The organism is Paenibacillus sp. J31R30 (assembly GCF_059692115.1).
Map to the genome: position 1 here is coordinate 517,393 of NZ_JCAUAV010000003.1, position 56,836 is coordinate 574,228.

The 56,836-nt window shown below is 46.1% G+C and carries 60 protein-coding genes and 1 pseudogene (2 of these 61 running past the window's edge); 49 read left to right on the top strand and 12 right to left on the bottom strand.

What is annotated here, in order from left to right; all coding sequences use genetic code 11:
- The 6 genes from AC58QO_RS14065 to AC58QO_RS14090 all read left to right on the top strand — a co-directional run.
- Positions 1–469, top strand: partial view of a ribulokinase gene (locus tag AC58QO_RS14065; RefSeq protein ID WP_497266388.1) — the 3' portion only. The gene continues 1,214 nt to the left of window position 1, outside the view; only the last 469 of its 1,683 coding nucleotides appear in the window; its start codon lies beyond the left edge, outside the window; the stop codon is at positions 467–469.
- Between the two features lie 75 nt (positions 470–544).
- The gene (araA, locus tag AC58QO_RS14070; RefSeq protein WP_497266390.1) at positions 545–2,032 is read left to right on the top strand and encodes an L-arabinose isomerase; all 1,488 of its coding nucleotides are present in this window, start codon (positions 545–547) and stop codon (positions 2,030–2,032) included.
- A gap of 195 nt (positions 2,033–2,227) precedes the next feature.
- Positions 2,228–3,229 (top strand): aldose 1-epimerase, encoded by a 1,002-nt coding sequence (locus AC58QO_RS14075; RefSeq protein WP_497266392.1) that lies wholly within the window; start codon positions 2,228–2,230, stop codon positions 3,227–3,229.
- Between the two features lie 100 nt (positions 3,230–3,329).
- On the top strand, positions 3,330–3,503 hold the full coding sequence (locus AC58QO_RS14080) for a hypothetical protein (RefSeq protein ID WP_497266394.1): 174 nt from the start codon (positions 3,330–3,332) through the stop codon (positions 3,501–3,503).
- An 88-nt stretch (positions 3,504–3,591) separates the two neighbouring features.
- Positions 3,592–3,945, top strand: coding sequence for an ASCH domain-containing protein (locus AC58QO_RS14085; RefSeq protein ID WP_497266396.1), 354 nt, complete (start codon positions 3,592–3,594; stop codon positions 3,943–3,945).
- Positions 3,946–4,005: 60 nt separating this feature from the next.
- Positions 4,006–4,452, top strand: a complete 447-nt coding sequence (locus tag AC58QO_RS14090) for a hypothetical protein (RefSeq protein WP_497266398.1) — start codon at positions 4,006–4,008, stop codon at positions 4,450–4,452.
- Between the two features lie 35 nt (positions 4,453–4,487).
- Here AC58QO_RS14090 and AC58QO_RS14095 read toward each other — a convergent pair whose 3' ends face one another.
- From AC58QO_RS14095 to AC58QO_RS14105, 3 genes are all read right to left on the bottom strand, one after another.
- Entirely contained in the window at positions 4,488–5,183 is a 696-nt protein-coding gene (locus AC58QO_RS14095; RefSeq protein ID WP_497266400.1) for a class I SAM-dependent methyltransferase, read from the bottom strand.
- A gap of 151 nt (positions 5,184–5,334) precedes the next feature.
- A complete protein-coding gene (locus AC58QO_RS14100; RefSeq protein WP_497266402.1) occupies positions 5,335–5,766 on the bottom strand; it encodes a threonine/serine exporter family protein in 432 nt (143 codons plus the stop codon).
- 1 nt (position 5,767) lies between these two features.
- Positions 5,768–6,541 carry a threonine/serine exporter family protein gene (locus tag AC58QO_RS14105; RefSeq protein ID WP_497266404.1) on the bottom strand — a complete coding sequence of 258 codons (774 nt, stop codon included), beginning with the start codon at positions 6,539–6,541 and terminating at the stop codon, positions 5,768–5,770.
- A gap of 168 nt (positions 6,542–6,709) precedes the next feature.
- On the opposite strand from AC58QO_RS14105, the gene AC58QO_RS14110 reads away from it, so the two are divergent.
- The 8 genes from AC58QO_RS14110 to thrS all read left to right on the top strand — a co-directional run bounded on the left by AC58QO_RS14110 (position 6,710) and on the right by thrS (position 15,208).
- Positions 6,710–7,168, top strand: a complete 459-nt coding sequence (locus tag AC58QO_RS14110; RefSeq protein ID WP_497266406.1) for a GNAT family N-acetyltransferase — start codon at positions 6,710–6,712, stop codon at positions 7,166–7,168.
- Positions 7,165–8,025: an HAD-IIB family hydrolase gene (locus tag AC58QO_RS14115; RefSeq protein ID WP_497266408.1), complete on the top strand. Its 861-nt coding sequence runs from the start codon at positions 7,165–7,167 to the stop codon at positions 8,023–8,025. Before AC58QO_RS14110 ends, AC58QO_RS14115 begins: the two co-directional genes overlap by 4 nt.
- 47 nt (positions 8,026–8,072) lie before the next feature.
- A complete protein-coding gene (locus tag AC58QO_RS14120; RefSeq protein ID WP_497266410.1) occupies positions 8,073–8,624 on the top strand; it encodes a DUF1697 domain-containing protein in 552 nt (183 codons plus the stop codon).
- Positions 8,625–8,961: 337 nt separating this feature from the next.
- On the top strand, positions 8,962–9,747 hold the full coding sequence (locus AC58QO_RS14125) for a polysaccharide deacetylase family protein (protein WP_497266412.1): 786 nt from the start codon (positions 8,962–8,964) through the stop codon (positions 9,745–9,747).
- A 151-nt stretch (positions 9,748–9,898) separates the two neighbouring features.
- Complete coding sequence (locus tag AC58QO_RS14130) at positions 9,899–10,831, top strand: manganese-dependent inorganic pyrophosphatase (protein WP_497266414.1); 933 nt, start codon at positions 9,899–9,901, stop codon at positions 10,829–10,831.
- Positions 10,832–10,941: 110 nt separating this feature from the next.
- Positions 10,942–11,931, top strand: coding sequence for a peptide-methionine (R)-S-oxide reductase MsrB (gene msrB, locus AC58QO_RS14135; protein ID WP_497266416.1), 990 nt, complete (start codon positions 10,942–10,944; stop codon positions 11,929–11,931).
- Positions 11,932–12,004: 73 nt separating this feature from the next.
- A complete protein-coding gene (locus tag AC58QO_RS14140) occupies positions 12,005–12,892 on the top strand; it encodes a multicopper oxidase family protein (RefSeq protein ID WP_497266418.1) in 888 nt (295 codons plus the stop codon).
- A 402-nt stretch (positions 12,893–13,294) separates the two neighbouring features.
- Complete coding sequence (gene thrS / locus AC58QO_RS14145; protein WP_497266420.1) at positions 13,295–15,208, top strand: threonine--tRNA ligase; 1,914 nt, start codon at positions 13,295–13,297, stop codon at positions 15,206–15,208.
- Positions 15,209–15,213: 5 nt separating this feature from the next.
- On the opposite strand, the gene AC58QO_RS14150 is transcribed toward thrS, so the two are convergent.
- Positions 15,214–16,104 (bottom strand): cation diffusion facilitator family transporter, encoded by an 891-nt coding sequence (locus AC58QO_RS14150; RefSeq protein ID WP_497266422.1) that lies wholly within the window; start codon positions 16,102–16,104, stop codon positions 15,214–15,216.
- Between the two features lie 211 nt (positions 16,105–16,315).
- Here AC58QO_RS14150 and AC58QO_RS14155 point away from each other — a divergent pair, with 211 nt between their 5' ends.
- Together AC58QO_RS14155 and AC58QO_RS14160 are read left to right on the top strand one after the other, a co-directional pair.
- The gene (locus tag AC58QO_RS14155; RefSeq protein ID WP_497266424.1) at positions 16,316–16,579 is read left to right on the top strand and encodes an HPr family phosphocarrier protein; all 264 of its coding nucleotides are present in this window, start codon (positions 16,316–16,318) and stop codon (positions 16,577–16,579) included.
- Positions 16,580–16,717: 138 nt separating this feature from the next.
- Positions 16,718–17,764, top strand: a complete 1,047-nt coding sequence (locus AC58QO_RS14160; protein WP_497266426.1) for a Gfo/Idh/MocA family protein — start codon at positions 16,718–16,720, stop codon at positions 17,762–17,764.
- Between the two features lie 180 nt (positions 17,765–17,944).
- On the opposite strand, the gene AC58QO_RS14165 is transcribed toward AC58QO_RS14160, so the two are convergent.
- Positions 17,945–18,847: a YitT family protein gene (locus AC58QO_RS14165; RefSeq protein WP_497266428.1), complete on the bottom strand. Its 903-nt coding sequence runs from the start codon at positions 18,845–18,847 to the stop codon at positions 17,945–17,947.
- Positions 18,848–18,886: 39 nt separating this feature from the next.
- Entirely contained in the window at positions 18,887–19,213 is a 327-nt protein-coding gene (locus tag AC58QO_RS14170) for a hypothetical protein (protein WP_497266430.1), read from the bottom strand.
- A gap of 215 nt (positions 19,214–19,428) precedes the next feature.
- On the opposite strand from AC58QO_RS14170, the gene AC58QO_RS14175 reads away from it, so the two are divergent.
- The 6 genes from AC58QO_RS14175 (at position 19,429) to AC58QO_RS14200 (ending at position 25,136) form a co-directional block, all read left to right on the top strand.
- On the top strand, positions 19,429–20,478 hold the full coding sequence (locus AC58QO_RS14175; protein ID WP_497266432.1) for a YheC/YheD family protein: 1,050 nt from the start codon (positions 19,429–19,431) through the stop codon (positions 20,476–20,478).
- Positions 20,479–20,534: 56 nt separating this feature from the next.
- On the top strand, positions 20,535–20,726 hold the full coding sequence (locus tag AC58QO_RS14180) for a hypothetical protein (RefSeq protein ID WP_497266434.1): 192 nt from the start codon (positions 20,535–20,537) through the stop codon (positions 20,724–20,726).
- Between the two features lie 228 nt (positions 20,727–20,954).
- Entirely contained in the window at positions 20,955–21,263 is a 309-nt protein-coding gene (locus AC58QO_RS14185) for a hypothetical protein (protein WP_056621264.1), read from the top strand.
- 15 nt (positions 21,264–21,278) lie between these two features.
- Positions 21,279–21,758 (top strand): hypothetical protein, encoded by a 480-nt coding sequence (locus AC58QO_RS14190; RefSeq protein ID WP_497266436.1) that lies wholly within the window; start codon positions 21,279–21,281, stop codon positions 21,756–21,758.
- A gap of 1,208 nt (positions 21,759–22,966) precedes the next feature.
- Positions 22,967–23,728 carry a phosphoribosylformimino-5-aminoimidazole carboxamide ribotide isomerase gene (gene hisA, locus AC58QO_RS14195; protein ID WP_497266438.1) on the top strand — a complete coding sequence of 254 codons (762 nt, stop codon included), beginning with the start codon at positions 22,967–22,969 and terminating at the stop codon, positions 23,726–23,728.
- Positions 23,729–23,762: 34 nt separating this feature from the next.
- Positions 23,763–25,136, top strand: coding sequence for a PDZ domain-containing protein (locus AC58QO_RS14200; RefSeq protein ID WP_497266440.1), 1,374 nt, complete (start codon positions 23,763–23,765; stop codon positions 25,134–25,136).
- Between the two features lie 10 nt (positions 25,137–25,146).
- Here AC58QO_RS14200 and AC58QO_RS14205 read toward each other — a convergent pair whose 3' ends face one another.
- A complete protein-coding gene (locus tag AC58QO_RS14205; protein ID WP_497266442.1) occupies positions 25,147–26,025 on the bottom strand; it encodes an alpha/beta fold hydrolase in 879 nt (292 codons plus the stop codon).
- 93 nt (positions 26,026–26,118) lie between these two features.
- Between AC58QO_RS14205 and AC58QO_RS14210 the strand changes: the two genes are divergently transcribed.
- From AC58QO_RS14210 to AC58QO_RS14235, 6 genes are all read left to right on the top strand, one after another.
- A complete protein-coding gene (locus tag AC58QO_RS14210) occupies positions 26,119–27,672 on the top strand; it encodes a tetratricopeptide repeat protein (protein ID WP_497266444.1) in 1,554 nt (517 codons plus the stop codon).
- Between the two features lie 104 nt (positions 27,673–27,776).
- Positions 27,777–28,679, top strand: a complete 903-nt coding sequence (locus tag AC58QO_RS14215; protein ID WP_497266446.1) for an S-layer homology domain-containing protein — start codon at positions 27,777–27,779, stop codon at positions 28,677–28,679.
- A 133-nt stretch (positions 28,680–28,812) separates the two neighbouring features.
- Positions 28,813–28,989, top strand: a complete 177-nt coding sequence (locus AC58QO_RS14220) for a hypothetical protein (protein ID WP_497266448.1) — start codon at positions 28,813–28,815, stop codon at positions 28,987–28,989.
- Positions 28,990–29,079: 90 nt separating this feature from the next.
- A complete protein-coding gene (locus tag AC58QO_RS14225; protein ID WP_497266450.1) occupies positions 29,080–29,862 on the top strand; it encodes an alpha/beta fold hydrolase in 783 nt (260 codons plus the stop codon).
- Between the two features lie 217 nt (positions 29,863–30,079).
- Complete coding sequence (locus AC58QO_RS14230) at positions 30,080–30,988, top strand: Gfo/Idh/MocA family protein (protein ID WP_497266452.1); 909 nt, start codon at positions 30,080–30,082, stop codon at positions 30,986–30,988.
- Positions 30,989–31,022: 34 nt separating this feature from the next.
- On the top strand, positions 31,023–32,006 hold the full coding sequence (locus AC58QO_RS14235) for a Gfo/Idh/MocA family protein (RefSeq protein WP_497266454.1): 984 nt from the start codon (positions 31,023–31,025) through the stop codon (positions 32,004–32,006).
- Positions 32,007–32,069: 63 nt separating this feature from the next.
- Here AC58QO_RS14235 and AC58QO_RS14240 read toward each other — a convergent pair whose 3' ends face one another.
- Positions 32,070–33,143 (bottom strand): LLM class flavin-dependent oxidoreductase, encoded by a 1,074-nt coding sequence (locus AC58QO_RS14240; RefSeq protein WP_497266456.1) that lies wholly within the window; start codon positions 33,141–33,143, stop codon positions 32,070–32,072.
- 174 nt (positions 33,144–33,317) lie between these two features.
- On the opposite strand from AC58QO_RS14240, the gene AC58QO_RS14245 reads away from it, so the two are divergent.
- From AC58QO_RS14245 to AC58QO_RS14335, 19 genes and pseudogenes are all read left to right on the top strand, one after another.
- Positions 33,318–33,713, top strand: coding sequence for a zinc ribbon domain-containing protein (locus tag AC58QO_RS14245; protein WP_497266458.1), 396 nt, complete (start codon positions 33,318–33,320; stop codon positions 33,711–33,713).
- 6 nt (positions 33,714–33,719) lie between these two features.
- Positions 33,720–34,301 (top strand): histidine phosphatase family protein, encoded by a 582-nt coding sequence (locus AC58QO_RS14250; protein WP_497266460.1) that lies wholly within the window; start codon positions 33,720–33,722, stop codon positions 34,299–34,301.
- Positions 34,302–34,431: 130 nt separating this feature from the next.
- A complete protein-coding gene (locus AC58QO_RS14255; protein WP_497266462.1) occupies positions 34,432–36,210 on the top strand; it encodes a sensor histidine kinase in 1,779 nt (592 codons plus the stop codon).
- A complete protein-coding gene (locus AC58QO_RS14260) occupies positions 36,185–37,792 on the top strand; it encodes a response regulator transcription factor (RefSeq protein ID WP_497266464.1) in 1,608 nt (535 codons plus the stop codon). The genes AC58QO_RS14255 and AC58QO_RS14260 overlap by 26 nt, the downstream gene beginning before the upstream one ends.
- Before the next feature lie 174 nt (positions 37,793–37,966).
- Complete coding sequence (locus AC58QO_RS14265; RefSeq protein ID WP_497266466.1) at positions 37,967–38,923, top strand: ABC transporter permease; 957 nt, start codon at positions 37,967–37,969, stop codon at positions 38,921–38,923.
- A gap of 11 nt (positions 38,924–38,934) precedes the next feature.
- Entirely contained in the window at positions 38,935–39,909 is a 975-nt protein-coding gene (locus AC58QO_RS14270; RefSeq protein WP_497266468.1) for a carbohydrate ABC transporter permease, read from the top strand.
- Between the two features lie 73 nt (positions 39,910–39,982).
- Positions 39,983–41,533, top strand: coding sequence for an ABC transporter substrate-binding protein (locus AC58QO_RS14275; RefSeq protein ID WP_497266470.1), 1,551 nt, complete (start codon positions 39,983–39,985; stop codon positions 41,531–41,533).
- Positions 41,534–41,604: 71 nt separating this feature from the next.
- Entirely contained in the window at positions 41,605–42,837 is a 1,233-nt protein-coding gene (locus AC58QO_RS14280) for a CynX/NimT family MFS transporter (RefSeq protein WP_497266472.1), read from the top strand.
- Positions 42,803–43,171 (top strand): hypothetical protein, encoded by a 369-nt coding sequence (locus AC58QO_RS14285; RefSeq protein ID WP_497266474.1) that lies wholly within the window; start codon positions 42,803–42,805, stop codon positions 43,169–43,171. The genes AC58QO_RS14280 and AC58QO_RS14285 overlap by 35 nt, the downstream gene beginning before the upstream one ends.
- Positions 43,099–45,264: a Sip1-related alpha-galactosidase gene (locus tag AC58QO_RS14290; protein WP_497266476.1), complete on the top strand. Its 2,166-nt coding sequence runs from the start codon at positions 43,099–43,101 to the stop codon at positions 45,262–45,264. Before AC58QO_RS14285 ends, AC58QO_RS14290 begins: the two co-directional genes overlap by 73 nt.
- Positions 45,265–45,412: 148 nt before the next feature.
- Positions 45,413–45,871 (top strand): annotated as a pseudogene (locus AC58QO_RS14295) (GNAT family N-acetyltransferase); the annotation flags it as partial.
- Between the two features lie 60 nt (positions 45,872–45,931).
- The gene (locus AC58QO_RS14300; RefSeq protein ID WP_497267488.1) at positions 45,932–46,642 is read left to right on the top strand and encodes a class I SAM-dependent methyltransferase; all 711 of its coding nucleotides are present in this window, start codon (positions 45,932–45,934) and stop codon (positions 46,640–46,642) included.
- A 14-nt stretch (positions 46,643–46,656) separates the two neighbouring features.
- On the top strand, positions 46,657–47,007 hold the full coding sequence (locus AC58QO_RS14305; RefSeq protein ID WP_497266478.1) for a VOC family protein: 351 nt from the start codon (positions 46,657–46,659) through the stop codon (positions 47,005–47,007).
- 42 nt (positions 47,008–47,049) lie between these two features.
- Positions 47,050–47,925, top strand: coding sequence for an RNA polymerase sigma-70 factor (locus AC58QO_RS14310; RefSeq protein ID WP_497266480.1), 876 nt, complete (start codon positions 47,050–47,052; stop codon positions 47,923–47,925).
- Between the two features lie 73 nt (positions 47,926–47,998).
- Entirely contained in the window at positions 47,999–48,442 is a 444-nt protein-coding gene (locus AC58QO_RS14315) for a carboxymuconolactone decarboxylase family protein (protein ID WP_497266482.1), read from the top strand.
- 249 nt (positions 48,443–48,691) lie between these two features.
- Positions 48,692–49,795, top strand: a complete 1,104-nt coding sequence (locus AC58QO_RS14320; protein ID WP_497266484.1) for a fatty acid desaturase family protein — start codon at positions 48,692–48,694, stop codon at positions 49,793–49,795.
- Positions 49,792–50,109 carry a MocE family 2Fe-2S type ferredoxin gene (locus AC58QO_RS14325; RefSeq protein WP_497266486.1) on the top strand — a complete coding sequence of 106 codons (318 nt, stop codon included), beginning with the start codon at positions 49,792–49,794 and terminating at the stop codon, positions 50,107–50,109. Before AC58QO_RS14320 ends, AC58QO_RS14325 begins: the two co-directional genes overlap by 4 nt.
- A gap of 106 nt (positions 50,110–50,215) precedes the next feature.
- Positions 50,216–51,235: a LacI family DNA-binding transcriptional regulator gene (locus tag AC58QO_RS14330; RefSeq protein WP_497266488.1), complete on the top strand. Its 1,020-nt coding sequence runs from the start codon at positions 50,216–50,218 to the stop codon at positions 51,233–51,235.
- 24 nt (positions 51,236–51,259) lie between these two features.
- Positions 51,260–52,240, top strand: a complete 981-nt coding sequence (locus AC58QO_RS14335; RefSeq protein WP_497266490.1) for an aldose 1-epimerase — start codon at positions 51,260–51,262, stop codon at positions 52,238–52,240.
- Positions 52,241–52,313: 73 nt separating this feature from the next.
- Here AC58QO_RS14335 and tatA read toward each other — a convergent pair whose 3' ends face one another.
- The 4 genes from tatA to AC58QO_RS14355 are packed head-to-tail and all read right to left on the bottom strand — an operon-like array spanning position 52,314 to position 55,876.
- Complete coding sequence (tatA, locus tag AC58QO_RS14340; protein WP_028555878.1) at positions 52,314–52,514, bottom strand: twin-arginine translocase TatA/TatE family subunit; 201 nt, start codon at positions 52,512–52,514, stop codon at positions 52,314–52,316.
- A gap of 48 nt (positions 52,515–52,562) precedes the next feature.
- Positions 52,563–53,303 (bottom strand): twin-arginine translocase subunit TatC, encoded by a 741-nt coding sequence (gene tatC, locus AC58QO_RS14345; RefSeq protein WP_497266492.1) that lies wholly within the window; start codon positions 53,301–53,303, stop codon positions 52,563–52,565.
- Between the two features lie 41 nt (positions 53,304–53,344).
- Complete coding sequence (locus AC58QO_RS14350; RefSeq protein ID WP_497266494.1) at positions 53,345–55,066, bottom strand: GMC family oxidoreductase; 1,722 nt, start codon at positions 55,064–55,066, stop codon at positions 53,345–53,347.
- A 33-nt stretch (positions 55,067–55,099) separates the two neighbouring features.
- Positions 55,100–55,876, bottom strand: coding sequence for a gluconate 2-dehydrogenase subunit 3 family protein (locus AC58QO_RS14355; protein ID WP_497266496.1), 777 nt, complete (start codon positions 55,874–55,876; stop codon positions 55,100–55,102).
- Positions 55,877–56,053: 177 nt separating this feature from the next.
- Here AC58QO_RS14355 and AC58QO_RS14360 point away from each other — a divergent pair, with 177 nt between their 5' ends.
- Entirely contained in the window at positions 56,054–56,419 is a 366-nt protein-coding gene (locus tag AC58QO_RS14360) for a c-type cytochrome (protein WP_497266498.1), read from the top strand.
- Positions 56,420–56,584: 165 nt separating this feature from the next.
- On the top strand, positions 56,585–56,836 hold the start of the coding sequence (locus AC58QO_RS14365) for a DUF2238 domain-containing protein (protein ID WP_497266500.1). The gene runs 348 nt beyond the window's last position; 252 of the gene's 600 nt are visible here — the first part of the coding sequence; it begins with the start codon at positions 56,585–56,587; its stop codon lies off the right edge, out of view.

Here is a 56,836-nt window from a genome sequence, read left to right on the forward strand (position 1 = left end):
ATATTCTTTGCTAACAAAACCGGAAGAAATTTATCGTACATTACTGGAAGCAACAGCTTTCGGCACACGTAAAATTGTCGATGCTTTCCATAGCAACGGGGTAGAAGTTGAGGAGTTATACGCATGTGGTGGTCTACCGCAGAAAAATCATCTTTTGATGCAAATTTACGCGGATGTTACGAATCGAGAAATTAAAATTGCCGATTCCAAACAAACACCAGCGCTTGGTGCTGCGATGTTCGGAGCGGTAGCTGCGGGAGCGGACAAAGGCGGCTATGACAGCATCGTGGATGCCGCGAAGCAAATGGCGCGTGTTCGTAAAGAAACGTTCAAGCCGATTGCTGAGAACGTAGCTGTTTACGAGAAGCTGTACCAAGAGTATAGCAAGCTGCACGACTATTTTGGCCGCGGTGACAATGATGTCATGAAACGACTTCGCTCGATTCGCGAGGAAGCTCGTCATTCGTAGAATCATAATCCGTTATTAAATGAACGCGATTCTCCCTTAATTATTTATCCCATTATCCTAGGAGGCATCAAGCCCATGAACCCTTTTTCCGAAAAAGTATTTTGGTTTGTCACTGGCAGTCAACACTTGTACGGACCTGAAACACTGCTTCAAGTAGATGAGCACTCCAAACAGATCACAGCAGGTATCGATCGTGCCGAAGTGATCCCTAGCAAGCTTGTGTTCAAACCTGTTCTAACTACACCAGATGCGATTCGTAGATTATGTCTAGATGCGAATGCAGACGATTCCTGTGCGGGAATTATCACTTGGATGCATACATTCTCCCCGGCAAAAATGTGGATCGCAGGTCTTTCGGAGTACCGCAAGCCGTTACTTCACTTGCATACACAGTTCAATCGTGATATCCCATGGGAAACCATTGATATGGATTTCATGAACTTGAACCAAGCTGCACACGGTGACCGTGAATATGGTTTCATTGGTGCACGTATGGGGATTTCTCGCAAAGTGGTTGTTGGCTACTGGGAAGATCCTGCTGTTCTTGATCGTATCGCAGGTTGGATGCGTACTGCAGTGGCGTTTATGGAAGGGCGCAGCCTGAAGGTTGCTCGTTTTGGCGACAACATGCGTCATGTTGCCGTTACAGAAGGCGATAAAGTTGAAGCGCAAATTAAATTCGGCTGGTCCATCAATGGGTACGGTGTTGGTGATCTTGTTCAGCGCGTTGGGGATATCTCAGAAGCTGAAGTGGATCAACTGATGGATGAATACAATGAAGCTTACGATATAACGCCTGAAGGACGTTCAGCGGGTCCGATTCGTGATGCTATTCGTGAACAAGCGCGCATTGAGCTTGGATTGAAAGGCTTTCTGCAAGAAGGCGGCTTCGGCGCTTTCACAACGACGTTCGAGGATTTGCATGGCCTTAAGCAATTGCCAGGTCTTGCTGTTCAACGTTTGATGGAGCAAGGGTACGGCTTTGGCGGCGAAGGCGATTGGAAAACGGCAGCGTTACTGCGCGTGATGAAAATCATCGCGAACAACAAAGGGACGTCCTTCATGGAGGACTACACGTATCATATGGAGCCAGGCAATGAGCTTGTGCTCGGCGCACATATGCTTGAAATTTGTCCGACTATTGCGGCGACTCGCCCGAAAATCGAAGTTCACCCGCTGGGCATTGGTGGCAAAGCAGATCCAGCTCGTCTCGTTTTTGACGGTGCTTCAGGCTCAGCGTTGAATGCTTCCCTCATCGATATGGGCAACCGTTTCCGCTTGTTGATTAACGAAGTGGATGCTGTTCAACCGGTTCAAGCGATGCCGAAGCTGCCAGTTGCCCGCGTGTTGTGGAAGCCGCAGCCTTCCTTGAATGAATCAGCAGAAGCTTGGATTTACGCAGGCGGTGCTCATCACACGGTGTTCTCTTACACTGTGAGCACAGAACAGCTTGTGGATTGGGCAGAACTAGCTGGAATTGAAGTTGTTATCATTAATAAAAATACGTCACCCCTTCAGTTCCGCAATGAGCTTCGTTGGAACGATGCGGTTTGGAGACGCTAATCAGAACGTGATCATGAATGGCCTGAGGCATAGCCTCAGGTTTTTCTTCACACGTATTGGAAAGTCACATTTATCGATATAAAAGCAATTTACGTCCATTGACTTTTTTCGCGAATATGGGCTAAAGTGAAATCAATGTGTCCGTCCATAATTTGGACAGAAGACAAGCAGTTATTTAGGAGGAGAATGAAGAGGATGTCTACCAAAGCATATGAAGGAACGTACAACGGAGAACAAGCAATATGGCTGCAAGCTGGACGTTATGAAGCGGTTGTTTTGCCAGATGTTGGTGCAAATCTGATTGCTTTTCGTGATATAGAGAAGGAATATCGTTTCTTGCGCGAGCCTGCGTTGGAAGAGATGGAAGCGTTTAAAGAGCGTCCGATCGTTCACGGGATTCCCGTATTATTCCCGCCGAATCGCTATGAGGATGGTAAATTCCCTTGGCAAGGTAAGATGCTCCAATTCCCAGTCAATGAACCCAAAACGGGGAATCATTTGCACGGATTTGTACACAATATTCCATGGGCTGTGGAGACTTTTAGCAACGATGGCAATGAAAGTCGCGTATCATTAGCCTTGCGCGTGCGTGAAGGACATTCTGTCCATGAATTTTTACCTTTTGATTTTATGATTCGCTTGATCTACACGTTGAATGAGCAAGGTTTGCATCAGCAAATTTCCGTACATAATGAAGGCAACGAAGCGATGCCGTGCTTACTGGCGTTCCACACGACGATTAATGCGCCGTTTGCTGTGGGCAGTCAGCCTTCCGATTATACGTTCCAAATGACGATCGGCGAGCGTTGGGCGTTGAACGAGCGTATGCTGCCAACTGGCGAGTATCAAGCACTATCCGCAGATGAAATGAAAATGAAAACTGGCGGTCTGTCGCCATTTTTTGAAGGCATGGATAATCATTATACGAGTGTTCCGCAAAATAGCCGTAACTTCATGGCATTGACAGATGCTCGTGAAGGCATCAAACTAGTCTATGATGTAGGAACTTCCTATAAGCAGTGGATGATCTGGAACAATGGCAAAACAGAAGGCTTCTTTTGCCCAGAGCCGCAAATGAATTTGGTCAATGCGCCGAATGTGAATCTGCCAGCCGATCAAATCGGACTTGTTTCTCTAGAACCAGGCGAAGTGTGGGAAGAGACAGCACGTTTATATGTGATTAAAGTTGCGGAGTAAGCGATAAGCGATAGGAACCACCCCCTTTGATGCATGGAGAGAATCCGATGGGATGATCGACTTGCGAGGAGGGGGTATTTTCATACTAGGAGGGGTAAGAATGGGGAAGTGGGATCATTTGGATCGCGAGCAAATAGAAGTGAAGCTTGATGCGCTATCACTTGAAAATGCAAGATTGAAAGCGGAAATCGCGCGATTGCGCGGCGTTAAGCCTCCAGCATCAGGATCGATGGAGAGCATGTCAACAAAGCTTAAGGAAGCCTTACGCGAATAATTCCGGCTGCTGGAACGAAGAAACGCCTCAGTTCGACAAAGGGATTGTGATTCGTTATAATGAAAACTGGCAAAAGGAGGGAACTAACATGAGTGAAACAAACGTAAATGTAAATGACACATTACCACCAAAAACGTGTACCATCGATCGACTTGTAACGAAAGAAGCAGAAGTAAGCAAAGTGCTTGCTGGACTTAAAACAGCTTGTCGTCGTAATGGACGTTATGCGGATATTGGTGAAACGATGGATTTGCAAGGCACAGCTTTTACGGTAACCAATGTGTATCAACAAGCACTTGGCGATCTGACACCTGAGCATGCGAAACAAGAAGGTCACGAAACCGTTGATGAGTATCGCGACAGTATCCTTGCGATTCATCCAGGTATGCCTTGGCTGCCACAGATGAAAGTATGGGTACACGAATTTCAAAAAGCAGAATAACACAAAGAACCGTGTGGATCCTAGGATTCACACGGTTTATTCACATTACTGATAGAACGGATGATCAAATTGTCTTGGTACATTGTCATGCTTTATATTCATATTTTCAGCGTTGTATTAAGCATCGGCCCTTATTTCGTCCTGTTTCCGTTACTTGCCCTTATACGTAGAGCGCCATTCGAGCAGCTTCCTGATTACTTAGAGCCGTTTCGGATTACAGTCCGACTAACGAAGCATGCAGGGCATGTGCTTGTCGTTACAGGTATTCTACTGACTTGGATCACAGCTTGGAGTTGGAAAACCTCATGGATTGTCGCTACGGTGCTTATCATGGTAGCTTCGCTTTACTTCATCGCACGTGCATTCTCGCCACTTCTACGACAGCTGAAAGCTCCTCACGAAGATCGTAATTTACTCGTCAATAAGCTTCGCAAAGCTTTAATCTTGTATGTAATCATTACGCTTGCAATGATGTGGTTTATGGTGTCCAAACCGATGATCTGGTGACGGATGACGTAAAGCTCTCTCTTTTATGTTACTTGTTACGGCTTTCTCGCCAGCATAACGACAAAATTATAGGATTTATAAACACAATCAACATCATTGAAACCAGAATCGCGAAGCCAGCCAAGCTGTGCATCTAATGGCGCCATTTTGTCCAGCTTGGTCCGCTCGTAGGCTGCTTGCAATGCTTCTTGGGACAGATCTGTTGCTTCAATCTTCGCGACCCAATCGGAACGGTATAAGCCATCGAGATAAGGTGTGTGACCTAAGATTTGGTCTGCGTTAACGAATACGCCGCCGGGCTTCAATAGTTGAAAAATATGTGAGAATAGTGCTTGCTTAGCCTCGTCCTCCAGATGATGAATGGACAGGGAGGAGATGATCGCATCATAGGGTTCGGTATCCTCGAAAGAAGTGTAATCTCCGGCTATGATTCTAACTTCCGCTGTTCCTACTTGTTCGAATCTTTCTTTGGCAATGTCGAGCATACCGGTCGATAAGTCGATTAAGGTTAATCTCACTTGCGGGTACATTTGCAGGATATAGGATGAAAAAAGTCCCGTACCTGCGCCTAAATCGAGAATACGCGGAGCTACATGGTCTACTTGGACTAGGGATGCGGCCGTATTGTAAAAATCCTCGAAGCAAGGTATCAGCTTTCTCCGCTGGCTGTCGTACTTCTGGGAAATTTCATCGAATTTCGTTAAAATGTGATGGTTGGCATTGTCGTTCATGTGTGTTCAGCTCCATTTCCTATCCTTGGTTTGTTTGCTCTATACCTTTAGTGTAAAGGGCAGTTGGTAAAAAATCCAAGATATAAAAGGCATGAAGCTATAGGTAAAAACTATTAATGTTTATATGGCTATTGGTTGAATTGTGCGGAAATTAAGCTCTTGTACGTCTTAACAGCACATTAATGACTTCTGAGAATACAAGTCCTATGGCAATTGCACCTGAGAGCAAGAAAGCTTTCGCAGCCAATTGAACAGCCACGTCATAGTGATTTTGCACGACATTGCGCATAGCGTCATAGGCTAGTCCGCCCGGAACGAGTGGAATAATCCCGGAAACGCTGAAAACGATGACAGGAGTTTTATATATTTTCGCAAAAAACTGACTAATAATCGTCACAACAAAGGACGCAATGAGTGTGGCCAAGATAGGATCCAGATACGCTTTTTGAAAAGAGAAATAGAGCATCCAGCCAATCATCCCTACAAAACCGCATTGCACAAGGGTTCTTCTGGGTACGTTGAAAATAATGCCGAAAGCGGAAGTCGAAATGAAGCTCGTTATTAACTGCTCGAACATTTCCATGCTAAAACCCCTTCCCTGGATAAAATGTCAATACAAAGGCGATTCCGGCCCCGATGGCGAATGCGGTTAAGAAGGCCTCTGCGCCTTTTGAAACGCCGGATACGAAATGCCCTGCCATGAGATCGCGAACAGCATTGGTGATAAGCAGCCCAGGCACGAGCGGCATGACAGAGCCAATAATAATCGTATCCAGATTATGACCGAGCCCTATTTTGACAGTCAGAAAGGCCATAAGTCCAATGATTAACGAAGCTAGGAATTCGGCGAAAAATTTGATCGGAACTAAGCGATGGAAGAAAGTTAAGGAGATCGTACCAACGCCGCCAGCAAGGAAAGCAGGGAAGAAGTCCGACCACTCGCCTTGAAACATAATGAGAAAGCAACCACTAGCAATCGCTGCGGCTAATGCTTGTAACCAAGCGGGATATCTGCGTTTATCTGAATTGAGGGTTTCAAGCTCATGATAGGCTTCAGTTGGTGAAAGCTCACCTTGGCTGATTCTGCGAGAAATAGCATTAACCACAGTTACTTTCCGTAAATCCGTTGAACGAGAAGAGATGCGAATTAGTCGAGTTGTCTGTTCAGGCCCGTCGATCGAGAAAATAATGCCAGTTGGCGTGACAAAACTATGTGAATTCGGGATGCCGAAGGCTTCAGCAACATGGGTCATCGTATCTTCCACGCGATAGGTTTCGCCGCCGTTTTCGAGCATAATTTTACCAGCTAGTAAACACACTTGTGCGATTTCATAATTCGTCGCTGCAGGTTGCGCCATGGGATTCGTATCCTTTCTCAATAGAAGTAATTGACCTTAGTATAATTCATAATGGAAGATTTTGAAAACAGGTTAAGCGTATGGAGTAGGCTATTTCCGATAGGTTTGTGATATAATTTTTTGGGAAAAGTGAAGAGAAACCATAAAACTGCTTGGAGGAGTCCGGTAATGAGCTTGGAAATCAAATTCGTACATTATAAAGACCCTATTTTACATACATTAATTGCAAAGCTAGATCAAGATTTAATGGCGAGATACCCGATTGAGGACATATATTTTGTGGATTTCAATGATCCTTCCGTTGAACGGATTACGTTTGCTATTGCGCAGCTGGACGGCATTCCGGTCGGATGTGGAGCGCTTCGCCCAATTGATGAGGAAAGCACGGAGTTGAAGCGTTTTTTCGTGGATGCGAGCTTCCGTAAGCAGGGAATTGCGACGAATTTACTTGCTTTTTTGGAAAAGGAAGCCATTCGACTGGGCCATCATATTATTCGATTGGAAGCAGGCGAAGCGCAGCCTGAAGCCTTGGCGTTTTATACGAAAAATGGCTATTACCCGATCCCTTGCTTTGGAGAATATGTCGGAAGTAAAGCCAGCTTATGCTATGAGAAGAGGCTCGGATGAAAAGAGACTTTTTCCTAACAGACTTGGATGGAACGTTGCTGAGATCCAATGCGAAGCCATCCGCTTATAAGGTAGGCGTACTAACGCAAGCCCTTGAGCAGGGAACGGTCGTGAGTTATGCGACTGCTCGAAGTTATCAGAGTTCACAAGCTGTTGTCTCCGAAATTCCATGGCGTTATCCGCTCGTTCTGTATAATGGGGCGATGTTGTTTGATCCTATAGAGAAGCGAGTGCTGGGCGGACGCTGGCTGGATCGTGAGCGAACCAATGCGATTATTACACTAGGTAAAACGATGGGATTAACGCCGTTGCTGTTTGCGCTGGATGAGCAGGACAACGAGCGTGTCCTTCACGAGAGATTGGAACGAACCGGGGATCTGCAATTCCTGGCTAGTCGGCCCAATGATCCGAGATTCCAAGAGATGGAGGAGATTAGGTGTTCGGAAACACTGCGTACGCTGATCCTAACGTATATCGGGTTGCTGGACGAGCTTCTTCCGTTGAAAACTGCCATTGAGGAAGTCGTGGGCCAAGAGGTTCACATTCATTTGATGAAGGATAATTACATAGAAGGTCATTATTTCCTTGAATTCAGTCATCCGGAGGCGAATAAACAGATGGGTTTACGCTTATGGGCGGAGCTAGTTGGCTGCCCGTCTCAGGAAGTGACGGTTTTCGGTGATAATTTGAACGATATTGGAATGTTTCGTGAGGCAGGCCGTAAAGTAGCTGTGGCGAATGCACATCCTGATATTTTGCTTATGGCGGATGAGCTTGTCGCGAGAAATGATGAGGATGGCGTAGCTGATTATATCGCTGCTCGTACGAGTGGGTTGCGTGTGAATGAAGTAGGGTAAGCTGCGTGGGAAATGGTGAGGAAAACGAGTGAAAGGGAAGGGATTCTATGCCTCAATATATCGCAATGCTGCGCGGAATTAATGTCAGTGGTCAGAAGATTATTAAAATGGACCGGCTTAGGCAGCTCTTCGAATCTATGACCTTTACGAATGTTAGTACGTACATCCAGAGTGGAAATGTGATCTTTGAAAGTGAGGAGTTAGACCCGGCGATCATTCGTGATCGGATTGTTCATGAGTTGAAGGTACAACTGACGTTTGACATTCCAGTCATTATTCGGACCCCGGTTGAATTGCAAGAGGTCGTAACAGAGACACCGTATCCGACAGTGAAAGTAGAAGAAAATGAGCAGCGATATGTTACTTTCCTGTCGCATGCTCCGACGGAGGCAGCGCTTGCCAAGCTAAATGCTGCGCAGAGTGAAGTGGACGAGTACCATGTCAAGGGATTAACCGTATATTTGTTAATTCGTAAGAACTACGGTGACTCCAAATTCAGCAATAACTTTATTGAGAAAAAGCTAGGAGTAGCCGCCACCACTCGGAATTGGGAAACGGTGAATAAGTTGATTCAGTTGGCGGTTGAAACGGTGAAATAGAGTAGCCTATGAAAAAGCGCACTGGCGCTAGGTGTCTGAAAAACCAGCTAACTCACCTCCAAGGGCCATTGTTGTGCGGAAGTAAGTCGAAAAATGGGTAGATAGTTCGGCAGAATCGGACTATTGGGTCTTTTTTTTTAGGAAACTTTGTTTTAAGTCGGCAATATCGGACTAACGCGGCTTCCAGTGAAGAGTTCAAGGGTGTGTTGTGATATGGTGGTGGTAAGCTCGGCATGGAAGGAATCTGGAATTTTTTGCATATTCGTCGAGTCGATGGGGGAGGCTTAGGAGATCAAACAGTGGACATGCATGTCCACTAAGAGGCAGGGGATCTTTGATGAACCTTCGGATACATAAAAGAGTACGAGCATGGAGCGCAACGCAGCGCGTCGTCGCGCTCGCGCTTGCGTGCCTCCTGCTGGCTAGCTTCGCAGCGCCAGCAGAGGCCAAGCACGGGGTCGCCATCCCCGTGCTGAACTACCACAGCATCGGGGCGGACCCTGGGAACACGTACGTGCTCCACCCCGATACGTTCGCGCGCCAAATGGATTATTTGGCCGCGCATCACTACACCCCGTTGACGCTGGATGAATTCGCCAGCGTTCTCGAACACAAGATGCCGTCACCGGCTCACCCCGTGCTGCTCACGTTCGATGACGGCTATGCCAACAACGCGGAGGTGGCTTTGCCCATCCTCCAGCAGCACGGCTTTCCGGCGACGTTGTACTTGTCGACGGGTCTTATCAATACGCCAGGTTACCTTACCTGGCCGCAAGTCAAACAGCTGAGCGCAGCAGGATGGGATATTGCGTCACACACCGTGACGCATCCACACCTGCCCGAGCTCAGTAAGAAGGCGCAACGCGAGGAGATTCTCGCAGCGCGTGGCCACATTGAGCAAGAGCTGGGAAAACCAGCGAATACCTTTGCTTATCCGTATGGCGAGTACAATCGCAAGACATTAAGAATTTTACGAAAAGCCAAATTTCGCTACGCCTTCACGACCCTAGATGGCTGGGCTTCATCCGATCAGCCTCCATTGGAGCTGCACCGCATCGTGGTTGACAACCAAAAACCATTCGAAGATTGGGTACAGCAATTGTCCGAGCCGACGCCACAGTAAGTGAGATGCATTTTAGCCTTGTGATAGTTGTGAAAGTCTACTAAATTTGCCTATTAAGCATTTCGGGTGGATTTACCCAGAATTTTGAGTATAATCGTATATAGAGTTGGTATCTATTTTCACTAAAAAATGTCTTTTAAGGAGTCGTACAATGTCAAAAACACTTATTTTCGGACATAAAAATCCGGACACTGATTCAATCACATCCGCAATTGCATACGCTGCACTGAAAACAAAATTAGGTCAAGAAGTGGAAGCAGTTCGCCTGGGTTCCGTTAACGGTGAAACGCAATTCGCACTTGATTTTTTTAATGTAGCAGCTCCACGTGAAGTCCAAACCGTTGCAAATGAAGCAGCAAATGTGATCTTGGTTGACCACGTTGAGCGCCAACAAAGCGCTAGCGACATCGATCAAGTGCGCGTTGTGGAAGTTATTGACCACCACCGTATTGCGAACTTCGAAACGAGCCACCCGCTTTACTACCGTGCGGAGCCGGTTGGTTGCACAGCAACGATTCTAAATAAATTGTACAAAGAAAACGGTGTTTCCATCGACAAAGACATCGCTGGTTTGATGCTTTCTGCTATCATTTCTGATTCCTTGCTATTCAAATCCCCAACTTGCACGGAGCAAGACGTTGCAGCTGCTCGTGAGCTTGCTGCTATCGCTGGTGTTGATGCTGAAGTGTATGGTCTGAACATGCTGAAAGCTGGCGCAGATCTTAGCGACAAAACGGTTGCGCAATTGATCTCTTTGGATGCCAAAGAATTCCAAATGGGCAGCTACAAAGCAGAAATCGCACAAGTCAATGCGGTTGATGTGAACGATGTACTTTCTGGGCAAGCTGAAATCGAAACGGCGCTTCAAGCGATTATCGCTGAGAAAAACCTAGACTTGTTCTTGTTCGTTGTAACGGACATTTTGAACAATGATTCCGTAGGTCTTGCTCTTGGACGTAAAGCTGACGCAGTTGAAAAAGCTTACAACGTTTCTCTCGTTGACAACAAAGCCCTTCTTAAAGGCGTTGTTTCCCGTAAGTCACAAATCGTGCCTGTACTTACAGACATCTTCAACAACCTGTAAGATACAAAGCTTCAACGCGTTGACGAACACCGTTCATTCGATGAACGGTGTTTTTTGGTTATCCCTGAAACTTTTGATATGATAAGAAGATACTTTGAGAAAGAGGTGGCATGAACATGACAGATAACATTCAAGGCATTCATTTAGATAAAGCGACGTTTGCGGGAGGGTGCTTCTGGTGTATGGTGACGCCGTTCGAGTCACTGCCAGGCATTATTTCCGTGGTTTCCGGTTATATAGGCGGGCACACGAGCAATCCGACGTACGAAGAAGTGTGCTCAGAGACGACGGGTCATGCGGAAGCTGTGCAAATTACATTTGACCCCGAGCTGTATCCTTACGAAAAATTATTAGATACGTACTGGCGTCAAATTGATCCAACTGATGCAGGTGGACAATTCCATGATCGGGGATCATCGTACCGTACGTCGATTTTTGCCCATAGCGATGAGCAGTTAGTCAAAGCCGAGGCTTCCAAGCAAGCACTGCAGGATAGCGGCCGATTCGATCGTCCGATCGTAACGGAAATCGTGCGCATCGATGAGGAAGCCTTTTACCCAGGAGAAGACTACCATCAAGACTATCACCACAAAAATCCGCTTCGCTACAAAGCTTACCGCAAAGGTTCAGGACGCGATGCCTATATTTCGCAATATTGGAACACAGCGAAGGATAAAGAAGAGCGTAAGAAAGCTCTAACGCCGATCCAATACGAAGTTACACAAAATAATGCGACTGAGCGTCCATTCCAGAATGAGTTCCATGATTACAAAGAAAAAGGTCTCTACGTAGACATCGTTTCAGGGGAGCCTTTGTTTACCTCTTACGATAAATTCGACTCTGGCTGCGGCTGGCCGAGCTTCACACAACCATTATTCGAAGGTCATGTGAAAGAGGTGACAGATACGAGCCATTTCATGATACGTACAGAAGTACGAAGCACGGAGGCGGATTCGCATTTAGGTCACGTTTTTAATGATGGTCCTGGTCCAAATGGTCTTCGTTATTGCATCAATTCTGCTGCCCTGCGCTTCATTCCATATGCGGATATGGAGAAGGAAGGTTACGGCGCATATCTTCGTTTCTTTGAAGGGAAATAGTTCCATGCAGGTAAATCCCGAGCTTAGGCGCATACATTGAAAGTATGGATCGTTGAAGCGGGAGGGATATGCCGTGGTCGTATCACCGGATCTACGAGATCTAAGCTATGTTGTTATGCAGGGTGTGAAGTTTTTTGAGTTAGTTGCTGAGCCGGTTGTACAAGAAATTCTTCCAGGCGTGTTCATCAAAGGGTGGGGGTACAACGGCAGTATCCCGGGGCCGACGATACGTGTGTTTCCAGGGGATTGGGTAACTATCCGCGTTCATAATCAGCTGCCGGAGGCCACCAGTGTGCATTGGCATGGGCTTGATGTACCGAATCGTATGGACGGTGTACCGGCGGTTGAACCCTCACCGTATATAGAGCAAGGCCAATATTATGATTATCATTTTCAAATTGTAAATCCGCCAGGTACACACATGTATCACACCCATGTGGACACGGCGTTCCAAGAGTTAATGGGTCTAGGTGGAGGCTTTATCATTGAGGATCCGTACGAATGCACTGTCCAGCGGGACTATTTCATTATGCTGCAGGAATTTCACTTAAAAGGCATGGGAAAAGGTGTCGTGAAGGCAGGGCAATACGAGTTGGAGACCATGACGGATGCCTTTAATTTTTTTACGATGAATGGTCGCTGCTTCCCTCATACAACTCCGTTACCCGTTCGATACGGGGAGGAAATGCGCATTCGGTTTGGCAATATCGGAATGAACGCGCATCCCATTCATTTTCACGGGCATCAGTTCTGGGTAGTGGCAGCAGATGGGAACGCAATACCTTACTACAATCGAGAGCTGCGGAATACGATACTTGTGCCTAGCGGTGTCACCTACGATATTGAATTTTCAGCGCAAAACCCTGGAGATTGGCCGCTTCATTGTCATATGCCGCATCATACGTCGAACAACATGACGAAGCCTACTGGCGGTATGTTTACAGTTGTTAAGTATGTATAGGGGAGAATGGGTATAATTATTTTATCCACAGATGCCTCTTGACGTTGACCCGTCTGAGTCGGTAATATGATGTCAATAATCACATATTAAGTTATGATCAAAGACATGATTTCCTTCACGAACTGCCCAGAGAGAGAAGTATTAGCTGAAATCTTCTCCTGTTGCCGGTTGGGAATTACCCCTTTGTAGCTGTGATGCTGAACCCATGGAGTTAACCCCAAGGAAGTATGCGACACCGTCTTATCCTCGATACCGGATACTAATAAGGACTTGCATAAGCAAGTCGAATTAGGGTGGAACCACGAGCTGAACGCACTCGTCCCTTTCTGGGATAGAGGCGTTTTTTTGCGTTGATTTGGAAATATCCTTGGTTCACCATTAAAGGGAAAGGGAGGCATTGGCATGGAAATTGAAGTTATTTTACCAAATGGCACAAATAGGAGGTATTTACAGGGCACGACGATTGAACAAGTAGCTGAATCGATTAGTGTGGGGATGAAAAAACAAGCCATCGCAGGCATAATGAATGGTACATTGGTCGATCTGCATGAGCAGATTGCAGCGGATAGTCACATCGAAATCGTCACTCTTGAGAGTAAAGAAGGATTATTTGTTTATCGGCACAGCACAGCTCATGTGCTTGCGCAAGCGCTCAAACGCATTTATGGCATGCAGGCCATTAAGCTTGGCATTGGTCCCGTCATCGAAGATGGTTTTTATTACGACATCGATATCGATAAACCGTTATCCAGTGATGATCTAAGAGCCATTGAAGCTGAGATGCACCAAATCATTCAGGAAAACATCCCGATTGTTCGCCGAGTCGTTAGCCGGGAAGAAGCGATGGACACGTTTGAGAAGTCAGGTGAGTCCTATAAACTTGAACTAATCCGTGATCTGCCAGAAGATGTGTTGATTTCGATCTATGATCAAGGGGAATTCTTCGACCTATGCCGAGGTCCTCATCTCCCTTCAACAGGACGGATCAAGGCTTTTAAATTGCTCCATGTGGCAGGAGCGTATTGGCGTGGCGATGCCAAGAACAAAATGCTGCAGCGGATCTACGGCACAGCATTCCTGAAGAAAGCGCAGTTAGATGACCATTTGCATATGCTCGAGGAAGCTAAGAAGCGCGACCATCGGAAGCTTGGGAAAGAGCTTGAACTTTATATGTTCTCAGAAGAAGCGCCGGGTATGCCCTTCTATTTGCCGAAGGGGATGATCCTCCGGAATGAACTCGAGAATTTCGCTCGCGAGCTGCAGCGTCGAAGAGATTATAACGAAGTGCGTACCCCGCTAATGATGAATAATCGCATTTGGGAGGAATCGGGACATTGGGATCATTATAAAGACAATATGTATTTTACGAATGTAGACGAGACAAAGTTCGCACTTAAACCGATGAATTGCCCAGGACACATGCTTATTTATAAAAATAGCTTACACTCTTACCGGGAATTACCGATTCGCCTTTCCGAATTTGGTCAAGTCCACCGACATGAGTTTTCTGGGGCTTTGAACGGGATGATGCGAGTGCGTACATTTTGTCAGGATGATGCCCATCTCTTTGTTTTGCCAGAACAAATTGAGGATGAAATCGGGCGTGTCATTGAGCTGATTGCGCATGTATATCAGGTGTTTGGCTTCCAGTATCGGATAGAGCTGTCCACACGACCGGCTGACTACATGGGGTCAAGTGAGTTCTGGGATCAAGCGGAGAAATCTTTACAGGATGTTTTAGATAAAAGAGGAATTGACTATCGTGTTAATGAAGGTGATGGTGCTTTTTATGGGCCCAAAATCGACTTTCACATTCTTGATGCTTTGAAAAGGAGCTGGCAATGCGGAACGATCCAACTGGATTTCCAAATGCCTGAAAAATTCGATTTGAGTTACATTGGCGATGATAATCTCAAGCACCGGCCAGTCGTCATACATCGGGCGGTCTATGGTTCGATTGATCGGTTTATTGGGATTCTGACGGAGCATTTTGCTGGTGCGTTCCCATTATGGTTAGCCCCTGTTCAAGTGAAACTATTGCCGGTATCCGACCACTATCTGGACTACGCCTTCCAAGTGAAGCAATCGCTTGAGGAAATGGGAATACGTGTGGAATTGGATGCGCGGGTTGAGAAGTTGGGATATAAAATTCGCGAAGCGCAGCTCGAGAAAGTGATGTATATGCTCATCCTTGGTGAAAATGAGAAAATCTCCGGCAGCGTCTCCGTTCGAAAAAGGGGAGAAGGTGATCTTGGAATCAGATCGCTACCAGAGATTCTCGAGCAAATTACTTCAGAAATTCAATCGAAGCAATAACAAGATCATTTGTCATACCACGGATTCAAATGAATCAACACTTCATCCACGTCACTGTGATGTTCCATGATGGATTTCTTGATCGCGCGCGAGATATCATGCCCTTCTTGAATCGTGAGCTCGCCAGGAACAGAGATACGCGCATCTACCAAAATGTAGTGTCCATGCTCTCTCGCACGAACACGATCAATACGCTTCACCTGAGGAACCGCTTCGATCAACGCAGTAAATTGCGAGAGCATGTGTTGATCGACGGTTTTTTCCATGAGAATATCGAAGGATTCTTTGGCCATCTCAGCACCTAATTTCAAAACTAAGAGGGAAACAATAACCCCCGCAGCTGCATCACCATACGCAAGCCAATGAATGTCATAAGCTTTGCCGACAAACGCCAAGCCAATACCTACAACTGCTGCAAGTGAGGCATACACATCAGCCAAATGATCATGAGCAGTGGCAATCAAGCTTTTGCTGTTCGTACTGCGTCCGATTCTCATGGTGTATACATAAAGAAGATATTTCCATACCACTGAAACAGCTGATGCGATCAGGGCAATTAGACTTGGCGCACTCGGTTCATGGAATAGCGCCGCAACCGCGTGGTACCCGATATAAAGCGCTGCAGTTACGAGGATAAAAGCAACGAAACCCGAGCCAAGTACTTCGGCTTTTCCATGGCCATAGGGATGATCTTCATCCGCTGGCAGCTTGGAAATCCGCATAGCACTTAGTGCGGCTATGGTTGCGATAATGTCCCCCGCGTTATGAACACCATCTGCAAGCAGTACTTCACTTTGAAAAATGAGACCGATAATAATTTTGATAATTGTTAATAAAATGTTACTGATGAGGGAGAGCCAAATGGCCCAGACGGATGACTTGTTGTTAATGTGCATGAATGATGACCTCCTGCAGAAGTGTTTCCCGAAGGAAAAAAAATCCCTCGACCTAAGGTCGGGGGATTGGGCTGATTTTTTTGTGAGAATCTAGTAAACTATCAATACAGGGCATTTTCAACACTTCGCTTTTCAGAAATATCTTTGTATAATACCACACATAATGAGAAATCACAAACCTCCAAATGTCTTGGAAAGGAAGTCGAGCAGCATGCGCGTACATGAATTTACAATTGCAAAAGACTTAGAGCGTAGCGATTTATCTGGTATTTCTACGAAATCATCTCATTTTATTTCGGATATCACACTCGACTTTCAGTTTGATGAGAAGCATCATAAGGTTGATGTGAAAAGTGTATTAGGTATGCTGCTAGTTCCCATCAAGGCAGGCACTACGCTGCGTTTGCTCACGAGAGGGAAGGATGAGGAAGAGGCTATGCACTTTATTTTTGGGTTGTTTCAAATCTTTTGTTGAAAGCTTGTACGTATGCGCTTTCATTGTTGCGCAAAATGGGACCATTTTAACACAAGATTGGATAGAGCGATGGATCGATAAAACGGATAGAATCGGTGTGAAGACACGCTAGTAATTGCTGTTGGAGGTCAATTATCGATGAGTAGCTATCGGATTGTTGTTGTTGGTTGTGGCGGCATGGCGAACGTGTGGGTTGAAAATATGAAGCAAAGACAAGGGTGTGAGATCGTCGCGCTCGTAGATATTAAAGCGGAGTTTGCGCAAGCGATGGCTGATCGTCATGGACTGACTTGTGGCGTGTATACGGATGTTGAAACAGCCATTCGTGACACTGGTGCCAATCTGGTTCTGGATATCACCATTCCAGCGAGTCACTTCCAAATTGGAAGCACCGCGCTTCGCCATGGATGTGATGTGCTTGGAGAGAAACCGATGGCGGCTACGATGGATGAAGCTCGAGAGCTCATTCGGATTGCTGATGAAGCAGGGAAATCACTTGCTGTTATGCAAAATCGTCGGTACGACGCCAATATTCGCGCCTTTCGCGAGCTGCTTCAATCTGGTACGATTGGTCGCGTTGGGTATGTTGGTGCGGACTTTTTCTTGGGGCCGCATTTTGGGGGCTTTCGCGAAGCGATGGAAAGCCCGCTCATTCTGGATATGGCGATCCATACCTTCGATCAGGCTCGGTTTATTACGGGAGCAGACCCCGTCTCAGTGTACTGCCAGGAATTTAACCCACCCGGCTCCTGGTATGCCGGGAATGCCTCTGCGATCTGCATCTATGAGATGTCAGACGGCTCTGTGTTCTGCTACCGCGGCTCCTGGTGCGCGGAAGGTGCGCCGACCTCTTGGGAGGCGGCTTGGCGCGTGACGGGCGAGCTGGGCACTGCTCTGTGGGACGGAGCGGGCGCTCCGTACGCGGAGGTTGTGGCTGCCGGCAATGATCAAGACGGCAAGTTCCTGCGGGAGTTCACGCGCGTGGACGCGAACGTGAACTGGACTGGTCGCAGCGGCCATGCCGGCTGCTTGGACGAGATGTTCGCGGCGCTGGCCGAAGGCCGCCGCGCGGAGACCGATTGCCGCGACAATATCAATAGCATGGCGATGGTATTGGGCGCGCTGGACAGTGCGAAGCTAGGACAGAAGGTCGACCTGCGCTCGTATTGGAGCCGAGCAGAGTAAGGTGCAAGGCATGAAAAGAAGCCTACAATCCACACGTTAAAGTGTGATTGTAGGCTTTTCTGTGTATTGCAGGACAGTAAAGACGATGCAGCCAGGTGGGTAATATTTTAAGCAAGCACCTTACCTATCAAGTAAGTGGAAAGACTTTAAATTGGTTGTAACATCCGGGTTCCAGTCCGACTAATGAATATCCTTCTTCTTAAACCGTCCACCCTTAACATCGTGGATATTCCCGATCGCTAGAAAAGCTTTGGGATCCAAGTCGTCGACGATGGATTTTAGCTTCGCTTCTTCCAGTCGTGTAATCACACTGAAGATGACTTTTTTATCATCACCGGTAAAGGCGCCTTCGCCCTTGAGATACGTAACTCCCCGACCCAGTCGATTCGTAATGGATTCCCCGATTTTGTCATATTCATCGCTAATGATCCAAACGGATTTGGATTGATCAAGACCCTCGATGGTGATATCAATCATTTTAAAGGCAATGTAGTAAGCAATGAGAGAATACATGGCATGATCCCAACCAAATACAAAGCCTGCGCTGGCAAGAATGAAAAAGTTGAAAAACATAACGATTTCCCCAACGGAGAATGGTGATTTTTTACTAAATAAAATAGCTACAATTTCTGTACCGTCTAGTGAACCACCTGAGCGAATGACGAGCCCGACACCGATTCCAAGGATGACCCCACCGAATACAGCAGCTAACAAAGGATCGATCGTGATCGCTTTTACGGGATGTAGTAAGGTGGTGCCTATGGACATCAGTATGACCGAGAACGTGGTGGAAAGAGCAAAGGTTTTACCAATTTGTTTATATCCGAGCAGCACGAACGGCAGATTGAGTACAACTAGAAATATACCGATTGGAAAGCCGGATAAATGAGATAGGATGATGGAAATCCCTACGATGCCGCCGTCGATAATATGATTTGGAACTAAGAAAATTTCCAAACCAATGGAAACGAGGATCGTACCAATTATCATGAAGAAAACTCTGCGTGCAAACTTCAATCTTGTTAATTTTCGATGCTGTGCTTGTGCCTGTGTCTGTTCCTTACCTGTTGATGAATTAGCCATGAAAGTTTCCTCTTTTCCTCAATCATTCAATTTCGTTACTTATGAGTAAGAAGGAATGAGGCCCGCATAACGTGATGTGAATTTGAGGAAAGCAAGCAGGAGTACTTTCAGCTTTTTCCAGATTAGGCTAGCTAGAAATACGATGAAAACGACAAAAATCGTCATTTCATAGTGCTTGTGAAACTGGTCATGCAGGTGAATCTTATTTTCATAAACATGGATGATTTCCTTCGAAGGCGGCTGCTGTTGAATGGTCAAAACCTGAGTGGTATTGGCTGAAATGAGAACATCGGTATCGGCTGTAGCATGGTTAGAAATAGGGGGTGTTAAAGGAAATACGAATAATCCGAGAATCAGCCAGACCATGATTGTCCAACAGCATCTTCGTGAAAAAGGGTTCAGGGACATCCCCTCCAAACAATGTAAATCCAAATTTGCTTGAATTGTAGCACTTCACTTAGAATCAGTCAAACTCCGCTATAGTCGCAGTCAGATGTCACGATTTCCTCGTGTGAAACAGGACCCTTTAGGCCTATTCTGCATACATTAGTAGGATGAACCCAAGCAGATGAGGTGAGAATGTGCGCAATGTAATCGGTATTCTCCTTGATCGGAAAACGTATCTCGGTATACTTCGGAACCAAACTGGGTTCGAACATATCGAATACTATAATAAAGCAGCTGCCCAGCTGGAGATGACTCCATTTTACATGTGTTTAAAGCACGTGAGCACGAAGTCAGCTCTAGGCTTGTGTTATGAAAATAAAAAGTACACCTTGAAGCGGCTGCCGATTCCAACGGTCATTCATAACCGTGCGATGACGCTTTCTCCTTTTTCACAAAAGAAACTAAATGATATAGCGAAGACAAGCCAAGTTTTCAATGGTCAGAATAGACACGATAAGCTTCGTATCCATCGATTGTTACGTGCGAGTACCGAAAGTTCAGCCTTTCTACCTCAAGCTATGACTTACTCGCGTGACAATTTGGGGAAGGCAATGAGCCGATATGCGTCATTCTTTGTGAAACCTACCAATAGCTCTGTAGGAAAAGGTATTCTGAAGGTTACTGTGCTGCCAGATCAATTATGGCAAGTGTGGTGGGGGAAACAAAAACCAAAGCAGTTTGAAGAACACCAAGCCATTGATTATATAGATGAAAAAGTCAGCGGACAATCGTATTTGATTCAAAAAGCGATTGCTCTTGCGATGTATGAGGGACGTCCTTATGACTTGCGTGTATCTGTACAACGTGGTGACAAAGGACAATGGGGCGTTACAGGAATAGCGGGGAAGGTTGCTGCGAGCGGGCGCCATGTCACAAATCTTGCAAGGGGTGGAGAAGCCATGATTTGCGAGACGTTGTTTCTGAGTAATGGCTTTGACCCTGTTCAAAAAAGGGAGCAAGTTGAAAAAGCAGCTCTACAAATCGCAGAAAGCTTGAGTAAGCAAATACCTTCAATCTCGGATGTTGGGATGGATATCGGTATCGATGAGCAAGGCGAGATTTGGTTAATCGAAGTAAACGGCAGGGATCAGAGGTATCAATATAAGCAGTTGAATTTGAATAAGACATTTTATCGCACGTATGAAACCCCCATGCTTTATGCGAAATACTTATTGAGCAAGTGAGTCCAATCTGGCGCAACGTAAGCAGCCTAAATGCGTCGAAAAGGTGGAGTTGGGATGTGAGTGAGCGAGTTCTCGTCATTAAAATGAATTTATTGCCGTGGTATAACGAGCTGGATGATCGTTTGGAAGTAAATCATTATACCTTTCCTGAAGTTGTGCGCGAACGAATCCTGACATTTGGTGAGTTTCGAATTCTCTCCATTAATCGGTTTCAAACGCGATTGAGACGAATTTCTGAAAAAGCTTAAGGCCATTTATGCGTAGAAATTAGGTAAATGTGGCATAATTAGTATAGAAGCAATACCCGTAGAAGCAGGGAAATACCTGCTTCTTTTTGTGTACAGAAAATGAATTTGGCTTTAGTGTTGCTTCATACCCCTATTAACAAGTAAAATAGAAGTGAAGCATTATTCGTTCGATGTAGGCTTTTACCCACAAGCAAATACAGGGTGTACAGGAAAAGGGGACATTTAAAGGTGAACGTTCATTTAAATTTTACAAACAAGGGCAAAGTGGTAATCGAAAATTTCAATAATGAGGAGCTCATTGAAATTTTTAGTCGTTATATTAACACGTTAACGAAGAAGTACGCAGTTGATATTACGGTGCCTGCTGAAGCAAATCAGAATATCGTCCAAGATGGTTCATTTAAAGTTGTTCTTTCCAATGTACAATGTGATGTTGAGACTTTTTTCAAAGAGCTTGGGAGAGATATTAAAGTGCCCCTGAAGAAGAGAGCGGACGGTAAGTTGGAGAACGTGTTTAAAATTCAAGTGATCGATTAAGTTACGGGGGCATGTATGCTTAGTTTAGACGAAAAGTTAGCAATTGCAACATCCTTCCCTGAGCTCCAGCGTAAGGATGTTTCACTGGGACGAATCAATTTTCATTATCTAGAAAGTGATTATGAGAAGACGACAGTTCTTTATCATCTTCACCCGAATGGCAATGGATTCGTGTTTGCCGAATACATCCCAGGTTGTACGGTAGATGCAAAAGGTTTAATCAATATTCGGGACTATAGTGAAGACGAGCTTCGTGATATTATTGCGAAGTCGATTCAGTCTTTAACTCGTAGCGGTAGTCCTAAGATTTCGAAGGTTGAGGAAGTCCAAGACGCTCAAGAAGAAATTTGGGTGGATGAAGACGGAAATACATTGAGTGTTACTTTCGTGGAAGATTTATGGTATATCTACGCGGGAGAGAATCTCGATTGTGCCTTTGAGACGTATGAAGAGGTTCAGGAGTATTTGGAAGAAGAAGGTTTCGATAAGAAGTGATCCATGAACGTTGAACGTGTAGCCCTCCTTGGAGGGCTTTTTTGTAATTTAGAAAGTATAAAAATTAAAGGCGGTCTTGCTGTGCGCAAGGTCAGAAATGCCGTCGGCCATCGCATGATAGCGCCACAAAAATTGTGCGCAGGGTCAGAAATGCCGTCGGCCATCGCACGCTTGCGTACAAAAATTGTGCGCAGGGTCAGAAATGCCGTCGGCCATCGCACGCTTGCGCACAAAATTTGTGCGCAAGGTCAGAAATGCAGTCGGCCAGCGCACGCTAGCGCACAAAATTTGTGCGCAAGGCCAGAAATGCCGTCGGCTAGCGCATGCTAGCGCACATAAATTGTGCGCAAGGACAGCAAGGCAGTCGGCCAGCGCACGCTAGCGCACAAAATTTGTGCGCAAGGTCAGAAATGCCGTCGGCTATCGCAGGCTAGCGCACAAAAATTGTGCGCAGGGTCAGAAATGCCGTCGGCTATCGCACGCTAGCGCACAAAAATTGTGCGCAAGGTCAGAAATGCCGTCGGCCATGGCACGCTAGCGCACAAAAATTGTGCGCAAGGTCAGAAATGCCGACGGCCATCGCATGCTTGCGCACAAAAATTGTGCGCAGGGTCAGAAATGCCGTCGGCCATCGCACGCTAGCGCACAAAAATTGTGCGCAAGTTCAGAAATGCCGACGGCTATCGCATGCTAGCGCACAAAAATTGTGCGCAAGGCCAGAAATGCCGACGGCCAGCGCATGCTAGCGCACAAAAATTGTGCGCAAGGTTAGAAATGCCGACGGCCAGCGCACGCTAGCGCACAAAAATTGTGCGCAAGGTCAGAAATGCCGTCGGCCAGCGCACGCTAGCGCACAAAAATTGTGCGCAGGGTCAGAAATGCCGTCGGTCATCGCACGCTAGCGCACAAAAATTGTGCGCAGGGTTAGAAATGCCGTCGGCTATCGCACGCTAGCGCACAAAAATTGTGCGCAGGGTGAGAAATGCCGTCGGCCAGCGCACGCTAGCGCACAAAAGTTGTGCGCAAGGTCAGAAATGCCGTCGGCCAGCGCATGCTAGCGCACAAAAATTGTGCGCAGGGTCAGAAATGCCGTCGGGCATCGCACGCCGCTTGCATCGGAACGCGTTTCCGGTTCAAGCAGCTAATTTATGTTATAATAGATGGAAAATCGTTCAAGTACGACGACTATCAAAGGGGAAATATACGTCATGAAATTTAGACCATGCATCGATTTACATAACGGGAAAGTGAAGCAAATTGTTGGTGAAACCTTGGGTGGCGAGGGACAGCCAGTCGTTGAGAACTTCGTATCCTCGTATGATTCTACTTATTATGCGGAGATGTTTAAAAGAGATCGTTTAACCGGCGGGCATGTAATCATGCTTGGCGATGGGAACAAGGAAGAAGCGCTGCGAGCGCTGGGGGCTTATCCTGGCGGACTGCAAATTGGCGGCGGCATTCAAGCGGAGAACGCCAGCTTTTACCTGGAGCAAGGGGCGTCTCACGTCATTGTGACTTCTTATATTTTTCGCGATGGACAATTGAATATGGACAATTTGGAGCGCATCGTAGCGGCTATTGGGAAAGAAAAATTAGTCATTGATCTCAGCTGCAAAGAAAAAGATGGCAAGTGGTATGTAGCTACCAATCAATGGAAACAGTTAAGTGATGTGGAATTGAATCAGGAAACGATTCAGTTCCTTGAGCAGTATTGCGATGAATTTCTCATTCATGCGGTGGATGTCGAAGGGAAACAGAGCGGTATTCAACAAAGCTTGGTAAGTGCATTGGCACAATGGGTCACCATTCCAACGACGTATGCCGGCGGTGCAAGATCGTTTGAGGATTTGGCGTTGTTTAGACAGCTTTCCCAAGGGAAATTAGATATTACGATCGGCAGTGCCCTTGATATTTTCGGTGGAAAGCTCTCCTATGTCGAGGTTGTCCAGCAATTAAGCGTCGTATTGTAGCGGTAGTGTTTGTTCGCAAAAAAGGATGTGTGCAATGGCACTTTGGCACAAGCTATATTACTGGGGGATAGGAATCATCCTTCTGTTAATCATGTTAGGAGAGCTAGTCTGGCTGCCGGATCCGTTAAGATGGGGATCTCGCTATTATTGGATTGATCTCATTGATCTATTGATTTATGCAATTGCGCTAGTTCCATTGCTATGGATGATTGCAGCACTGCTGCACCTTGCACAGTCGCAAACACGCTGGTTGAAGGTATTTCGCGGCCTTATAAGTTTCATTTGTTTGTTAAGTGTTGGTATCGTGATTTATATGCCCAAAAAGCTTGAACTCTCCGCTACCGCCATGATTCTCAGCTTGCTTCTGATCTCAGTGGACATGGTCCTGCACGAGCGGAGGATACGAAAAGTGCCACGCCAAAGTATAATCGTTTTTGGTGTGACTCTAGGGCTCTTATTGTTATTGCTGTGGCCGACGTCATACTTAGTGACCTATCCTGGCATCACGCTGAACATGAATCGGTATGCACAAACAGAAGGCGGTTCTAAGCATGGGGATATATCAGGTGTTCTTATTTTCGAACGGCCAGCGTTTCCGATGGACAGGTTGTATGCGAAGCTTTTTAAAGACTACACCTTCGAGAAGATTGAAAATCTGGGCATGTCCATTGGTGAGTATAATCAAGAAGTCCGTACGATGAAGGAAGATGCGAACGCTGCGGGCAGCGCAATTGCCTTCCATAAAGTAGGTTTAGGCAAAGGCATCCTATCGGAGGGTGTACGGATTACAGCCGTTTTGCAAAATACGAAAGCGGCTGAAATTCTGCAGCCAAGCGATGTGATTACCGCATTGAATGGACATCCGATCACAATGATCCAAGAGCTAAGTGATCAGATGCATGGTATTAAACCAGGCGAATCCATTAGATTGTCTGTGCTGCGCAATAAAGCGAAGGTCGAGTTGTCCGTTCCAACACGTGCAAGTACAGACGACCCGACGCGTGCTTCGATCGGAATCATGATCGCGAATGAGCTCAGATATGATATCCCTGATCTCGTGACTTATCATAATTACTTGCTGCACGAGGGTGGACCGTCCCATGGCGCCATGCTGGCGTTAACGTTAATTGACCAGCTTACACCGTGCGGTGTTACGTATGGTCATCACGTCGCAGGGACAGGGACGATCGAACCTGATGGCTCCGTCGGACCGGTTGGCGGGCTCGTGCAGAAAGCTTATACGGTGAGCCGCACGAATGCGGATGTGTTCTTTGTACCGATCGCGAATGAAGCAGATGCGAGAAAAGGTGCAGGCGATCTTCTTATCGTACCCGTTCGAACGCTAGATGATATGTTAAATTGGCTGAAGGCCAATCCTAAGGTTGGGGCACCAGCTTGCTCACCATAATTCGACCGAGTTAATCTCGCCCAGCTTCATACAACTTGCGAGCAACGAGTTTGGGCTCGTAAACCGCGGTTGTCATATGATCGCCATGCAGTTGAATGAAACGAAATAGGCCCAAACGGCTAGACATGTGCGGATGCCAACCATAGTTAGGATCGCCTAATGGAATCACATTATCTTCCATGAGGTGTACGTAACTTTTGGGAATAGGAAGACTATAAAATTTCTTCAGGTCTAATTTCTCGAATAAAGGACCAGCCGGTTCGGGGAAAGCTTTTTTGTAGATCTGTTGGGCTTGGCTAAGGCTGGCCAGATTGGTGAAGGCGTCCCTAAAAAAGTCAAATGGCAGCGTAATCGTATTGTTTTTGGAGCTTGCGTTAAGCTGCTTAAAATTCTCAACGACTTGTGGTGGTAATTGATCAGCAAGCATTTCACCATCTTTGAGGACAAAAGCATTGAGAAATACGAGTCGCTTTAAGCGATCGGGTACTAGCTCCGCTACTTTTTGGATCACTGATCCTCCAAAACTATGACCAACAAGGACGACGTTTTTCAGCTTATGTGAAATGATGAAATCCGCGACAGATTTGCTAATCATCCCATGGGTCACATTTTTATTCGGGTCAGCGCCGTGTCCTGGAAATTCAGGGACGTAGACGGTATGGCCTTTTTTGCTTAGCTCAGCAGCAACGCCTGCCCAGAAGCTGGCATCCGCCCAGGAACCATGAACAAGAACGAAGGTAAGCGGCTGTTCTTTTTCACGGAAGGATGAGTCATCCTCTTGGATCCATGGGATTGGCATATAGGGCCAATTCGTTGGCATATACGGTGGTTGATAGGGGGTTGGCCATGATGTGTCGGGATTGGGATAATGCTCATTCAGGAAAGTCATTATGGTCTTCCTCTCGCGTAGTGATGTATTACTATATGCCCAGAAGCTATATGTGCGATTAGAATTTGAAATCGAAGGGAAGTTGGTTCACAAATGGCTCATACTGAGCAGAATATGTACCGATTTAGTGAAGCACCTATTTGGGAGCTGCAGCGTGCTTACTATGAGGAGCAAGGGATTACGGCTTGGCAAAGTGGGGATGTTCCGCAATACATAACCAGTAATCGAGTAATGGCCATTTCCTATGCGGAAATGTTGTTTGCTTTCCTGCAAGATCGAGCTAGAATGGGGCAATTAACAGAGAGCGTGATGATCCTAGAGCTAGGAGCGGGGTCAGGTCAATTCGCTTTTTATGTGCTTCAGGAGTTAACGAAGCTCATTCGAACGGCAGGCATACCGCTGCCACCATTTCGCTATGTGATGAGCGATTTGGCAGAGAAAAATATCGCGTTCTGGCGGCAGCATGTTTGCTTAGCTCCTTTTGTGGAGCTAGGGTTGCTTGATTTTGCCAAATTTGACGCGGTACAGGATCAAGAAATTCACTTATTACACGCAGGTGAGCGCATTGGGTCTGGCGATTTAATGCAGCCTCTAGTGCTTCTGGCGAATTACTTTTTCGATAGCCTGCCGCAGGAATTAATTTATGTTGAAGATGGGCAAGTGTATGATTGTCGGATTTCGTTACAATTTCCAGAGGGTGCATCTGAGCTGAGTGCTTCTCAGCAACTGAAAGAGGTAGTAGGAAGCTATCATTATCAGCGGGATCAAGCTTATGACGACGATTCCTACCCCTATCGAGAGCTATTAAATGTGTATCGTGGGCATGTCTCTGATTCACATATTCTCATACCTGAGGTCGGCTTGCAGTGTATAGCGCGTTTGAAAACGTGGTCGCGAGACGGATTCCTGCTGCTCACAGCTGATAAAGGGGATCATCGCTTAGAAAGCTGGGAATACAACGAGCCGCCGAAGCTTATTCATCACGGCAGCATTTCATTAACGGCAAATTATCACGCATTAAGCTATGTCTGCGAATCGCAGGGAGCCTTGCCACTGTTCACGAAGCATCCGTATACTTATTTAAACATAGGAAGTATTCTTCATCTTCCAGAACCTGTCCATTATGGTTTAACACGATTAGCCTACGAGAGAGTTGTGGAACAATTTGGACCCGATGATTTTTTTAATCTAAAAGAAGCCTTTGATTCCCAAGTAGAGCAGATGTCTATGCCTCAGATTCTGGCCTTGTGGCGTTTGAGTGGCTATGATACGCAATTTCTGTTGCCTTGTACCAAGCGTCTCATGGATATAATTCCAAATTGTGGGGAACATGAATGGATAGCACTTCAGCAAGGAACTGAACGCATGTGGACACATTATTATCCCATGGATGACAATACGGATGTTGCGCTAGCTTGTGCAATCCTTTTATATCAAATGGATATGTATCAGGAAGCAATCCCTTACTTTGAACGTACACAGCCTAAGCTGGCAAAAGATGCAACGGTTCTCTATGAGATGGCGGTGTGTTATTACGAGTTAGAGCAGGATGATGCTGCGAGGCGATTTGCTGAGCGAACGATCTCGGTTTCACCTAAACATGAGGAAGCCATTGCTTTGCGAGAGTTGTTGGATGCGCTTCTTTAATAAAAATACAAGTTCCTGCAACAATCACGTTGCTCTCTACGTTAGGAAGGTATCCATATCCAATGGTTCTAGTAGCCATCCAATTAACGAGGAGGAGTACACGTATGAAAAAAATAGCAGCATTAAGTTTAACTTTTCTTTTGGGCAGTAGTTTGACGTTCGGTTCCGCCTACGCGTTCTCAGATGTAGAAGAAGGACAAGCAAGTGCAGTTCTAGCTTTAAAAGAACGAGGTATCGTCAGCGGCTTTGATAACGAGCATTTTGTGCCGAGGGGTAAAATCAGCTATGCACAAAGTGTCCAAATGATCGTCAAAGGTCTGAACCTTAACTTGGACGCTATGCGCTTCATTAAGCAACCCTTAGCATCCGATAGCTATTCGAATATCCCGAATGATTCTTGGTATGCCGATGCGTTCATCATTGCGCATTACCACAATCTGGACATCCCTAAGGATGTCAATCCGAACGCTACGATAACTCGCGAACAATTCGGTAATTTGCTCGTAAAAGCTCTTGAAACTAAAGGTCAATTCCCACTAGTAAAAATGTATATCCCTATCAAAGATGAGGATCAGCTTACTGTGGATTACCAGGGTACGATTCAAAGATTGCTGCTCTATAAAATCACGGCCCTGGATGGGAACGGCAAGTTCAATCCGAAAAGCGAACTAACAAGAGGAGAGGCCGCGAACTGGCTGTATAACGCCATTCGTGTGCTAGAGACACATGTGAAACCACCACAAGTAGATGAAGTCACCGTATCGGTTGAAAAAGTAAACGACGATGTGAACAAAGTGACGTTATCCAGAGGGATCAAACCGAATCCTGGCTACGGTATTGTCATTGACAGCATCCAGTTCCAGTCAGATGGTCAAGCGGTCGTGAAATATTCGTTAAAGGAGCCACAACCTGACATGATGTATGCACAAGTCATGACGGAGGCGAAGGCAGTGACTTATGTGTCTTCGAAGTATGAGGTGAAGGCTGAAGCAAGCGGGCTGAAATAAGGGGAAAAAATGCTGTTATCCGAATCGGATGGCGGCATTTTTTTGTGCGTTTACACCCCTGTATTCGAACTGTGCAAGCTCGTACTCTCTCACATAGGATATAGCATCCTCTATTAGACGGGTGGTGAGAGATTTGAAAACAATCAACTATTATACGTTGGCATTAGGCTTGTTGGGTGCTGCCAAATTAATTTTGGACGCATTCGGTATGGACTTGATTTCGGATGACACAGCGAATGCCATTGCCAATGGTGTTGCTGCGTTACTGTCTGTAATTGGCGTGTACACGAACCATCAGAAATCGGAATAATTACGGATCCCTCCGCACCATTGACACCGATATTTGCCTAGTTGAATATCGTATTGGACAGAAGTGATTTCCATAACGGAGGCGTCAATCGTGGGATACTATGTTCAAGTGGATAATGGTGTGAAACTGTTTATCGAAGATGTTAATCCAAAAGGGACGAAGACCATCCTGTTCATACATGGGTGGCCTTTGTCACATACACAATTTGAGTATCAATTTAACGTTCTCCCAGGACTGGGATATCGGTGTATTGGTATGGACTGGCGGGGATTCGGTCAATCGGATAAACCGATGGATGGTTACACGTTCGATCAGCTGGCGGATGATCTGCATGCTGTGATTAAAGCGCTGAAGCTGGAAGGGATTACACTTGCAGGTCACTCAACAGGCGGTGCTATCGCGATTCGATATATGACCAGACATCAGGGCCTTGGCGTGTCGAAGCTAGTGCTGATCGATGCAGCTGCTCCTACCGGGTTTACGAACGAAACCGCGGCAAAGTTTCTGAATGAGAATGCCAACAATCGCGCAAATATGCTGCAAAGTGTAACGGATACGTTCTTCTTTCAGTATATTACGGAGCGATTCTCGGACTGGTTCTTCCAAATGGGCTTAGAAGCAGCAAGCTGGTCAACTGCGGCTGTTATTCGATTGCTGCGTGATGAGAATGTGGCTGCCGATCTAGGACGAATTGAAGTACCGACCTTGATCGTTCACGGGATTCATGACAAAGTGATACCTTATCAGCAAGCGGTCGAAATGAATAAACGGATACCTAACTCTCAGCTAATTCCGTTTCATTACAGCGGGCATGGAGGATTCTGGGAGGAAAGAGATCGGTTTAATTTAATACTCACGCAGTTTATCGGTTAATTGTTAAGTGAGTGAATACTACGAGATGTCTTGGTAAGCCTCCCTAGTTGGGGGCTTTTGGTCGTTCTAGAAGGGAGTTCTTTGTTGATATATAGACCATTAAAAGACTTGTCTCTTAGATAAAGGTTCATTATGATGGGAGAGAAGAGTTTCTCAATCAAGTGGTTAACGCCATCTTTTACAATATCATTCAAATTGCTTGGAGGTTGTTTCACTCATGACTCATTCAACTTTACGAATTGGTATTATTGGTATTGATTCCTCTCATGCTCCAACGTTTACACAATTGTTAAACGATACGGAGCATCCTTTTCATGTTACAGGTGGCAAGGTAACGATTGCTTATCCAGGTGGTTCGCCAGATTTTGAAATGAGTTATTCCCGCATCGGTGGGTTTACTGAGCAGCTTCGCGATTATTATGGTGTACAAATCGTCGATTCTCCGGAGGAAGTAGCTGAAAATTGTGATGCTATACTTATGACTTCAGTTGATGGTCGAATTCATCTCGAACAATTCCGCCGCGTAGCTGCTTACCGTCGTCCTATTTTCATTGATAAGCCGATGGCTGTTTCTTCGGCCGATGCTCGTGAAATCCTAGACTTAGCGAGATCCTATCATATCCCGATCATGAGCTGTTCTTCTCTTCGTTATACGGAGGAATTGACGAATATCTTAGAAGATTCGGATACTAGTCAAATTATCGGAATGGATTGCTACGGTCCAATGACCCTGCAACCGACACAACCAGGATTGTTCTGGTATGGAGTGCATACGGTGGAGATGCTTTTTAGATCACTAGGCAAGAGTTGCCTTAAAGTAAGTGCTGTAACGACGGAGAATCATGATGTCATTACTGGCGTGTGGGAGAATGGCGTGATCGGCACGATTCGGGGTAATCGGAAGGGCAACACACAATTCGGTGCGCTGCTGCATTATGAGGCCAATACGCATTTTATCGACGTTTATAAACATCCGAAGCCGTATTACGCCAGCCTTTTGGAGAAGGTTATGACCATGTTTGTGACGGGTGCGCCAGATATCGATGAGCAAGAAACGCTGCAAATTATCCGCTTCATGGAAGCCGCAAATGAGAGCCGTGAAACGGGACTTCCAGTCTATTTATAGGTTATTGAAACATGGTTAAGTGGGGGATACAAAGATGGGAATACTAGATTTAAAAGTGGCAGTACTTGGTGCTGGGGCCATTGCTGGGCAGCATTTTGATGCGATACGAAGTACGGATGGCTTTGTAGCTTGTGCAGTAGCAGATATTCATATCGAAAAAGCAGAAGCCCTTGCTGAATTTTATGGTATTAGGGCCTACAGTGATTATCAAGAGCTCATACGTCAAGAACAACCAGATGTCGTGGTCATTGCGTTGCCGCACTTTTTACATAGAGAAACAGCTATTTTCGCGGCCGAGCACGGGTGTCATTTGATGCTGGAAAAGCCAATGGCTTTGTCCGTTGCAGAATGTGATGACATTATTGAAGCTGCGAATCGAGCGGATATTCGTATCTTAGTAGGACATACGCAGCATTACATGGCGGAGAATATTCATGCGAAGCGGATTGTTGAAAGCGGAGAACTAGGTCAGATTGTCATGATCAATGATGTCAGGCATCTGAACTATTTCCAAGACACGCGGCCTCAGTGGTTTCTGGAGAAAGATCAGTCAGGTGGCGGCATTCTTGCCAATTTGGGCACGCATTCGATTGATAAAATCCAGTGGCTAATGGAGAGTTCAGTCCGCAAGGTGAGTGCCTCGGTGAGCCATCATGGCCGAAGAGGAAATGTAGAAGGAAGCGGCATGATCTATATGGAGTTAGCTTCGGGGCTTCCAGCGACGATTGCGCAGTCGGGCTACCCGGGAGCAACTCGGAACGAGACGGAGATCATTGGCACGGCAGGGATGCTGAAGCTAGTTACCGGAGATAGCTTATGGATTAGCCGCGGCGGCGCCTATGAGAAGGTAGATGTGCCTGCGATGGAAACACCTTTCGAGTTGCAATATAAGGATTTGCTGAGTGCGATTGAGGCGAAAAGCGAAACGAGTTGTCCGCCATTATATGCGCGGAGTGTGATTGCAGCATTAGAGGCCGTGTACCGATCTGCGGAGACAGGCGTGGAACAATTTCTATAGGTGGATCTATAGCTGGAAATGAGAAATAGCTGGAGAATCTCCAGCTATTTCTTGTCATTTCAGTTAGTTAGACGAGCTTCCCCGAGCAAGCTCTTTGCGTACGATTGGAGCTACTTTCGTGCCCAATAGCTCAATCGCGTGAAGCATTTCACGATGCGGCATCGTGCCGACGTTGAGATGGAGGAAGAAGCGGGTAACGCCGAGGTTCTTGCGCAAAAGCAGGATTTTCTCAGCGACATACTCCGGATCGCCAACATAGAGTGCGCCGAGAAGACTGCGAGCAGCGTCGAATGTAGCACGATTGTAGGCTTGTCCCCAACCGCGTTCGCGTCCGATGACATTCATTTGCCGCGCTGTCGGTTCGTAAAACAATTCAGCTGCACGCTCGCTCGTATCACTCACAAAGCCATGAGAATGTGTCGCGATTTGTAAGGTGTCTGGATTGTGACCTGATTGTCTGGCAGCTTCTTTATACAGGGCCACTAATGGTGCGAAGCTCTCCGGCATGCCGCCTATGATCGCAAAGGCGATCGGCAGACCTAATATCCCAGCGCGAATAGCTGATTCTTGATTTCCACCGCTGGCAATCCAGACGGGAAGCGGGCTCTGAACGGAGCGTGGATACACGCCAAGATTCGGGATGTCTGGACGGTGAATACCTTGCCACGAGACCTTTTCGGATTCGCGTATTTTCAGCAACAAAGTCAACTTTTCCTCGAATAATTCATTATAATCGTCAAGACTATATCCGAACAGGGGAAAGGATTCGATGAAGGAGCCGCGACCTGCCATGATTTCAGCACGGCCATTCGAGAGCCCATCCAGTGTTGAGAAGGCTTGATAGACCCGAACCGGATCATCGGAAGAAAGTACAGTGACTGCGCTGGTGAGCCGTATGTTTTTGGTTACCGCAGCGGCTGCGGCCAAGACGATTGCAGGCGCAGTACCTGCATAATCAGCCCGATGATGCTCGCCAATCCCGTATACATCCAAGCCGACTTGATCGGCTAGCACGATCTCCTCAACGGCGTTGCGGATGCGTTCGGCGTGGCTCATGATTTTACCTGTCGCAGGATCAGGTGTTGTTTCCAAAAAAGTACTAATACCTATTTCCATTGTTGCTGCTTGCTCAGACATCTACGTTCGCCTCCAAGAAAAGTAATGACTATATTGTCTCATGTGAGGAACGTGGGGACAAGTTTTACATCCTTGAATGGCCTCGATTGAGGTTCTCTCATCATTTGTACATATAGGCAGGTATATTTGGGTACATATGGAATAGTAAAAAGAGGAACCGAAAGGAGACTTACGATGATCGAATGCCCTTGGTGTCATGAACACGTGCAGTTGGTTAACGAGATATGTCCTGCCTGTAAGCACGAGGTTCTTACAAATCATTTGAATCTGAAATGGAATGAAAGTGATGTCGAGGAGCTATCCGAGCTCGAGGAGAACGCAGATCTGAGCCTGGAAGAGCGGATCTCACAACAATTCAAGTGCAGTAAATGTAACCATGAAGAGTGTCGCGTCCAAGAAGTGGCGATGACGGGCACTGGTTTAAGCAAGATGTTCGATATTCAGCATCACCATTTCTTATTCGTTTCGTGTTTACATTGCGGCTTCGTTGAAATTTATGATCCGAGTGTGTTACATAACAAGAAAGAAGGTTCCTTAGGAACGATTTTGGATATTTTATTTGGAGGATGAATTTGGATGACGGTGATTGGATTAATACGACATGGGTTAACAGATTGGAATACGGAGCGACGGATTCAGGGGCAGACGGATATCCCTTTAAATGCCTATGGGCGTCAACAAGCCGAATTATTGTCCCAACGAATGAAGGATGAGACATGGGATTACATATATGCTAGTGATCTAGGGCGTGCTCGTGAAACAGCAGCATACATTGGCAATGTGAAGCAAATGGAAGTGAAAACTGATCAGCGATTAAGAGAGAGATTTTTTGGACTTATTGAGGGGACTACACTTGAAGATCGTGTGACAAAGTGGGGAGAAGATTGGTCCCAACTGGATCTTGGGGTAGAAACACAGCAAGATATTACTGCACGCGGGGTTGATTTCATTCAGGAAGTGATCGAAAAACATCCGGATCAGAAAGTGTTAATCGTGAGTCATGGAGCTTTACTAAATTTTACTTTAATGGATTTGATCCCTCATGAAGAACTCGAGGAACATCTGCATAACACATCAGTTACGAAAATACGCCATAAAGAGAGCCGTTGGGAGTGCTTGCAATACAATTGTATTGCGCATTTAGAGGGGCTTGAATGAAACTTTTATAACAACTTTACTACTTGACGATAGACCCGAAGTGCGTGTTATGATCATAAGCAAGTAAACAAGGTGCTCATATCGGAGTACCTTATTTTTATACCTTAGTGTCAAGACGGGTGGAAAATAAATGAAAAAACCAACACTTCGTATCGGTTTGATCCGCAGCTTCTTAGTGATTATTACACCTTTAGTCTTGTTTTTGTATTATGAAAATTACTATGCAATTAAAGTTGTTCGCATGGAAGTCTCGCAATCCACCAGCAACGTACTCTCGATTCATATCACACAGATCGATCGTACGTTAGAGGAAATTACCCATTACTTATTGCGTGAGATTGTTTCACCTGAATCCCAATCTGCTTATCTCGATATGGCCTCATATCCAGAAACGAACGGGAAATATACGCTCGCCAAGATCAAAATTCATAATGAAATAACGGCCGGCAGCAGTGCGTTCGAAAATTTCCATTCGTTCTTCGCCTATTCCATCGACAAAGAAGATTTTATTTTCTCTCGTTCCTCGTACACGGATACGAACAATCTGAAAGAGATGTTGGGCTCGTATTTGCGAGGGCAGGTGAATGGACAAACATTCGGGAATTGGACGGTCTTTCAGCAGGGGGAAAGAAGCTATCTGGTCCGCTTAGCGAAAGCGAATAGCGGCGTCTATATCGGCGCTGTCATCTTGTTAGAGGATTTGATTCGACCTCTGCGCGGATTAGACTATGGCGAACGCTGGGAGGCGATTCTGCTGGATACGACGGGGCAACCGTTAACTAAATCGGTGATGTCGCCGGAAACGATGACAGCGGTTAACCGTAAGCTGGTAGCTAATCCGCAAGCTTTTCAAGTTTTTGAAAATCCAGTTGACGATGAGGATTACCTGCTCGTCAGTACGCCCTTTCAACAGGCGCCACTTAGCCTGGCCGCTATGATCCCTGAAAAATCGTTGCTGCAGCGGCTGCCTTTTTTTCAACGGGTCATCTATCTCATTCCGCTTGGTGTCATTATTATCTTTTACTTCTACTCCCATTATTTGCGTAAAATGCTATTCGGACCGATGAATTCCTTGATTATGGGGATGCGGCGTGTCGTGAAAGGGGATATGGAAATCGGTGTAAAGGAAGCAGCGACAGAGGAACTGAATTTCCTGATTACAACCTTTAATCACATGATTTCACAGATTAGCCACTTAAAAATTAACGTTTACGAAGAGATGCTGAAAGCGCAGCAATCGGAATTTAAGCATCTGCAAGCACAGATTAACCCTCACTTTTATCTAAATTCCCTGAATATTATTAATAGTCTTTCTACACTTGGGGAAAATGATCTGATCAAAAAGATGACGGAGCATCTTGCCGATTATTTCCGATTTATTACGAGATCGCACCGGGATACGATTACGTTGGACGAAGAAGTGCGGCACATTCGCAACTATTTGGAAATTCAAATGCTTCGTTTTCCAGATAAAATCACGTATCAGATTGAGCTGCCAGAGCCTCTCACACGCATAACGATACTTCCTCTGATGATTCAACCATTTGTGGAAAATGCAGTGATTCACGGGATGGAAGAGGGGAGTAAACCTTTTCACATCGAGATTTCTGTGGCTACCTGTCAAGAAGTTACGAACTGTATCGAAATTCTCATCCGCGATAATGGCGTAGGTTTTAGCACGTCGATCATTTCAACATTTAATGACAAGAAGTTTGGAGACGGCACAGGGACGCATATGGGTATCTGGAATGTATACCGAAGAATGCGGATGGCTTTTGGGGATCAAGCAGAGCTTTCCTTTTTGCAAGCTGAACCGAATGGTGCCGTTGTACGTTTGATTATTCCGGCAATTGGCGCATTTCAAGAAATGGAGGATGAGGAAAATGGCAAAGTTGATGATCGTCGATGATGAGGTGTACGTGCTGCGTGCCATGATGAGGTCTGTGGATTTTGCGGCACTTGGCTTTGAAGAAGTGTATCAGGTCATGGGCGGTAAAGAAGCTATGGAAATTTTGAAAGCGCATTCCATCGATCTGATCATTTGCGATATTGAAATGCCTGGCATGAGCGGACTGGAGCTTATTGCGTGGGTGAATGATCACTATCCCGAAGTGGAAACGATTTTTTTAACTGGACATGCGGAGTTCTCCTATGCCAAAAAAGCCGTGCAATTAGGCAGCTTCGAATATTTGCTTAAGCCTGTCAAAACGGAAGAGCTCATCACCACAGTGAACAAGGCGATTGACAAAATCAATGAAAACAAAAACGCAGCTCAAATGGTGGAAACGAGCAAGAAATACCGCACCTTGTGGGAACGCCAGAAATCAGTTGTCGTTGAGCGCTATTGGCAGAACCTTTTGTCAGGTAGAATTATTCCTGAGGCGAGCAATCTGCAAGCGGTCAATTTGCCTTTAAGAACAGATTCGCAAATCTTGCCAATTCTCATCAGTATCGAACAATGGCATAAGGAATTCAGCTTACGCGATGAGGACACGTTGGAATATGCGATTCGCAACGCAGCGTCTGAGCTCCTTCTAGGCGGCTTTGCCGGGGATATTATTAAAGATGAGAATGGGATTCTCTTTGCGCTTGTATATGAATCATCTGAACGGTCGTCCAGTGCGGAGCAACTGTCAGAGGCATGCCGCACGTTCGCCGATGCTTGCAGTCGGTACTTTTACTGCACGGTTTCCTGTTATATCGGGCACTTGGTTCCCTTCCCAGAGCTTACCGAGGTGTACCATCGTTTAATCGAAATGGAGCAGGAGAATTTGTCTAATCCCCTGTCTGTTCAGCAGCTGAATCAATCGGTACGGTCCAGCCATGCTAGCAAGCATCCGTTCGTCATCCCATGGTCGGATTGGGTCATTCTTTTTGAAACAGGCAATAAAACAGAGCTCTTAAAGCGGTTAGAACAATTATTTGCCGGGATGCAGGAAGGCGGTGCGGATACGGAGTCGGCAAGTGCACTGTATCATGCGCTAGTGTATATGATCTATCATGTTGCGCATAAGAACGGCTTTTCGGTGAAAGAATGGTCAGGTCTTCGTGAACGCAGTGGGGAATTAAATGCCATTCGTTCGATTTCCCAATTGAAAGTATGGGCGGAGAAAATCATCGATAAGGGATCGCGATATCTCGAATCCCAAAGAAATGAAAGCTCTCAGATTATTGAGAAGACAAAGCAATTTATCAAAGCCAATTTGAAGGACGTTACACGGGAAAAGGCCGCCGGTTACATTTACTTGAATTCCGCTTATCTGTCACGCATATTCAAACGGGAAACAGGTCAGTCCCTGATTGACTTCATCATTAACGCGAAGATGGATCGCGCCAAAATTTTGCTGACTGAATCGAGTCTGAAAATTATTGATATCTGCGAGGAGATTGGCTATGAGAATTACTCCCATTTCGGACAAGCGTTTAAGAAGAAGGTAGGCATCTCGCCAGTGGAATTTCGTAAACGATTCCAAAATCTAGAATTGAAATAAAGAATGAACGAATAAAGGGCTTAGCACCATGCTGAGCCCTTTTGTTGTTTTTAAGTTAAATGCCAGTTCAAAGCAGTCACAAAATCGAGATAGGAGTCACGCTACCCGATAGAGAGAGCGCGGAAACGACAGTATACTAAGCGTATAGGAATTAAGTGAAAGGTGTGACATCACATGAAAAGCAATAACATGAATCTCAAGTCACAAAGCATATTCGTACGATTCTTGCGAAATGTGAGGAAAGACAAGGCGCTGCTTATGTTGCTTCTGCCTGGCGTCCTGTATCTCATTTTAAACAACTACATACCCATGTTCGGTGTCGTAATTGCTTTTAAACACATCGACTACTCCAAAGGGATTCTCGGCAGCGACTGGGTTGGATTCGATAACTTCAAGTTTCTGTTCAGTACGAAGGAAGTTTGGATCATTACGCGAAACACAGTGCTGTATAATGCGTTGTTCATTTTGCTTCATCTAGTTATACCAGTTGGGTTTGCCATTGCCTTGAATGAGATGAGAGTGCGGCTCGCAGCACGATTTTATCAAAGTGTTATGTTCTTGCCGTACTTCTTGTCCATGATTGTTGTTAGCTATCTGGGGTATTCTTTGTTAAACAGTGAGTATGGTTTTATTAACAAATCACTGCTAGAACCGCTCGGTTTTCCTGCGGTATCGTGGTACAGCGAGGCTAAGTTGTGGCCATATATTCTACCACTAGTGAATATATGGAAGTCTGTCGGCTACTACAGCATTGTGTACTTGGCGGCGATCATCGGTATCGATAACGAATACTACGAAGCAGCGCACATCGACGGTGCGAGCAAGTGGCAGCAGATTACACGTATTACGATTCCGCTCATTCGTCCCGTGCTCATTATCTTGACGCTATTGCAGGTAGGTAAAATTTTCAATGCGGATTTTGGTTTATTCTATCAAGTACCTCTTGATTCGGGAGCGCTTTACTCGGCTACACAGGTCATCGATACGTATGTGTATCGCGCGCTTCTTACGCTGGGAGACATCGGGATGTCCTCAGCAGCTGGTTTATATCAAGCTTTCGTAGGGTTTGTGCTAGTGCTGACCACGAATTATGTGGTGCGTAAAATCGATAAAGAGAATGCATTGTTCTAGGAGGGGTCGTAATGAAAGAATCTGTTCAGAAGTTGACTGTAGCCTCGCAAGCTCCCCCACAGGGTAGCAAACTTTCGCTGACAAGGCGGAAGCGCGAAATCAATGCCATTAAAAGACCGACAGAAATTGCTCTTCATCTGTTCTTTCTGCTGTTCTCAGCTGCCTGTATTTTTCCAGTCCTCGTTGTGCTAGGCGTTTCGCTGACGGATCAAGATACGATTTACCTGTATGGCTATAATGTCATCCCGCGCGTATTCAGCTGGGCTGCCTACGAGTATCTCTTGCGGGATCTCGGTCCGATCCTTAGATCGTACATGATTACGATCTTCGTGACGGTATTCGGGACGATGATTGCGCTCACGATCACAGCATTGGTCGCGTATCCGTTATCCCGGCAAGATTTTGCTTTTCGAAATTTCTTCTCTTTTTTCGTCTTCTTCACGTTGATTTTTGGCGGAGGGTTGGTACCTTGGTATCTCGTGTATACCAACTTCATTGATTTGCGGGACTCGATTTGGGCACTAATTGTTCCGAATCATTTGCTGGGTGCCTTCTACGTGATTATTATGAGGACGTTTTTTACGACCAGCATTCATCCGTCCATCCTAGAGTCAGCCAAGATTGACGGAGCTGGCGAGATTCGGATTTTTACACAAATCGTTCTGCCATTATCGCTGCCAGTGCTGGCAACCATCGGTCTGTTCTACACATTAGGATACTGGAACGATTGGTTTAATTCTTTAGTGTTTTTAAATACGGATAAGCTGGTTTCCATTCAATATTTGATGTATAAAGCGTTGCGAAACTTACAATATTTAACTACTATTGCTGTGGATAGCGGAGTAAGCGATCAGACTGCCAAACTTCCGAGTGAAACGGCTCGAATGGCGATGGCCATTATCGGGATGGGGCCGATTGTACTGGCGTATCCATTTTTCCAGAAATATTTCGTAAAAGGTTTAACGGTTGGCGCTGTAAAAGGGTAGGCTTTATCCGGCTGACGAGTCGGTTGAGCATATAGCTTCTTCGTAACAATCAACTAATTGGAGGGTTAAAAAGATGAAATCGATTCGTACAAGAATTAGTGCTGCCGTAGGCTTGACACTAATCACAAGCCTCGTGCTAAGCGCGTGCTCTTCCAACACGGCAAGCACCAGCAGCCCTGCACCCGCTGCAAGCGCAACTCCAGCGGCTTCGGCCGCAGTACAGCCAAAGCTAGATCCGTACACGATCAAGATGTTCGTGCCTGGTGTTCCACAGAAAGATCAAGAGCTTGTGAACGCTGAGATCAGCAAGTATTTGAAAGACAAGATTAATGTAACGCTCGATATGCAGGTCATTGATTGGGGCAGTTGGGCGGACAAAATGAATTTAAAATACGCGTCCAACGAAGTGTTTGATATTACGTGGACGACGTCGTGGGACAACTGGGTTGGCAAAATCCAAAACAAATCGATCATTCCGCTTGATGACTTGATAGCCAAATATGGGCAAGATGCAGTTAAAATTGTCAATCCTAAGGTGATGAACGGGATCAAGTATAACGGTGTCACGTACGGAATGCCGACCAACAAAGAATTTGCCGCCAATAAAGGGTTCTTGGTGCGCAAGGATTTAGTGGATAAGTATAAATTCGATCTCAGCACAGTGAAAAAACCGGAAGATATGGAGCCGTTCTTCGAGGTCATTAAGAAGAATGAGCCGGGGATGATTCCGTTCTTAAGCAGCAAGGGCAACGCGCTATTCATCGCCGTGCAAGAAGGCAATTTTTACGGGGCAAGCTCCAGTGCAACAAATCTTGGCGTCCTGGATCGTACCACGAAAGATCTGAAGCTAGTTGACCTTTACAGCGATCCACGCTACATGGATATGCTGAAACTGGCAAATAAATGGTATAAAGCAGGCTACATTAACAAAGATGCTGCGACGTTGACCGACTTCGCTGGCACATACCGCTCGGGTAAAGTATTTGCTTTCCCTGAAACATTGAAACCGGGTAAAGATTTGGAAGTGTCACAAGCGAGCGGTCAAAAATGGGTTCAGGTTGAGTTTACGAAGCCGCTTATTACAACGGGCAGTGTACTCGGAAATATGTTGTCGATTTCCCGTACATCCAAAAATCCAGAGCGTGTCATGATGTTCCTAAATCTGTTGTATTCGGATAAAACGTTGCTCAATATGATTGCATTCGGGATTGAAGGCAAGCACTTTGTGAAGAAAGACGCGAATACGATCGACTTCCCGCAGGGTGTGACAGCGCAAACTTCCGGGTATTCTCTTGGAGCGCCTTACATGTTCGGCAATCAATTCAATGATTATCTCTGGACGAACGAAGATCCGCAGAAGTGGGATAAATACAATAAGTTTAATACAGATGGGGAAGAAGCGAAGGGCATTGGCTTTATTTTCAACAATGAAAATGTGAAAAACGAAATTAGTGCGTACACCAATGCTTTAGCTGAGTTCTATCCTGGTTTGATTACAGGTACATTAGACCCAGTAGAATACCTGCCTAAGATGGTTGAGAAGCTGAAAGCAGCGGGTATGGATAAAATTAATAAAGAAGTTCAAACACAGCTGGAAGTATGGGCAGCTGCAAACAAAAAGTAAGTAGTCGCATACGTGTAAAAGAAACGGCTCCGATTTTCGGGGCCGTTCCTTTATGGAAGAGGATGATGTTCATGTCAAAAAGCGAAAACAGTAGATGGCCTTTGGTTTTGGCATTTATTTTAATTGCTGCCAATCTTCGAGCTCCGTTAACATCGGTCAGCCCGTTGGTGGAAACGATAAGTAATCAATTGGGGATGTCACATCCGGTGGCAGGTACACTAACGACTCTTCCGCTTATCGCCTTCTCGGTATTCTCCCTGATATCCCCACGACTAGCCAATCGCTATGGATTAGAGCGTGTGGTACTGATCGCATTGTTCATAATGTCGGCAGGTTTGCTGCTTCGACCATGGTCAGGCGTAGGCTTGCTGCTGTGTGGAACGGCATTGGCAGGTATGGGAATTGCCATTTGCAATGTGCTGCTTCCTGCTTTGATCAACCGCTATTTTCCTGATCGTCTAGGCTTGATGACAGGGGTGTATACCGTCTCGATGAATTTGCTTGGCGCAATTGCTGCAGCCGTGAGTATTCCGCTTGTACGTTCAATGGGCTGGGATTGGGAAAGCACATTAGCGCTGTGGGGGATGCTGGCTATCTGTGCAGCGACTTATTGGATCATCAGTAAACGTCATCAACGTCAAGCACCATTAGCGTCTAAGCATGGAAAATTTGGAAATCGAGCAGCGCTATGGCGATATAAATTAGCTTGGCAGATGACGTTGTACTTGGGACTGCAATCCTTTTTATTTTTTGTCGTCATGGCGTGGCTTCCTGATATTGTGGCGGAGCGAGGCGTTGCAGCTGCGACTTCGGGTGTCTTGGTTGGGTTGATGCAGTTTGCGGGACTACCCTTTAATTTCGTCATGCCATTGCTCGCAACGAGAGTGAAGGATCAACGTGTGCTTGCCATGCTGGCTGCTGGGATGTCTGCTCTTGGGGTGGGTTGTTTGTTCTTGAACCACGTGGTGCTGCTCGCGCTGGGAGGAGCCTTGATTGGCAGTGCAGCAGGTGCTGCTTACAGCCTTTCTATGATGTTCTTTAATCTGCGCACGAACAGCTTGCGCCAAGCAGCCGGGATTTCCGGCATGGCCCAAACGATTGGATATTTGCTCGCTTGTACAGGACCACCGCTGTTCGGATGGCTGCATGACCTAAGCGGAGGCTGGAAGGTTCCTCTTAGTCTGCTTTCGATTGCAGTTATTGCGTTCATATGGGCAGGTCTTGGTGCTGGACGAAATGTGAAATTGCCAGAAGGGAGTGAGATAAGGCATGAAACAGGAAGACATCGTGAAGCATCTATGTAGTCACAGGCCCGTTGGTGCTTGGCTGCTGGATGGCGATAGCGAAGAAGTACGCAAAGGCATTCGAACGAAAGCTGCCTACCAGCCGTTTCTTGCGCAGTTGATAGCGGAAGGGGATCGTTTTCTAGCGACACCGATGCCGGATTTGCCATGGACGTTATTTCGCCGAATCTGGGAGGATGGCAATCGTAAAACGTACGAGGTTAGCATAGCTGGAGGTCGGCCCTTTCCATTTAAAAGACGAAAAAGCAGGAGTTGGCGACAATGTTTCACTATAGGGATTCGGCATTATTCACTTCATCAGCAAGAGAAGGTACTTCAGATTTGCTGGTTATAAAAGGATTCGGTATCACGGTTTCGCTGGAGGGAGAGGCACCGAAGAAGCTTGCCCTTCAGTCCTGTGATACTTCGAGAGTGACGGGCAAGCTGGGTAGTTATGAAGAATATAGGCTTCAGTTTCGAGATCAGGAGGAAGTATCAGTATCGCTCAAGCTGCGGAGTTATGGCGATGTCGTCCTGGGCCTTGTTGAAGGCAAGATACATAGCGAAAATCCCTTCATGAGAAGAAAATCGTTTGCGTCGCTGCAGGGAATTACGGTTACTGTCGACCAGCTCGAGCGAGTCGATGGGCTGCTAGCCAATTATCAGCATAGCGACTGGTGGACCCGGCCTCATTTTGATACGGATATATCGCAGCTTCCAGCTGAAACAATTTCGTTGTTATGGCAGGTCGACTCCTTGTATTATAGACTGCTTCCTGTGTGCGGGCCTGTATGCCGTGCCGATCTTAGAGGTGGAGGAGGGGCAGACGGTCAGGGCTTATCGATATCTTTGTCCTCTTATCAAGGTGGATTGAAACGATATGAAGGATTAGCTTTCGTGCTGGGCAGTGGCAAAGATCCTTATCTGTTAGCCGATCGAACGACCGATGCTGCGTTGAAAGAATTGGACTATCCTGTCCTCCCGCGCGAGCACAAAACGTATCCAGACGTGCTGGATTACTTGGGGTGGTGCAGTTGGGACGCATTTTACCAGAAGGTCGATGAGCAAGGTGTTCTCGCGAAAGCCGAGGAATTTAACCGACTTAACCTGCCTGTTCGGTGGATGATGATCGATGATGGCTGGTTAACTACGTCGGACGGCAAGTTGCAGGCATTCGATGCCAATACGGACAAGTTTCCAGAAGGACTCGCACGCACAGTTACCCAATTAAAGGATCAGCATGGAATTCGCTGGGTTGGCGTCTGGCATACGATCGTCGGTTATTGGTGTGGCATACATCCTGGTAGTCCGTTGGCGAAGTCGCTGAGCGATTACCTGTACAACACGGCTGACGGCAGCTTAATTCCCTATCCAGATCCAGGTAAAGGTTTCGGCTTCTGGCACGCTTGGCATGGGTATTTACGCCGCCAAGGCATCGACTTCGTCAAAGTGGACGGTCAGGCCTCCATTAACAATTACCTGCAATATGAACGATCGGTGGGGGCATCAGCTTCAGCTGCGCATCAGGCAGTTGAGGCGTCGGTTGCGCTCCATTTCAATCATTCGTTGATCAATTGTATGGGAATGGCGCCTGAGAATATTTGGCATCGTCCCCAATCCGCAGTGTCGCGTAACAGTGATGACTTTATGCCGAAGAGCCCGAATGGCTTTCGGGAGCATGCGCTGCAGAACGCCTACAATTCCTACTATCACGGGTCCTTCTATTGGGGGGATTGGGATATGTTCTGGACGATCAATCATGACGACACGCAGAACGCGGTGCTTCGGGCAATTAGCGGTGGGCCTGTGTATATCAGTGATCCATTGGGACAGACTGATCCTTCTAAGCTGGTGCCACTTGTTTATCACCATGGCAAGCTGATTCGATGTGAGCGAACTGCTGTTCCTACATCAGATTGCTTAACGAAGGATCCAACTTGTGAGCGAATCCCGCTGAAACTATGGAATTATGCGGGTAAAGCCGGGATCATTGCAGCTTTTCACATCTGTGAAGAAGAAGTAGAGCTGAAGAGCGCACTAACCTCGGCAGATATACCTGGATTTTCAGAAAAAAATGTCGTACTCTACGAACATTTCTCACAGGAGTTCAGGATGCTGGAAGCTGGCGAGTGTTTCCCTTTTGATCTACAGCCGGAGCAATGCAAACTGTTTATTCTCGTTGAAATCAAAGGTAAGGTGACTTCGTTAGGGTTATTGAACAAGTATGCCTCCCCACATGCGGTCATGGATCATCGAAGGATGGCGGGAAGTGACCTCATACGACTTCGGGAAGGCGGCAGATTCGCTTATCACACAGAACATCTACCCCATCGTGTAATGGTGAATGAGGAAGAGCAGCCATCGCTCTCATTGGGAAATGGCGTTTATGAGGTTGATTGTAGTCACGTGAAGCAAGAGTTGTTTATTGAGATTGTTTGGAGTCAATGATGCTACGCGTAACCCTAATAAGAGGCTGTCCACAAGTAGAAATCTCTACGATATGTGTCAGCCTCTTAAGTTTCATTTCACATAGAAAATGATTTTCGAAGTCCCATGTCGAAGTAGCATATAGCAAGATTTGGAAAGAAGGGACTCTATGCTAATTTACCAAACAGAGACACTCAGCGTTCGCGAGCTTGAACCCAGTGACAAGAAGCTGTTAGTTGCTTGGTTGAATGATCCATTGGTGTTAACCTATTATGCAGGCCGAGATAGCCCCCACGATATGGGTAGGGTGGAAGAAGATTATTATCAGAAAGATTCGGCGGTTAGATGCATCATTGAATATCATCATCAGCCGATCGGATATATTCAATTCTATGAGATTGATGAAGAGGAACGTCTCGCATACGGCTATATGGACCCAAATGAAAAAATCTACGGAACGGACCAATTCATAGGAGAAACCGCTTATTGGGATAAGGGGATTGGGAAACAGCTTGTATCGTCAATGCTGGATTATCTACTCGGTGTCAGGAAAGCGGATCGTGTTGTGATGGATCCCCAGCAATGGAATGTTCGAGCAATCGCCTGCTATGAACGGTGTGGCTTTACGAAAGTGAAGGAACTGATAGCTCATGAGAAGCACGAGGGTCAGCTTAGGGATTGTTGGTTAATAGCGTATTCGCGAATTACAAAAGTAAGAGATGAAGAAAGAAAATATCATGAAGCTTGCTATGAAAACTATACGTTATTTGAAGAAGGCTCATGGCTGGCTAAGCCTGTGAAAACAGTCATGGAGCAATTGGCTTATTTCGACGCTTATGACGAAGTGACAGTTCTGGATCTGGGCTGTGGAGTTGGACGGAATAGCATTCCGATAGCGCAAGCTTTGATCCCCCGAGGTGGGAAAGTGGTCTGTGTGGACATCATGCAATCCGCGATAACTAAGCTGCTAAGTTACAGTGAGCAGTTCGGTGTTCGTGATCGGATTGAAACGCATGTATCTGACATTGGAGACTATGAAATTCCACCTGAAGCCTTTGATTACATCGTTGCGGTATCGACGCTAGAGCATGTTGACTCTGAACAAACCTTTGAGCATGTGCTGACTAGGATTGGCCAAGGCACGAAAGTTAATGGGGTAAATTGTTTAATAATCAATTCGAATCTGCAGGAGATTGATGTACTGACAGGGGAAGAATTAACACCTTGTATTGAACTGAATCTCACGACGGATCACTTACAATTCCTATTGAATAAACATTTTGAAGGCTGGACTACTGTATTAACGACAGTCAAGAAGTTATCATTTCCTATTGAGCGGAACGGCAGACAGATCCTGTTGAAAACAGATTGTTTAACCTACGTCGTTAGAAAAACTTAGTGGAGGTATCATGTATGCACCCTATTATGAATGAAATTGGCACTGTTTTTATCCCCGTGAGGGACATAGCACGAGCACGTGACTGGTATTGTGATCTGTTGGGTGTCACTAATGATGGGGAGATCCTTCACGGACATTTGTACGTGTTGCCTATGAAGGGGACAAGTATCGTGCTGGATAGCAAGATTTTCGCTGAAGATCATATCTTTAAGGCACCCGCGTTTCATTTGAATACCAAAGACATCGAAGCTGCTTTTACATATATGAAGGATAAAAAGGTTGAACTAGTAACTGGCATTGAGCACGGACACTGGTTTAATTTCAAGGATCCCGATGGGAATATGCTAATGATATGTATGTGTTAGAGCCCCGCGGTTACACTACAAGGGGGAAAGGGGCTTCATTCCATGGAGTTGGAAAGCATCTATGTGACATATAAACAGCTATTATTTGCGATTGCGTACCGTATGTTGGGCTCTGTATCCGATGCGGAAGATATCCTGCAAGACATGTTCATCACGTTACAAAAGACGGACACCGAGCATGTGACGAATCTGAAATCGTATTTAGTCAAAATGCTGACCAACCGCTGCTTGAATTTCTTGAATTCAGCTAGCAAACAAAGAGAAACCTACATAGGCTCGTGGCTGCCTGAGCCCCAAGTGACCTCATCCCGCGAGGATCCCATGGGAAGCCTAGTCCAAGAGGAAACGATATCCTATGCGTTTCAAGTCTTGCTGCAAGAATTGTCCGCTGTGGAGCGGGCAGTCTTCGTCCTCAGAGAAGTGCTCGGTTACGAGTATGATGAGGTCGCCGATATGGTACAGAAGACAGAAGCGAACTGTCGCAAAATCTATAGTCGCGCTAAAACCAAAATCAATCAAGCTTCGGAAGAAGAAGAAATCTCGTTAGGTGAGACGGAACCTCTCGTTAAGAAATTCCTTCACGCCGTAGAAACGGGAGATTTCCAAGACTTCGTTACACTGCTGATGGAAGATGCGGTTATGGTTTCAGATGGTGGCGGGAAAGTGCGCGCCGCTATTCAACCGATCTACGGGAAACAACGGATTGCTGCGTTTTTCGAAGGTATCCGGGCCAAAGGAGCGTTGCAGGGGCAATGGCTGCCTACAACCTTCAATGGTCAGACTGGACTTGTACACATGCTGGATCAACAACCTCAAATGGTTATCTTGTTTGATCTAGCTGTTGGACAGCAGCAATCAAGCCATATGTACCTAATTCGTAATCCAGATAAATTGCATCATATTAATTCTGTGCAATAATGTCACAAAACTTCAATCTCACTTGTCTTATTAGCGTGGAGTTAAACTAGAGATAATGTGGAGGAGATTTCGTATGGAAGTTAGAATTCAGCACGGCAAAGTTAACCCTGAGGCTTACCTAACGATGATGAAACTAGAAGGATTCCTTAAGGAAAGCGGCTTAGATGGAACCCTTTATGAGTTTATTAAGATTAGAGCGTCTCAAATTAATGGCTGTGCATTTTGTCTAGATATGCATACGAGTGCGCTTCGCAAAATGGGTGAGACCGAGCAGCGTATCTACTTGCTCAGCGCATGGCGCGATGCTCCATTCTATAGCGAGAAAGAAAAAGCAGTGCTGGAATTAACAGAAACAGTAACGAACATTTCAGCTTCAGGAGTTCCGCAAGAAGTATTCGACCGTGTGCGCAAGCATTTCGACGAGCGTGAGTTTGTCACGCTGATTATGGCGATCAATACGATTAATTCTTGGAACCGTATCGCGATCTCGACTGGCATGTTCCCAGGGTGTATGTAATAGTATTAAATTAATAATAGATACAAGGACGTTTAAGCCATGGATAGGGAAATTCCTATTCATGGCTTTTTTCTACTTGAAAAGGATGGAAAGATGTTTTAATATAAAAGTGTGCCCGAGCACGAAAATAGTACTCATAAGCAAAGGCAATTCGAAATAAGTCGATTGGCTTTATTTTTTAAGCATTTACGTGCCCGAGCACGAAAATGAAAAACATACATTTTACAATTAAAAAAAGGAGGCATTACCATGGCGATTGTTGTTCAGAAAAGAGACTACAGTATCACTGGACAGGAAAGCAAAAGAGCACAAGAACGCGGTTTAGCAGGTGCAGAGTGGTATGCTAGTCCCATTCCCCGCGCGAAAATGAAAGAGCTCATGAAAAGAAAGGATGGACCAGCCATCCGAGACACTCTGATCTGGTTTGGAGCGTTACTTGGTTTCGGTTACTTGGCATACCTTTCTTGGGGGACGTGGTGGGCAGTTCCAGCTTTTTTCATTTATGGTGTGTTCTACGCTTCTCCAGGCGATTCAAGATGGCATGAATGTGGTCATGGGACGGCATTCAAGACCCCGTGGATGAACGATGTTGTCTACCAGATCGCTTCGTTCTGCGTCTTGCGTTCGGCAACACCATGGCGTTGGAGCCATGCGCGGCATCATACCGATACGATTATTGTCGGCCGGGATCCTGAGATTTTGACGGAGCGACCACCTATTTGGAAAATTATAATGATGCAAATTTTTCATCTATACGGTGGACCGATCGAGATCAAGCGATTTGCTCTGCATACGATTGGCAAGTTGGAAACGGCAGAGATGGATTACATTCCGGCTTCGGAGTATCCAAAAGTATTTCGCGAAGCACGCATCTATATGCTCATTATCCTTGCCGTTGCGGGTGCTTGCCTAATCATGGGAAGCCTACTCCCAGCCATGTTTATTTTTCTCCCCTCCTTCTATGGCAATCTGATGGTTCTTCTTTTTGGCATGACCCAGCATCTTGGACTGTATGAGGATGTACTGGATCACCGCTTGAACACACGTACGGTACGTATGAATCCGATCTTTCGATTCCTGTATTGGAACATGAATTATCACACAGAGCATCACATGTTTCCGATGGTACCTTACCACGCGCTTCCTAAGCTGCATCAAGAGATGAAGGACGATTGCCCGGCTCCTCGCACGAGCTTATGGGCTGCCTTGAAAGAGGTTGTCATTGCGCTTCGTTTACAAAAGAAGGATCCTTCTTACGTAGTTGTGAAGCCGCTGCCCGTGAACGCTAGACCTTATTATTTTGGCAATGGTATGGAAGAAGAACAATCTACCTTAAGGAGACAACCATCATGACGAGCGAATGGATTGAGGTATGTGCAATAGATGAACTAGATGAGGAAGATGTCATACGCTTTGATCATGGGGATGCGACGTTTGCTATATACCGAAATGCGGAGGGCCAATTTTTCGCCTCAGACGGTTATTGCACACATGAGAAAATTCATCTTTCCAAAGGTTTAGTGATGGGTAATATCATTGAATGTCCAAAGCATAATGGACGATTCGATATTACGACGGGGGAGCCGAAGCGAGTTCCCGTGTGTATCAAACTCAAAACCTATGCAACGAAGGTGGATGCAGGTAAGGTGTTTATCCAGCTCACCTAAGCGTGTGCCCCATTGTGATATGCGGCGCCGCGGACTTGATCACTGGCCTATTTTCGATCATACTAGTTACGTGCCCGTGCACAATTCAGTTCGAATGGAGATCAGTATGAGCGTTACGATTAGGGAAATTGCACTGCAAGCTGGTGTTTCTAGAGGTACTGTAGACCGTGTACTGAATGGTAGGACTGGCGTAAAGCCAGCAATTAGAGAACGTGTGCTTGCCATCGCAGATGAGCTTCAGTATGTACCCAACGTGGCCGCAAAGGCCCTTGCTTTTAATAGAAAGCCTATACAAATTGGTATTGTGATGCCTCCGAAGGAAATCTCATTTTTTGATGACATTCGCAAAGGCATTCATGCTGCAGAAGAAGAGTTAAAAGGGCTGGGCATTTGCTTAGAATATGCGTATATCAATAATGAACAGTCAGATGATGGTGCCAAAGCCATCCAAACGCTGATTGCCAATGGCGCAAGCGGCATTCTATTCTCGGCCATCGATGAGGAAGCGAATAGAGCGAGCATTGATACGGCGATTGAGCAAGGCATTCCCGTTGTTACTTTTAACTCGGATATCGAAAACTCGAAGCGGAGCTGCTTTGTTGGTCAGGATCTTGGGAAAAGCGGCGAAATCGCTGCGGGTCTTATGTCCCGTATGTTCAAGGGCAAAGCCAAGGTGCTAGTTGTCGTAGCGAACATGAAATTCCATGCGCATCGCCTAAGGGTTCATCATTTTAAGGCCAAATTAGTCCAAACGGGGATCGAAGTTGTTGGTGTGATTGAAGGGTACGATCGCTACGAGGATACATTTCGCAAGCTGAATGAGGCACTGCAGATGTATCCGGATTTGGATGGCATCTATATGGCGACAGGTCATGCTGGTGCTTGCATCGATGCGGTCAAATTGGCTGGCAAAGGTGGTCAGCTTCGCATTGTGTGTAATGATTTGATGCCTGACGTGGAGCAGGGTCTGCGAGAAGGGTTGATTGATTTTACAATTATGCAAAATCCAATTCAGCAAGGCTACCGTTCGTTAAGGATTCTGTACGATTTGATTTTTACGGGGAAGAAGCCAGATAGTGAGTTTCAGTATACGGAAACTAGCATTTTGGTAGCGGAGAGCCTTTAACAGGGCATGAAAGGATGCTGCACAATGAGTCGTTATGCTGTGAACCAAATTCAGGAATTGGGTTACACGTTGTTAGAGTTAGTAGATGTCGAAGGGGATGAGAGAGCTAAGATATCGCCTGATTTTGGCGCTAATTTACTTTCGTTTTCGAGCAAAGAGATCCCGATCATTGTGCCACCGAGCAGCTTGCAGGCATTCATCGATCATCCTAGCTCACATACGATGTATGGTACGCCCATCTTATTTCCTCCGAACCGTATTCGGAATGGGACATTTACCTTCCAAGGCAGGGCGTACAGCCTTCCGCTGAATGAGCCGCCGCATCATCATTTACACGGTGAAATCTCGCATAAAGCGTGGGATATCGTTGAGGTAGGTGCTGCAGAGCAGAATGGCGCATATGTGACTTGTCAGTTCGACTTTGCGGAGCATCCGGAAATAATGGATTATTTTCCTCATCCCTTGTTATTTCGTGTTACACATCGGTTATTCGAAGGACGTTTGACCACGCAGATTACGGTTGAAAATAAAGGGAATGACACGGCACCATTTGCGCTCGGGCTTCATCCGTATTTTGCCACTTCGTTCGCTGGAGAAGATGCTGTTTTAAGCGTACCTTCGATAGAAGAATGGCCGGTTTCGAACTTGGCTTTCGTGCAGGGCCCACCTGCCGAGACGGATTTCTGTAAAAGCTTATCAGACGGAATTTCGTTAGCCGAATATCCGCAGCTCGGTTGTTCACTGGTCTCACTTGGTGAAGATCGTACGTGCCGCTTCATTATGAAGGAGGCAGGTTATCGGATCGCTTACCAGATTGATCCTCAGTTCCCGTTCGCGGTCTTGTTTAAACCGAATTGGACGGATGCTTTCTCAATTGAACCATACACGTATGTAACGGATGCGTTTAATCTCCCTTATCCGCCTGAGCAGACGGGGGCTAAGGGCATTGCTCCACAGGAAGTTGTACAAGTAGCGACGTCAGTTTGGTTAGAGCTGCTGAAGTGATTCTTGGGGATTCGTAGGCTAAAAAGGAGCCTTTCACATTGTGAAAGGCTCCTTTTTCTATGCCGGTTACGGCTTATAGCGGCGGCTTCTTGCCTTCATTTTCGATCAAATGATCATGTTCGCCATCTTCCATGATATTGCGCGTTGAGTTACGGAACTCACGCAGGGTATCTCCGAAAGCACGGCCCAGCTGTGGCAGCTTGGAAGGTCCGAAGACGATCAAGGCGATAGCCAGAATTAAAATTAATCCTGAAACTCCGATATTGTTGAACATACAAATCATCCTCTTTTCATGTCATATCATTTCTTTGTATCTTTTCATTCACTCTTCGATAAGGTTTAGCTTGGCAACACGCTGCATGGCTCGCCACTGCCAACCGGCAACCAATACGCTGATTTCAAACAAGAGAATTAAAGGCACGGTGACCGATAAGTGTGAAATCATATCAGGAGGCGAGATGCATGAGCCTGTGATGGTGAGCGCGATATACGCGTATTTCCTGGACATTTTCAAAAGCTGAGGGGTTAGCAGTCCAATTTTAGTTAAAAACAAGAGAACCACTGGCAGCTCAAACGCGATCGCCATCGGGATGACAATTTGAAACAGGAAAGCGAAATATCGGTCTATCCCATACGTCTCGACGGCGCCAATGGATTGATTCATTCGTATCATGAAACGCATCATCATCGGGAATACGACCCAATAGCTGAACGAAACCCCGATGATAAACAGCGCAAAAGCGACGGGTATGTAAGGAAGCGCGTTCCTGGATTCGGTTACGGTTAAGCCTGGCTTCACGAAGGCCCATGCTTGGTAGAGAACGACGGGCACTGTAAATAACGCAGCGAACAGAGCCGCACATTTCATATAAATCATCAGCCCGTCTGTGAAAGAAAACACATTCCATTTGATTTCTCCGATCAATGGCTGTGATTTCAAGTACAAAAGGATGTCTGATGAGAGGTATAAGCCGACACACAGCGTGATAATGAACCAGCCCAATACGATCAGCAATCGTTTGCGCACCTCAGTCAAATGCAAGATCCAATCTTCCTGCTCCATGCCATTTCTCCCTTCTCATGAAACGTGTATTCTGGGCTGTATTAAACGACGCTTCCACCTTGCTTCAAATATTTTGCAATACCATCCACGGCGCGATAGGCCAAGGCTCCGACTGTTCCAGTTGGATTGTAACCACTGTTATGAGCGAATGCTGAGGCACCTACCACGAACACATTCTCCGCATCCCACATTTGTAAGTACGAGTTCACAGCGGAAGTGGAAGGATCAGCACCCATTATGACACCACCAGTGTTATGTGTGGATTGATAGGGAACGATATTGTACGGAGCAAGCTGATCCGACGAGCCAATGGTGGATGGATTCATTTCTTTCATGATTTCTGCAGATTTCCCAGCCATGAATTTGATCATTTGACGATCCTGCTCTTCAAAATCGAAAGTGATCCGCGGAAGCGGAAGACCGTAAGCATCCTTATAGGTCGGATCCAAATCCACATAATGATGTTTCCATGGCAGGCTGCTTCCCTGGGGAGAGACAGACAACACACTATTCGCATATTTCAGCGATTTTTGCTTAAAATCTTTCCCCCACGATGGTATGCCCTTGGGTACAGAGTTCGTCGCAATCGGCCGTTGGCCGGTTTGGGAGATCCGAATACCTGCCCCATGGATGAAATTCAGATTCGTATGGTCGAAATTATCGCCGTTGAAATCAGGAATCTCCATGCCAAGGGAGCCAGCCCCTGCATATAAGTTGAACTGTTTCTCATCGAAAAAGCCTGTCGCATTCCCGCCGTTCGTTTGGTAGCAGTAGTTCTTCCCAATGACGCCTTTACCTGTCGCTGGGTCATAAGGTTTACCCAATTTCGACGTGAGGAGAAGCTTAATGTTGTTAAATACATAGCTGGCCATAATAACCACATCCGCTGGCTGTTCAAATTGCTCACCGGTGACCGTGTTCACATAGGCAACGCCGCTGGCTTTTTTGCCGTCATTGAGCACCTGAATCACATTGGAGTAAGAGCGCAGCTCAAAATTGCCGGTTTTCTGAGCTACAGGGAGAGCGGTCACGATCACATCTGCTTTAGCTCCGTATTCACAGCCAAATCGCTCGCAATAGCCGCAATATTGGCACGCAGCACGGGTAATACCATCTGGGTTCGTATACTGCTCCGATAAGTTAGCGGAAGGCATCATGTAGGGATGGTAGCCGAGCTTTTTGGTCGCATCTTCGAACAATTTCAAGACCGGTGTTTTCACCATCGGTTTGGTCGGGAATGGCGCTGAACGTTTGCCAACCAGTGGATTCTGCTCAGCTTCACCAGAAATGCCAGCTAATTTCTCGAATTTATCGAAATACGGCTCCAACGTATCATACGTGATGCCCCAATCTTGAATCGTCATTCCTTCAGGGATTTTAGATTTCCCATAGCGTTCTACTGTTTTGCTGTGAATTTCAAAGTCGTATGGAAGAAACCGTAACGTTTGTCCATTCCAATGCACACTCGCCCCGCCTAGACCTTCCCCAAGGAGGAAGGAGCCATACTCTCGCATTGGCACTGCGGCCATTTTCTCCGTATTTCGGAACGTCACCGTCTCTTTGGATAAATCCTGCATGAGATCATACCTAGAGGCGTAACGCAGCTCATCATGCACCATATAGTAATCTGCCGTACTGCGCGGCTTCCCGCGCTCTAGGCCAACAACCTTGACACCCTGTTTTGCTAACTCAGCGGCAATAATTCCCCCAACCCATCCCATACCCACAATGACAACGGGGACTTTCGGCATTTTAGTAGCCATCAACGTATTCCTTCCTGTGTAAGAGTCGTACCCTTAATGAGCGAAATGATCGCGCAAGCTGCGGGGCTCCATAGCAACGAATTGATCTTTATCGATCATATTCATATAACTCATCTGATTACCTGGATATTTACGCATTTTCCAGCCAGCCATATTCTTATTCCCGCCATACAACGGATCGGAATAAACACCTTCCATGACAAGTATGCGGAAAAGGTTAAAAAAGGTTTTACCGGTCACGCCGTTAACGACGCTGATTTCACCTTTCTCCATCGAGGTTAGAATCGCGTCTTGTTCCTCTGGTTTAAGCTCTACGAAGCCTTTGGAATGCTTGGTTTTTGCCGTTTCCTCGAGACTGTTCAGTCCCATCGTGACGAGTTCATGGCGTTGAATACTAAGGTAATCACCCTGTGTGGCTTCACCCTTCACGAATGGACCCATTCGATACGTCCGGGCATTCACACCCCAAGGACTCGCTAACTGGTGGTCGATATAAAAGGTAACGCCAAGCTCGGTAGCTCCAGGACCGCTCTCGTCCTTGGGAAAGATACGTTCAGCAGCGGCTTCGGCTATTTGAAGTTGAGCTTGATTGAAAAACATCGGTGCTTGGTTATAATCAGCCGTGACTTGCGGTTTAGGACTTATCGTAGGCGAAGGAGAGGTCTGGGCAGTATCTTTCTTAAAGCCTCCTGACACTGCGCTTCCAATGACGCCACCAACGACTACGCCACCAATGGCAGTTCCTGTGTACTTGAGAAAACGGCGGCGTGAGTGATCGGGCGTATGATTTTGCGTGTTTTTGTCAGCCATCTTGTCATACCTCCTTGGAATTTTATGTACATCTGGGTAGTTATGGATATGTTGAGCTGTAAGCGGATTTCCTATGCATAAATTGCATGAAATAATGGAAACGGGGGCAATGTAGTGGTAGGTATCCGTTTTCTATAACCGACATTTGAGTCTATGAATGTGAGGAGAAGCATACTCATGAACAGAAAGATTGTAGTCCTCACCTTATTGCTTGCTGGTGCTTTATCGGCATGCGGAAAGAGTGAAACGACACCTAGCCCAACTCCAGGCACAGCAACAACAACACCAACCGCATCTGCAAGTACAGGTGCAACAACCAAGGCTGATGCACAGACAGTCTTCAAAGCGAACTGTGTCAGCTGCCATGGTGCTAATTTGGAAGGAATGGTAGGTCCGAATCTTCAAAAGGTTGGCGGAAAGCACTCCAAGGAACAACTCACCGGAATCATTGCGAATGGGAAGGGTGCCATGCCAGCTTTTAAAGGGAAACTATCTGATGATGAAGTCAGTTCATTGTCGACATGGCTTGCAGACAAAAAGTAGTCAGGAAGAACCCCGTCATTCGCTGTAAAGCGGCCAGGCGGGATTTTTCTTTTGTAGGTAGCGTGTCATTCATTTGTTTGAAGTATGGGCATAGGATAATGAAGTAATTGGAAAATTACAATATATAAGCTTCCTTTCACATTAAGTCATAGGGAGATGAACCAGATGAAGGGTAAGGATCGGTGGAATGACCTCTTTGAACTAGCGATGTATGTATTGGCTGGTGGATGTTTTGTATATTTTCTCGTGAAAGGCAACGCGGCCAAAATGTTTCAAGCTGTACTCATTGTAGCTGTGCTCCAGCTCATTCGGCTTGTTGTCAAATGGACGAAGACAACCATGTTTACTTCGTTGCGTTTCTGTGTGTTGCTGTTTATTTTCGTCACAATGTTCGTTGCGAACGAATTCGGCTATTAT

What these genes read in the sequence shown, in the direction of transcription:
- araA (WP_497266390.1), top strand. Translation starts at nt 545, where the DNA reads ATGAACCCTTTTTCCGAAAAAGTATTTTGGTTTGTCACTGGCAGTCAA.
- AC58QO_RS14075 (WP_497266392.1), top strand. Translation starts at nt 2,228, where the DNA reads ATGTCTACCAAAGCATATGAAGGAACGTACAACGGAGAACAAGCAATA.
- AC58QO_RS14080 (WP_497266394.1), top strand. Translation starts at nt 3,330, where the DNA reads ATGGGGAAGTGGGATCATTTGGATCGCGAGCAAATAGAAGTGAAGCTT.
- AC58QO_RS14085 (WP_497266396.1), top strand. Translation starts at nt 3,592, where the DNA reads ATGAGTGAAACAAACGTAAATGTAAATGACACATTACCACCAAAAACG.
- AC58QO_RS14090 (WP_497266398.1), top strand. Translation starts at nt 4,006, where the DNA reads ATGATCAAATTGTCTTGGTACATTGTCATGCTTTATATTCATATTTTC.
- AC58QO_RS14095 (WP_497266400.1), bottom strand. Translation starts at nt 5,183, where the DNA reads ATGAACGACAATGCCAACCATCACATTTTAACGAAATTCGATGAAATT.
- AC58QO_RS14100 (WP_497266402.1), bottom strand. Translation starts at nt 5,766, where the DNA reads ATGGAAATGTTCGAGCAGTTAATAACGAGCTTCATTTCGACTTCCGCT.
- AC58QO_RS14105 (WP_497266404.1), bottom strand. Translation starts at nt 6,541, where the DNA reads ATGGCGCAACCTGCAGCGACGAATTATGAAATCGCACAAGTGTGTTTA.
- AC58QO_RS14110 (WP_497266406.1), top strand. Translation starts at nt 6,710, where the DNA reads ATGAGCTTGGAAATCAAATTCGTACATTATAAAGACCCTATTTTACAT.
- AC58QO_RS14115 (WP_497266408.1), top strand. Translation starts at nt 7,165, where the DNA reads ATGAAAAGAGACTTTTTCCTAACAGACTTGGATGGAACGTTGCTGAGA.
- AC58QO_RS14120 (WP_497266410.1), top strand. Translation starts at nt 8,073, where the DNA reads ATGCCTCAATATATCGCAATGCTGCGCGGAATTAATGTCAGTGGTCAG.
- AC58QO_RS14125 (WP_497266412.1), top strand. Translation starts at nt 8,962, where the DNA reads ATGAACCTTCGGATACATAAAAGAGTACGAGCATGGAGCGCAACGCAG.
- AC58QO_RS14130 (WP_497266414.1), top strand. Translation starts at nt 9,899, where the DNA reads ATGTCAAAAACACTTATTTTCGGACATAAAAATCCGGACACTGATTCA.
- msrB (WP_497266416.1), top strand. Translation starts at nt 10,942, where the DNA reads ATGAACATGACAGATAACATTCAAGGCATTCATTTAGATAAAGCGACG.
- thrS (WP_497266420.1), top strand. Translation starts at nt 13,295, where the DNA reads ATGGAAATTGAAGTTATTTTACCAAATGGCACAAATAGGAGGTATTTA.
- AC58QO_RS14150 (WP_497266422.1), bottom strand. Translation starts at nt 16,104, where the DNA reads ATGCACATTAACAACAAGTCATCCGTCTGGGCCATTTGGCTCTCCCTC.
- AC58QO_RS14155 (WP_497266424.1), top strand. Translation starts at nt 16,316, where the DNA reads ATGCGCGTACATGAATTTACAATTGCAAAAGACTTAGAGCGTAGCGAT.
- AC58QO_RS14160 (WP_497266426.1), top strand. Translation starts at nt 16,718, where the DNA reads ATGAGTAGCTATCGGATTGTTGTTGTTGGTTGTGGCGGCATGGCGAAC.
- AC58QO_RS14165 (WP_497266428.1), bottom strand. Translation starts at nt 18,847, where the DNA reads ATGGCTAATTCATCAACAGGTAAGGAACAGACACAGGCACAAGCACAG.
- AC58QO_RS14170 (WP_497266430.1), bottom strand. Translation starts at nt 19,213, where the DNA reads ATGGTCTGGCTGATTCTCGGATTATTCGTATTTCCTTTAACACCCCCT.
- AC58QO_RS14190 (WP_497266436.1), top strand. Translation starts at nt 21,279, where the DNA reads ATGCTTAGTTTAGACGAAAAGTTAGCAATTGCAACATCCTTCCCTGAG.
- hisA (WP_497266438.1), top strand. Translation starts at nt 22,967, where the DNA reads ATGAAATTTAGACCATGCATCGATTTACATAACGGGAAAGTGAAGCAA.
- AC58QO_RS14200 (WP_497266440.1), top strand. Translation starts at nt 23,763, where the DNA reads ATGGCACTTTGGCACAAGCTATATTACTGGGGGATAGGAATCATCCTT.
- AC58QO_RS14205 (WP_497266442.1), bottom strand. Translation starts at nt 26,025, where the DNA reads ATGACTTTCCTGAATGAGCATTATCCCAATCCCGACACATCATGGCCA.
- AC58QO_RS14210 (WP_497266444.1), top strand. Translation starts at nt 26,119, where the DNA reads ATGGCTCATACTGAGCAGAATATGTACCGATTTAGTGAAGCACCTATT.
- AC58QO_RS14215 (WP_497266446.1), top strand. Translation starts at nt 27,777, where the DNA reads ATGAAAAAAATAGCAGCATTAAGTTTAACTTTTCTTTTGGGCAGTAGT.
- AC58QO_RS14230 (WP_497266452.1), top strand. Translation starts at nt 30,080, where the DNA reads ATGACTCATTCAACTTTACGAATTGGTATTATTGGTATTGATTCCTCT.
- AC58QO_RS14235 (WP_497266454.1), top strand. Translation starts at nt 31,023, where the DNA reads ATGGGAATACTAGATTTAAAAGTGGCAGTACTTGGTGCTGGGGCCATT.
- AC58QO_RS14240 (WP_497266456.1), bottom strand. Translation starts at nt 33,143, where the DNA reads ATGTCTGAGCAAGCAGCAACAATGGAAATAGGTATTAGTACTTTTTTG.
- AC58QO_RS14245 (WP_497266458.1), top strand. Translation starts at nt 33,318, where the DNA reads ATGATCGAATGCCCTTGGTGTCATGAACACGTGCAGTTGGTTAACGAG.
- AC58QO_RS14250 (WP_497266460.1), top strand. Translation starts at nt 33,720, where the DNA reads ATGACGGTGATTGGATTAATACGACATGGGTTAACAGATTGGAATACG.
- AC58QO_RS14255 (WP_497266462.1), top strand. Translation starts at nt 34,432, where the DNA reads ATGAAAAAACCAACACTTCGTATCGGTTTGATCCGCAGCTTCTTAGTG.
- AC58QO_RS14260 (WP_497266464.1), top strand. Translation starts at nt 36,185, where the DNA reads ATGGCAAAGTTGATGATCGTCGATGATGAGGTGTACGTGCTGCGTGCC.
- AC58QO_RS14265 (WP_497266466.1), top strand. Translation starts at nt 37,967, where the DNA reads ATGAAAAGCAATAACATGAATCTCAAGTCACAAAGCATATTCGTACGA.
- AC58QO_RS14270 (WP_497266468.1), top strand. Translation starts at nt 38,935, where the DNA reads ATGAAAGAATCTGTTCAGAAGTTGACTGTAGCCTCGCAAGCTCCCCCA.
- AC58QO_RS14275 (WP_497266470.1), top strand. Translation starts at nt 39,983, where the DNA reads ATGAAATCGATTCGTACAAGAATTAGTGCTGCCGTAGGCTTGACACTA.
- AC58QO_RS14280 (WP_497266472.1), top strand. Translation starts at nt 41,605, where the DNA reads ATGTCAAAAAGCGAAAACAGTAGATGGCCTTTGGTTTTGGCATTTATT.
- AC58QO_RS14285 (WP_497266474.1), top strand. Translation starts at nt 42,803, where the DNA reads ATGAAACAGGAAGACATCGTGAAGCATCTATGTAGTCACAGGCCCGTT.
- AC58QO_RS14290 (WP_497266476.1), top strand. Translation starts at nt 43,099, where the DNA reads ATGTTTCACTATAGGGATTCGGCATTATTCACTTCATCAGCAAGAGAA.
- AC58QO_RS14305 (WP_497266478.1), top strand. Translation starts at nt 46,657, where the DNA reads ATGCACCCTATTATGAATGAAATTGGCACTGTTTTTATCCCCGTGAGG.
- AC58QO_RS14310 (WP_497266480.1), top strand. Translation starts at nt 47,050, where the DNA reads ATGGAGTTGGAAAGCATCTATGTGACATATAAACAGCTATTATTTGCG.
- AC58QO_RS14315 (WP_497266482.1), top strand. Translation starts at nt 47,999, where the DNA reads ATGGAAGTTAGAATTCAGCACGGCAAAGTTAACCCTGAGGCTTACCTA.
- AC58QO_RS14320 (WP_497266484.1), top strand. Translation starts at nt 48,692, where the DNA reads ATGGCGATTGTTGTTCAGAAAAGAGACTACAGTATCACTGGACAGGAA.
- AC58QO_RS14325 (WP_497266486.1), top strand. Translation starts at nt 49,792, where the DNA reads ATGACGAGCGAATGGATTGAGGTATGTGCAATAGATGAACTAGATGAG.
- AC58QO_RS14330 (WP_497266488.1), top strand. Translation starts at nt 50,216, where the DNA reads ATGAGCGTTACGATTAGGGAAATTGCACTGCAAGCTGGTGTTTCTAGA.
- AC58QO_RS14335 (WP_497266490.1), top strand. Translation starts at nt 51,260, where the DNA reads ATGAGTCGTTATGCTGTGAACCAAATTCAGGAATTGGGTTACACGTTG.
- tatA (WP_028555878.1), bottom strand. Translation starts at nt 52,514, where the DNA reads ATGTTCAACAATATCGGAGTTTCAGGATTAATTTTAATTCTGGCTATC.
- tatC (WP_497266492.1), bottom strand. Translation starts at nt 53,303, where the DNA reads ATGGAGCAGGAAGATTGGATCTTGCATTTGACTGAGGTGCGCAAACGA.
- AC58QO_RS14350 (WP_497266494.1), bottom strand. Translation starts at nt 55,066, where the DNA reads ATGGCTACTAAAATGCCGAAAGTCCCCGTTGTCATTGTGGGTATGGGA.
- AC58QO_RS14355 (WP_497266496.1), bottom strand. Translation starts at nt 55,876, where the DNA reads ATGGCTGACAAAAACACGCAAAATCATACGCCCGATCACTCACGCCGC.
- AC58QO_RS14360 (WP_497266498.1), top strand. Translation starts at nt 56,054, where the DNA reads ATGAACAGAAAGATTGTAGTCCTCACCTTATTGCTTGCTGGTGCTTTA.